The sequence below is a fragment of the Coleofasciculus sp. G2-EDA-02 genome (assembly GCF_040226375.1).
Classification (GTDB): domain Bacteria; phylum Cyanobacteriota; class Cyanobacteriia; order Cyanobacteriales; family Coleofasciculaceae; genus Coleofasciculus.
Genome location: NZ_JAVKEW010000273.1, coordinates 1 through 42,434 on the forward strand (window position 1 = coordinate 1; position 42,434 = coordinate 42,434).

Consider the following 42,434-nt stretch of genomic DNA (forward strand, 5'->3'; position numbering starts at 1 on the left):
CTAGCACTAAAAATACTGTTGGGCGAACAGAAATTAACGCTCAGGGAGAGAAGAACCTCTGCTCAAAGTAAGGAAACTTAGTTTGGGTAAGTTCACTCATTGAACTGAGAATCCCTCGCTTTTAGCGATGGGAGCGTCAACCCCGTAGGTGCTAATCAATCCCTTCTTACGTAACTTTCCGATTAAGCGAGTCACGGTGACACGAGTTGAACCAATCGCACTGCTAATTTGGGCGTGAGTTAAAGGAAATGGCAGACAATAGCCATCGGGTGTCGGTTCGCCAAATTCTTCAATCATCAGAGTAAGTAATCCGAAAAGGCGATCAATGGTTTTGCGTTGTCCCAAGGTACTCAACCATAGGAGTTTACGCTGATGTTGATAGCGGAACGCATTCAACACCTCACGCCGGAAGTGGGGCCAATTGTCTAGATCATGCCAATACATCCAGAGGACTGAGGTTTGCTCAACATGGGAGTAGGCGGACAGGGTAAAGGGTGATTGTGCCACAATTTCAAAAGGCTGACCTGCACCGACAAATCCTAAAAAGGCTTCTTGTGGGATGTGGGACAATGATTTATCTGTGGAGTGACTTGTACTGATTTGAGTTGTGCCCACTAGACGTACCGCCCCTCGCTGAACTAGATACAGCAATCCCGAACGAGTCGGAATTAGCTCATCTTTGCTAAACGTTCGATTGCGGTAGTGTTCCTGTGCCCAATCCAGAATACGTTGCCAGGTTAAGAACGAGCGAGATGCTTCTGATGTGGAGGGTGGTAAATTCATAGCTCCGTCAAGATGGAGACCAAGTTATTGTTAATTTTACAGTAGTTAAAAATACATCTAACTATAGAGTTTTCACGGTGAAAGCATTTAGTAACAATGTGAGTATTAAATCTCAGTTGCAACAACAGCTTTGGCAGGCAATTGGCAGAGTAGGCACTTTATCCACTGCTGCTGAGTTAACGCCTCCAACCATACCCTTACACCGTTTATCTACTCCTAATTATGTATGCTATCGGTCTGCGATCGCACTCAAGTTATCTTCGCCTTGGCAACAGACTCCCTTAGACATTGCCCGTCAGCTCACCGTCGCCTTGCTAACCCTTTCTCAAGAGTCTGGTGACGCGATTGCTATAGATTTTACGGTTGAAGTATTGCCTCCTGGCTGGATTCTTTTCCGACTCAGCGATCGCGCCTTAGCCACCTACTTACAAGAGTGGTTTAAAATACCCCCCTTTTCTTCTGTTTCCAGACATTATTTAAAACAGAAACTTCAGGAAAAAGGGGGAGCCGGGGATAGGGAAAAACTTGGACAAAATCAGCCAGATTCTGACAAGATTTTTCCCGTTCAATATATTCACGCCCGTTGCTGTTCGCTTTTGCAGTTGGCTGACGAGCAGGGGTTAATTCAGGTAAAAGATCAGGTAGAGACGTACCATGGCACGTTCGTAGGGGCGAAGCATTCGCGCCCAGATATATCGGTTGTCTCCCAAATTCCCAACGCGAATGCTTCGCCCAATCCCCCGCCAATCGCCCCAGATATATCGGTTGTCTCCCAAATTCCCAACGCGAATGCTTCGCCCAATCCCCCGCCAATCGCCCGTCAATTGCCAATGGTGATCATTTCCCCAAATCCAATTCCTTGGCTCCAAGAGGCAGGAGAGTCAGATAGAGAGTCGATACACCTACGCTTAACCCATCCCGCAGAATGGGATTTGATTGTCCAGCTTTTAGATCTGTTAGACGCGATGAGTGCTTCAGATTCTCGGCGTTGGGTTAAACAAGGATTGACTGTAAGTCAGGCTTATGAGCAATTTTACAAATCCTGCCGAATTTGGGGAGATGTAAAGAATTACAACTTGCCCCTAGCTCAGGCGAGATTGGGGTTAATCGGGGTTACGCAGGTTGTGTTGCGATCGCTCCTAGAGAAACTGGGTGTATCTGCCCCTAGAGCTTTTTAGGCGCTGCACAATCCAGATGGGGGAGCTGAGGGAGATTATTAACATTTCAGCTTAGCATTCTGCGATTGGGTATGGTTGAAAGGTAAGGTTTTTTTTATCTTAGGACGGTAGAAAAACAACTTTTTTTACAAGGCGTGACAATTCCCACTCATTCCGGTATGATTCTGAATGTGTGAGGAGCGAACCAGCGGGGGAACCGAGACGAAACACGGACAGTCGTCGGTTCCCTTTCTGATCAAAGTGACTGGGGATTAGGGACTAAAGAATTAACGTTTCAATGGCTGTAGCTACGCCGTCTTGTTCAACAGAGGGAGCTACCCACTGCGCGATCGCCTGGACTTCTAGAGGCGCATTGCTCATGGCGATGCCAAACCCCGCATATTCCAACATTTCGATATCGTTAAAGTTATCGCCAATTGCCATAACATTTTGAGCGGATAGTCCCAGCAAGTCTTCTGCTAAGTAGCGCACGGCTTCTCCTTTGTTGACGAGGGGATTGGTGGCTTCAAAGAAGGTGGCTACTGATTTGGTGAGGTAAAGTTCGGCGGGAGTATATTGCTGGCGCAATCGGCTAAATAATTGGTCGATAACGGTTGTATCCTGACACAGGGCTAATACCTTAGTGGGTTCGTTGGTAAGTACCTGACGCAAGTCACCCACGGATAGGGGTTGAATATCTGCCCGTTGAGCATAGCGCTGGGTTTCGGGGGTCATTTCCCGGACATACAATTGATCATTGATATAGAAATGCACCGAAAGCTGCGATCGCAGCATGTCACTCTCAAAATAATCTAACAATTGTTCAGCCCGATCACGGGAGACAGATAAATGACGGTGAATTGTCTCCGTGGCGGGATCTTGAATCCATGCGCCTTGATACGCCAAGATGGGTAGGGTAGAACCAACCTCCCGATGGAAGCGTAAGGCAGAACAGTACATGCGCCCCGTTGCGATCGCGACTTGAATTCCCTTTGCCTGTATCTTCCGAATGGCTTGCTTTACAGGTTCTGTAATGGTGTTGGATTCACCCGCGATCGTGCCATCAATATCCAGAACGAGTAATTGAATATTCAGGGTATCTCGCTCTTGACGCTCTAAGGATTTAAGCATGTGTTTTAAATCTGTTATTTATACGGGGCGATACCGGGGAAAACTCGGTAATTCAATTGATGCCAATGATTTAATCTTTTTCGGACGCCGTAGCGGATAAACTACAGGTGAGGGCCAATTGGGTTGAGGGAGACTCACCTCATTTTCATCATCCCATTCATCCTCAGCCAGCTCAGCCTCTGATGTCTGTTTTGAGGATACTCCGGATTCATCAACTGTTTCTGGATCAGTTCCAGCTTCTAGCAGCCAATGGCTTTGCTCCTGAACTAAATCATTTGCCAATTCTGATAACCCTGACGCTTGCGCTAGTGAGTTCATTTCAGCCAAAAGCTGTCTCTCTGCTTCTAACTCCGCCGCCGTACTCTCTGGAATCGGGGTGATTGTCGAGTCGATTGCACTTGTGGATGGGTGATACTCCGTGGCTTGAGTAAATTCCTCGCTATCTGAAGCGGAGTTAACCAATAATGAGTCGAGTTGGAGTGGACGATTCCAAAGTGGATCGGTATTGTTATAAGATTGTTCTTCTAAAAAATCCTGTTGAGCGGACCAAGGTTGGATGGGTTGGGCTTTCGGGACAACACCGCTTGTATCCCGTTTCGGACGGGTGGGTTGGGGTTCGCCTACCTGACGGTTCGGCATTTCCAGGCATTTTTCTAGGGCAACCTTAAATTGTAAGGTTTGCTGTTGCTGTCGGTGTAAGCGGGTTTTCAGTTCTCGACAGGTATTAGCCGATTGCAGTAATTGATGAGACTGTTCGTTATAACGTTGCTGGGTGAGAGCACATTCCCGTTCCAGTTGTGCCACTCGTTCTTGAGAGCTTTGTAATTGATCTGATAAAGTTTCAATCAGGATTTGCTGACGTTGGGCGGCTTGATGGGATGATTCTAGGGTATGGAACAGACGAGTTAATTGCTCTTGCAGCGTGTTAAGTTCCTCCCCTTGGCGGACAATGAGACTATCCTGCTCTTGCGATCGCAGCATCTCGGCGTTTAAGGCGTCTTGTTTTTCTGTCAGGGCGTTCTGAAGCTGAGCAATTTGTTCGAGCAAGCGGCGATTGCGTTGGCGCATTTTTTGGGCAAGGGCAAACCAATCAGCGTCTTTGTTCCGAGATTCTGCCAGGGTGGGGAGTGATTCGGGATTGCGATTTTCTGCCTCAATGTTTATCGTGGAGTCTGACTCGATAGTTTGGTCAATTTCAACCTCTGGCTGTGGTTCCTCCTCATTCCTATCGGATATCTGAAAGAGGTTGAAGATCGTTTGAGATTCAGGATTCTCTTGCTCATCGGGGTTATGTTCAACACTCTCATCTCTCCATTGACTGGACTCCGGGAGAGGCTCTTTGTTACGAGATTCTGCCAGGGTGGGGAGTGATTCGGGATTGGGATTTTCTGCCTCAATGTTTATCGTGGAGTCTGACTCGATAGTTTGGTCAATTTCAACCTCTGGCTGTGGTTCCTCCTCCTTCCTATAGGATATCTGAAAGAGATTGATCAGCGTCTGAGATTCAGGATTCTCTTGCTCATCGGGGTTATGTTCAGCACTCTCATCTGTCCATTGACTGGACTCTGGGAGAGGCTCTTTATTTGGGTTATCAGAATCACTCATGGCTCTTCATCCAGAGGGTCACAAATCAACCAAAGTATGAATTATGGATTATGAATTTTAAGTGGTTATTTATATAAACCAGTATCTTGTGTTTTAAGCTGCCGGATGGCTCGGAGCCAGGGTGAGTTAGGATTTCCTCCTTTGTGACTCCTTCCCAAAGTAAGGCACAAAACTTGCCAGATTACAAATTGTGCGATCTTCGGTACTTCGGGTGAAAACCCTAGTTGATGGGGAACTTTTAGCAGGAAATGTCTTACTCAGCAAGCCTTTGACTGAATTCAATAATAACGTTTCCTGATCACCATAAATAGGGCATAGCCATCCCTTGTTCCTTATGCCTTCTGCCTTGTGCCTTTGTTCGATCAATTTCAGGACTCCTTGACGAGAATGTCTACCAACAAATCTTGATGCATTAATGCCCGATCCACTAAGGATTGGATTTGATCGCGGCTGTTGGGATTACCATTGGCATAGTAATCGATCCAGGTATGAGCGATCGCATTCGGATCATCGGGTATTTCCGTTAACTTCCATCCCGGCAAGTCGAGTTCTGCCATGAGGGAGTCAACCTTGGGGTCATAGCTTAGGGCAAAACAGCGACAGTCTTGGGCTGCTGCCATAATTAGACTGTGGTAGCGCATCCCAATTGCCATTTCTACCCCGCGAAACAATCCTTTTAATTGTTGGGGTTCCTCGAGGTGGAAAATCTGATGGGTATCCGGAAGCTGGGAGGCAATGGATTGGGCGATGCTCAGATCTTGAGATGCCTGAAATGGCACAAGTAGTATACAGGTTTTAGTTGCCCCTTGGAAGTGTATCAGAGCTTGGGTAAGGTTGGCGAGACGCTCAGGGGTGAGATTTGGGTGCGATCGCAAGGTAACGGCGACTCTGGGTGCCGGTAAATCCCATAATCCGGGTACTGGGGTTGAGTCTAATGCCCACACTGGATCAGGGGCAACCCGAAACGGCACCTGCCAATCGGCTAGGAGGGCGGCTGAGGTGCGATCGCGGACACTGACGCCAGTACACCCCTGAAAACATTGTCGTGCCATCCAGCGCGTCAGAGGACGCTGCAACGGGCCAATTCCCTGCGCCCAAGCCAGGGTTTTTAACCCCCTTTGTTGGGCGAATCCCATTAACCCACTGTAGTAAACTGGACTCATGGCACTGGTGGCGTCTTGGATTAAACTCCCACCCCCCCAGATAAAACTATCGGCTTGGTTAAAGGCTTCTAGGACACGAAACGCTGAGGTGCGATCGCAGGTTTGTACCCCATAGCGTTTACTTGTCTGGTTAGGATTACCCGAGAGCACCAGTGGTGTTATTGATTTGGGCAGCATTTGTAGCAACGACGCCAGTAACGCCTCATCACCCCCATTGCCCTTGCCATAATATCCGCATACTATCGCCCGTTTCTGCCCCATGGACTGATTCGTCTTCTGTGTTTGCTATCAGTTTAGGACAGTCCGCGATTTCTGTGTCAATTGTTTCCCTTGATGTTTAAGTAGTATAATTAATACAGATATAATACAATTACGGAGAGCAACGATCTGTTTCTCGCGATCGCACTGCAAATTCACTGAATGAATCCTAACTTAATCCTGCCCGTCGGTACGCAAATTGTCAGTCGTGTCGAGGTAAAAAATTCTGCCAATGAACCGTTATGTGTACGGGGTGCTGTTGGTGTTATCGTCAAATCGCCAACCGATAATTCCCATGCTTATCGCATCCGTTTGCCTAATAACGTTGAAATCACCCTGAATCGACAGGAATTTAGTATCCGTAAGCATTTTCAAAGCGAAGGATTACAGCAAGCCGCCGATAGCCTGAGTGACTTCCAATTATACGAGTATGTCATCTATCGCTGTATTGTGGGGTCTAGGGCTTTTGGTTTAGATCAGGAAACCTCAGATATTGACCGTCGGGGGATTTACTTACCACCTGCTGATATTCACTGGTCACTTTATGGTATTCCAGAACAGTTAGAAAACTCAGAAAATCAGGAATGTTATTGGGAACTGCAAAAGTTTTTAATCTTGGCACTTAAAGCCAATCCCAATGTTTTAGAATGCTTGTATACGCCCTTAGTTGAGACAGCAACACCCTTAGCCGAAGACTTGCTAGAGAAGCGAGAAATGTTTCTCTCTCAATTAGTCTATCAGACCTATAACGGTTATGTTATGTCCCAATTCAAAAAAATGGAGCAAGATCTCCGCACAAAAGGACAGGTTCGTTTAAAACACGCCATGCATCTGATCCGTTTATTGTTATCGGGCATTACTATCCTTAAAGAAGGCTTTGTTCCGGTTAAAGTCGATGACTATCGACAGCAGTTGCTAGCGATTCGTCAGGGAGAAATGGATTGGGAAGAGGTCAATGCTTGGCGGTTAGCATTACATCATCAATTTGATGAAGCATTGAGAAAAACATCATTACCCGAACGCCCAGATTATGAAAAAGCCAACGCCTTCTTAATTCAAGCAAGGCGAAGTCGTTCGTAGTTGCGCTGTCTTCGCCCTAAACATTCCCATTCCTTCCTATAATGAATAATGAAATATCAAAATAATTGCCACACATCATAACCTTGTAGAGACGTAGCATGCTACGTCTCTACACCACTAATATCATGTCCGGTTGAATACCCATAATTAGGGTGATGGGGAGATGGGGTGAGGGGGAGAAGTTTTTATTATGGCTGATTGGACGGACATCATATAACCCTTATCTGTTTAGAAAATTAAATCGCAAATAAACCTCATGTGTGATACATTTGTTGCCTTACCTAATTCAACCCTCAACGGTAACGTTATTTTCGGTAAAAATAGCGATCGCCCCCAAGGTGAAATTCAAGATGTTGTCGTTATTCCCGCCAAAAAATACAACTCGAACCAGAACGTTCAATGCACCTATATTTCAATTCCACAAGTTGAGAAAACCCTAGCCGTGATCCTCTCCAAACCCCGATGGATGTGGGGCGCAGAAATGGGGGCAAATGAATGTGGCGTTGTGATTGGCAATGAAGCTGTTTGGACAGTTGAACCCTATAAAAGAAAGGGTTTGTTAGGTATGGATTTAGTCCGCTTAGGATTAGAAAGAGGTAAAACAGCTTTAGATGCACTTCAGATCATCACGTCGTTGCTAAATGAGTTTGGACAAGGGGGAAATTGTGCCGAAAACTTTGCCATGAATTATCATAATTCATTTATTCTGGCAGATGCCCAAGAAGCCTGGGTATTAGAAACCGCAGGTGAGTATTGGGTGGCTGAACAAGTACAACAAGGAACTCGCTCAATTTCTAATAATCTCAGTATCCGAAATTCGGGTGATTTGCGCCATCCAGATGTGATTTACTATGCGGTGAATCGGGGATGGTGTAATGGAGACGATGATTTTGATTTTGCCAGCATTTTTTCTGAAGGGGGATTTTATGAATCGCTATCCATTGATTCCAGAGAAGGGCGAATCAGACATTTATGTCGAGTGAATGAAGGCAAGTTTTCTGTTGAGACAGCACAATCAATTTTACGAGAACACAAGGGGAATATTTGTATGCATGGCGCTTATGAAAGTGCGGGAAGTCAAGTTTCGTCTCTGTCGCCAGATGGGTGTCAACACTGGTTTATTGAGCAACCCTTTCCTTGTCAGCAACCCTATAAACAAAAGAGTTTTTTAGTGCATTCAAGTTTGTCGTGACGTGGCACACCTAATTTCAAAAAACCGTAGGGGCGCACTGAAGTGCGCCCATAAAACACAACAACGTGCGCCCAATTTAACCGTAAAATCTATGCCACCATGTTAGTTAAGTTGGAATATTTGCTGCTTTCCCTGACATGTTTACTATGCGTTGGTATCCCCTACAATTTTAAAGGTAAGTATTTAACCGAATGTGATATAAATAGGACGCACGTCTGTGTACCCCTATAATTTTAATCAAATATTTCTTAAAAATCAGGCACATCATGATTGAAAGACAAAATCCCTTACTTCCCGCTATTGCTGAACAGCCGTATCCGCTATTATTTGTCACCATTAGCGGGGCGCATTTGTATGGTTTTCCCTCACCCGATTCTGATTACGATTTACGAGGTAGTCATATTTTACCGCTACAAGAAGTCGTCGGACTAGAAACAGGATGTGAGACGATTGAAGTATCGGAAATTAGAGACGGATTGGAACTGGATATAGTTACTCACGACATCAAAAAGTTCTTTTCTCTCCTTCTGAAAAAGAATGGTTATGTCTTAGAGCAATTGTACTCTCCCCTCATTGTTCATACAACTCCAGAACATGAAGAATTGAGCGCGATCGCGAAAGGGTGCATCACCCGCCACCACAGCCATCACTACTTGGGTTTTGCCCGAACTCAGTGGCGACTGTTTGAAAAAGAATGTCCGCGCCGCGTTAAGCCTCTTCTTTATGTTTATCGCGTTTTACTCACAGGTATTTATTTAATGAAAACAGGTGAAGTGGAAGCCAATTTGCTCAGATTGAATCAAGAATTTAAGTTATCGTATATTTCAGACTTAATTGCCCAGAAATTAGCAGGTGTGGAAAAATGCCAAATAGAAGATACTGATATAGAGTTTCATCGGGGAGAATACGAACGACTCTATGGAGAATTAGAACAAGCCAGTCAGTCGAGTAAACTACCCGCCGCACCATCGGCAAAAGATGCGTTGAATAACCTACTGATTCGGTTACGCTTAAATTATCTTTGACATCCAAAATACCACTTAGGTTTAAAGATGACAAATTGGCAGAGGGTGGGTTTTGTTGAGCCGTTATTGGTGATATTCTCAGTGAATAGCTAAACTCGCGCCTAAACTATAACGTCTTTATTAGGAAATAAACGGTGTTCAAGGAAAAATTAAGCCACATTATTGAAGCCATCATCCAGATTTGGCGATCGCAAACCCATAAGCCTCTGTTCTGGAAGCTTTCTATTCTCCCCATTTCAGGAGTAATCCTCACAGTTGTAGGGATTTGGGTTTTTCTAGGAATTGCTGACGAGGTGTTAGAAAAGCAAACTCAGGCAATTGACAAAATGCTCATGTTGCTGGTTAAACAAATTCATTCACCACTGCTGGATTGGGTAATGCGGGGTGCTTCAATTATTGGCGGCACCATATTTGTTACCCTAATTTGTCTAATTTTAGGGGCAATATTTTGGGTGCGACAACAGCGTGTTTATTTTACCGCGTTAGCCATTACCGCTATGGGTGGAACCGGATTAAACCTGTTGATTAAACAATTATTTGACCGCCAGCGCCCCCAACTCTGGCAACTGACTAAGAGTGAACCGAATACCTCCAGTTTCCCCAGTGGTCATGCTATGTTATCACTGGTTATCTATGGTTTTATTGGCTATTTACTCGCCCGTCACTTTCGCCGTTGGCGGTGGTGGATTGTCACCATCATTATTGGCTTGATTGTCCTAATTGGCTTCAGTCGGGTTTATTTGGGTATTCATTGGCCCACGGACATTGTAGCCGGACAAGCGGCGGGATTAACCTGGCTGATGGCTTGTTTGTTAAACCTTGAAGTTTACCGACATTATCACCAACACCGCAAAAAATCACCGCAGTCACTCTCATCCTAATTTAAAGACAATGGCACGCTCAATAATTTTATATCACCGAAATCCTTGATAGACCGTAGTGGCGTGGCACACCTAATTTGGTGTATTAGAATTCTATCCAGAAACTGTAGGGGCGCATGGCGTGCGCCCATAAAATCTGCAAATCTAATCCATCATTTTAGCTGGGTCAGTCCAGTAGGGTGGGCATTGCCCACCAGCTTTAAGTTAGTATTAGCAGCAATAAAGCCAAACCACAATGGAAGCGGTTATCTTAATCGGAATTCAGGCGTCAGGGAAATCATCATTTTGCCGCGATCGCTTTTATAATACTCATATCCGGATTAATCTGGATATGCTCAAAACTCGACATCGGGAAAAAATTCTGGTTCAAGCCTGTCTCGATGCTCAACAGCGGTTTGTTGTGGATAATACGAATCCAACGCCGGAAGATAGGGCGCGTTATATTGTACCCGCGAAGGAAAAGAGATTTAGTGTGGTGGGGTATTATTTTCAATCTGTTTTAGAGGATTGTAAGCGACGGAATGCTCAACGCCAAGGCAAACAGGTGATTCCTGTACCGGGGATTTTAGCAACGCATAAAAAGCTGGTTTTACCGCATTGGGATGAAGGATTTGATGCGCTTTATTATGTGAAACTGGGGGCAAATCATTCGTTTATTGTCAAAGAGTTCATTTATCGGTGAGGAGGGCGGGTTTTGTTGTTCATTTATTGGTAACAAGCTAGCGTTAGTTCCTAAACCCGCCCCTACAATTGTGGCTAAACCCGCCCCTACACTATGACTTTATCTTGCTGATTGACGACGCGATTTAACTTGCCACTGTGATACCCTTCTAAATCGAGGGTTACATACAAAAATCCTAAATCTTGAAACGCTGATACCAGAGTCGGTAAATCCGTGGTCAAAACAAATTCTTTAATTTGTTCCGGCGACAATTCAATTCGTGCAGTATCCCCTTGAGAACGAACCCGCAAATTTTTCCACCCTAATTTCCGTAAATAAACTTCCGCCCGCCCTACCCGTTGCAGTTTAGCAATGGTAATTTCTTCGCCGTAAGGAAAGCGAGAACTCAGACAAGGTTGGGCGGGTTTATCCCACCAGGGAAGCCCTAACTGTTGCGAGAGTTGGCGCACTTCTGCTTTTGTCACCCCTACTTCCGCTAAAGGCGATCGCGCCCCCCGTTCTTGCGCCGCTTGAATTCCAGGGCGATAGTCCCCCAAGTCATCAGCATTTACGCCATCCACGACATAAGGATAACCCCGTTGTAGCGCCAAGGGTTTCAGTGTGTCGTGAAGTTCACTTTTGCAAAAATAGCAACGGTTAACCGGATTCGCCGTATAATTGGGATTATTCATTTCATCGGTTTGCACCAATTCATGAGGAATGCCAATCACCGCCGCTTGAATTCGGGCGTCTTCCAATTCTTCGGGTAACAGAGACGGGGATTCGGCGGTTACAGCTAAAGCGCGATCGCCTAAAACATCATAAGCAATCTTGGCAACTAAGGTGCTATCCACTCCTCCAGAATAGGCAATCAATGCCCGATCCATTTGAGCAAATAAGCTTGTGAGTTGTTCAAGTTTATTATTTAACATGGTTGTCAAGGCAGATAGCGTCAAGGCAAAAGGCAGAAGGGAAAAGTACCTAAGGGATAAAGAGGGTAACAAAAGCGGATTGGTGTAACTCTTGTCCAGTCAGCTTTAGCTGACTTTCGCTTTTAGCCTTGGGTTTAAACCCAAGGCTGTTTAACTTGACACGGATGACTTAGTTGTTGGCAAAAAAAACAAATGAAAAAAGACAAATAACAATTAAGCCAAAAGCGATTCCCCTTGTTCATCCGAAGTTGCCAACTCTTCTAAACGTTCCTGTTGATCTTGGGTAATGCAAGATTGAATCACAGACTCCAAATCCCCTTCCAGCAAGTTATTCAGAGAATAGTTTTGACCCAAGCGATGATCAGTAACGCGATTGTCCTTATAATTATAAGTGCGAATCTTCTCCGATCGCGAACCCGTACCCACCTGCGATCGCCGCATCGAGGTAACCGCTTCCTGTTGCTCCCGCAGCTTCATTTCATACAGTTTAGCCCGGAGAATTTGTAAAGCCCGCTCTCGGTTTTGCAGTTGAGAACGCTCCTCAGTACAGAAGATGCGAATCCCAGTTGGCTTGTGGAACAGATCAACCGCTGTTTCCACCTTATTCACATTCTGTCCACCCGCGCCACCAGAACGGGCTGTGGAAACCTCCAAATCCTTCGGATCAATCTCAATTTCCACATCATCCACTTCTGGCATTACAGCGACAGTCGCGGTTGAGGTATGCACTCGTCCCCCCGCTTCCGTCACCGGGACTCGTTGCACCCGATGAACGCCGGCTTCAAACTTCAGCTTGCTGTAAACCTGTTCCCCTTGGATTTCCAGAATTGCCTCTTTAAATCCACCCATATCAGCCGTGGACTCGCTCAATAGCTTCACCCGCCAGTTCTGAGTTTCGGCATAGCGTGAGTACATTCGCACTAAATCCCCTGCCCAAATACTGGCTTCGTCGCCCCCAGTTCCGGCTCGGATTTCCAACATGATGTTCTTATCATCATTAGGATCACGAGGTAAGAGTAAGATTTTTAGGCGCGTTTCCAGTTGACTGAGCTGGGTTTGCAGTTCCTCAACTTCCAGAGATGCCATTTCATACATTTCACCACCCCCATTGGCTTCCTTGAGGATTTGCCGAGCCCCAACCAGTTCTTCCTGAGCTGTTTTCCAGAGTTCGTAGGTGTTAACCACATCCTCTAAGGAAGAACGCGCTTTTGCCACCCGTTGCACTTCCACCGGATCAGTGGCAATATCGGGGTCAGCCAAACGGCGCGTTAATTCGTGAAAGGTTTGTTCAACCGATTTTAATTTATCAAGTAGGTAAGTTTCCGCCATGGTTCAAGCGATCGCTCCATTGAAATAGCTCAAATAAGCATTGAAGTGCGAAGTCTAACTATTAAGAGTTAGGCTTCGCTAACGTCTCTCCACACTTCAACCTACCCAGCTATTTCTCTTTAGACGATTGCTGCTCTGAGGCATTCCCTTCTAACATGCCGTATTTCCGCATAAAGCGCTCCACACGACCTTCCGTATCAATAATTTTTTGGGTTCCCGTGAAAAAGGGATGATTCCCCGACCACACATCAACATGAAGTTCCGGCTGGGTTGAGCCAACAGTCATCACAACTTCTCCGTTGCAATAGACTTTGGCGTCTGGATACCACTGGGGATGAATATCAGATTTTGGCATTGTTACTGTCCTCTAGTCGAGCAAGGGTTTCTTTATTCTGTAGTTTGGGGCGAACTCACCCCAATTTATCCTTATTGTATTACCCAAATTTTAACGCTTCGAGTATTGGGGAGCTTTGCGGGCTTTATGTAAGCCATATTTCTTCCGTTCTTTGGCACGGGGATCGCGAGTTAAGTACCCTTCACTCTTCAACGGAGAGCGATTGTCCGGATCAAGTTCACAAAGCGCCCGCGCCACGCCTAAGCGAACGGCATCCGATTGTCCCGTCAATCCACCACCATGAGCATTGACTAAGATGTCGTAATCATTCTCTAAACCCAAAGTTTCCAGTGGCGCTTTGGTCACCATTAAATAAGCTGGATTGAGATTAAAGTAGACATCGCCGGGACGACCATTAACAATAAGTTGACCCGTACCCGGAACTAGGCGTACCCGGGCGACTGAGGATTTACGGCGACCGGTTCCCCAGTAAACCGCGCGATTTTCCATCGGTTCTGTTGCTTGCATTAGTCTTGTTCTCCTGGAATGGTGTTAATGGTTAAGGCTTGAGGTTTTTGAGCGTCATGGGGATGAGTTTCACCCGCATAGACTTTTAGCTTAGTAAAAAGTTTGCGACCCAGGGAATTTTTGGGCAGCATCCCTTTAACCGCCTTTTCGATAATCCGTTCCGGTATGCGGCCTTGTAAATGCTCAAAGGTTTCAGTCTTCATCCCGCCTGGACGACCGGAGTGGCGGCGATAGAGCTTCTGGCTGCTTTTTTTTCCCGTAACGACGACTTTCTCGGCATTGACGACGATAACGAAGTCCCCCGTATCCATATGGGGAGAATAGGTCGGCTTATTTTTACCTCTAAGAATCATGGCAATTCCAGTTGCCAATCGTCCTAGACGTTGACCTTCGGCATCAATAACGTACCAATTTTGTTCTAGGGAATCGTGAGTTGGCAGGTAAGTTTTTTCCATGAGTTTTTTTGATTACGTAAACAGTTAACCTAAACACAATTGAGTGGGCATCTGGGTCGGCAACATAAACTTCGGCTGAGTATCAAACCAAGTTTTTGGCGGAAACGGCGAGTTTGGGTAACCCACTCGTAACAAGCACAGACCCTTTGCTGGCGCCGCATATTTGATTTGCTCCCGCTGTTGATTCACCCACAGTTGAGTAAACTCTTGGGGATGAACTTTGCCCCGCCCTACCTCTACCAGCATGCCGACGAGTAGCCGCACCATGCCGTATAAAAATCCATCCGCCTGAATTTCAATATGAATAAATGAACCATTTCGGTAACATTGGGTGTCCTGAACCGTGACCCAGGAATGCTTGCGTCCGGAGTTAGCCCGGTGGAATGCTGCCAGGTGGTGTTTGCCCACTAGCGGATTAAGCGCCTCCTGAATCCGATGTTCATCTAAGGGAACCTGATAGTAATGCCAACTAAACGGTCGCACAAAAAGGTTAGGACAAGCGTCTGTATAGATACTGTACCGATACCGACGCCAAATCGCCGAAAAGCGAGCATGCCAATTCGCGGGTACGGGGGCTGATGTCCGAATCAGGATATCCTCCGGTAGTCGGCTATTCAGCAGGGGCATCCATCGCTCACCGGGAATCGGACGACTACTGTTAAAATGTGCTACTTGGGCAGCGGCATGAACGCCTGTATCAGTACGCCCTGCAGCGTGTAAGGTTACAGGTTTTCCTTCGACGGTGGACAGAACTTGCTCAATGTCCCCTTGCACTGTGCGATGTTGAGGCTGTCGTTGCCAACCATAGAACTTTGTCCCTAGGTATTGAATCACTAGGGCAATGCGTTGAGTTGGTTTAGCCTCGCGATCGGACATAACTTGAGTTCAAACCAGCTCGATAATTGCCATTTCCGCATTATCCCCACGACGGCGCAGGGTTCTGAGTACGCGAGTATACCCACCATTACGATTGCCATAGCGATCATTCACCCCTTCAAACAAGGCATGAACTAACTGCTTGTCGTAAATATAACCCAAGGCTTGACGGCGAGATGCTAGGGAGCCATCTTTTGCCAAGGTAATCATTTTTTCCACTTGGGATCGCACGGCTTTTGCCCGTACTTTGGTGGTAGTGATTCGACCATGACGAATCAACTCGGTAGCGAGGCTTCTGAGCAGCGCTCGGCGCTGGTCGGCTGGTTTTCCCAGTTTGGGTACTCGACGACGATGACGCATTTTCTTTTTTTCCTCTACAATCCCACAACAATGAACAATTTCTCAATCCAATGGCTAATCGAGTTGACGATTAGCCATTTATTCTCAATGCTTAAGTTGGTTTAGCCGATTTTTCATGGGGCAATGTAATCCCCAAGCGTTTTTGCAAGGCGTCTATGACTTCTTCGGCAGACTTTTGACCAAAGTTCTTGATTTCTAGGAGATCCTCCTGGCTATAATCTAATAAGTCAGCAACGGAGTTAATTTGCGCTCGCTTGAGGCAGTTATACGCCCGCACCGACAGTTGTAGTTCTTCAATCGGAATTTGGCTGGTTGGATCTTCATCCACCGGACCTCCCACTGGCTCTGGCTTGAGCTCGATATCTTTCAGGGGATTGAACAAATCCACAAGAAGGCTAGCGGCTTGACTCAGTGCTTCCTGGGGTGACACGCTGCCATTTGTCCAAACATCTAAAATTAAACGGTCTTTTTCCAGGGAACCGTCAACACGAGTATCCTCAACGCTGTAGTTAACCTTGGTTACTGGCATGAATACAGCGTCAAGTTGCAGGAAATCAACCGAGGATGTTTCATCACGACCCCGTTCTACAGAGCGATATCCTTTTCCTCTTTCGATACGGAACTCCATTTCCAGTTTGGCTCCGTCGGCTAGAGTCGCAATATACTGACCCGGATCAACAAATTCTACGTCCGACGGTAAATCAAACTGAGCCGATCGCACGGTAGAAGGTCCCGTGATCATGACTCGACCAATATGGGGTCCAGGTGTATAGCTTTTGAGGACGACTTCCTTCATATTCAGGAGAATTTCTAGAACATCCTCTCTGATTCCCTCAATGGTGGCAAACTCATGATTGACTCCAGCAATCCGCACAGCGGTAATCGCTGTACCTTCCAGGTTAGACAGGAGAACCCTTCTCAGGGCGTTGCCAACTGTTGTACCTTGACCGCGTTCGAGAGGTTCTAGGACAAATTTGCTATATTGACTTTGATTCTTTAGTGTTTTGGATTCTACGCACTCAATCTGAAACTGCGCCACGGAGTGACCTCCCTCCTTTAATTCATAGGACCCCATCAAAAGCACTCTTGCTAATACTTTTGAAATTCTGTTGCGCCTAACCCACAATTTGGTACAAGTGGCAATAAGCAAAGTATCAGTGGTTGGTCGGCATAACTTCCTCAATGCTGACACTTGATTCTGTTGTCGAGTCTAGACCGATAAGGGGCAAGCCGACTTGAAGGTTTCATTGAGATACAAACTGAATTCAACCCTTGGTTTTGCTTACCCAATCTCCTATCCCGATTTCCCGTTCCTAGACACGACGTCGTTTAGGAGGACGGCAACCATTATGAGGAATTGGCGTGACATCCCGAATCAGGGTAATTTCTAGTCCTGCCCCTTGCAGTGCGCGAATAGCCGTTTCTCGACCTGCACCAGGACCACTGACCATTACCTCAATTTGCCGCATTCCTTGGTCAATGGCTCGGCGGGCGGCATTATCAGCAGCGGTTTGAGCCGCAAAGGGGGTGCCTTTCTTAGCGCCCTTAAAGCCACTTGATCCCGCTGACGCCCACGAAACTACATCGCCTCGAGTGTCAGAAATAGTGACGATGGTATTGTTGAAGGTAGACTGGATGAATGCCATTCCATTCGGAACGTTTCGTTTCTGCTTTTTTGTACCAGTTTTTTTAGTTGGTCGCGCCATATCGCTTTATTTGGCTATCTTAGTGATGGGTGTGAACTGAATAATTGTGTTACTTCTTCGCCGGTGCTTTTTTCTTCCCAGCAACGGCAATACGTCTACCACGACGGGTACGGGCATTAGTGCGGGTTCGTTGACCGCGCACCGGTAACCCTTGGCGATGGCGACGCCCACGATAGGTGCCAATATCGACGAGACGCTTGATATTCATCGATTCCCAGCGCCTTAAGTCTCCCTCGACTTGATAGTCGCCCTCTACCACTGATCGCAGGCTGGCTACCTCAGCATCGCTTAAATCCTTGACTCGGGTATCCGGATTAATGCCCGTTTTACTGAGAATTTCTTTGGAGCGAGATAGCCCAATTCCGTAGATGTAGGTTAGACCAATTTCTATTCGTTTATCCCGAGGTAGGTCTACACTGGCAATTCTTGCCACGGTATTTTTCTCCCTTTTGTTGGTTTTGTGCTACAAATGATTCTTATAGAGTCTGTAGATTACCCCTGACGTTGCTTATGTTTGGGGTTTTGACAAATAACCATTACTCGACCACGGCGTCGAATAACGCGACATTTTTCACACATTTTGCGGACTGATGCTCTAACCTTCATTGGCTTTTTTAGTTACAACGCAAGCATATTATCATATCATGTTTTTGGGCTAAAGTCAAATTTTCGCTGAAATTAGCCATAACGATTGTTATTTTTTGCGAAGGCGGTAGGTGATTCTACCTTTGCTCAAGTCATAAGGGGTCAGTTCAACTTTGACCCGATCGCCCGGTAAAATTTTGATGTAGTTGCGGCGGATTTTGCCAGAGATATGGGCAAGGACGTTGAAGCCGTTGTCCAAGTCTACCCGAAACATGGCGTTCGGTAAGGATTCGGTTACCGTCCCTTCCATTTCAATTAAGTCTTGCTTAGCCAATTTTGTCGTTCCTCAATACTATGGGTCACTAAGTTCCCCTCCACACAGATAGAGATTTGTCCAGGGAGTGTTAACATATTTTATCAAAATCCGCCCTCAAACGGCTTTTTTACTTGGTTAGTGTTAAGAAAAGTTGTGTCCAAATTAATGAAAGCCTTAGAAATAGTAACGACTTCAGCGAGAGGAGAACATCCGTCAAAAGTGAGACGGGGTTCCTTTTCCGGCTTTGGCATTGATGACTTAACTCCTCAAGATTTCAGGACATCACCTGCTTGAGAGAGTCGGTAACCTCGTCCATAGCTCTATCCCCATCAATCTCGCGTAAGATTGAGCGATCGCGGTAAAACTCAATCACCGGTGCCGTCTGTTGGCGGTAGACTTCTAGGCGTCGCCGAATCGTCTGCTCATTATCATCTTGGCGTCCCCGTGAGAGTAAACGTTTTAGGATTGATTCATCGGAGACATCCAAATAAATAGCATAATCGCAGCGCTGATCAAGATCCTGAAGCAGATTTTCCAGAAAAGCCCCTTGGCTGACATTGCGCGGAAACCCATCCAAAATCCAACCCGCTTGAGTATCAGGTTGCTGGAGGCGATCGCGAATTAGATCCAGAATCAATTCATCTGGCACCAACTCGCCTCGAGCCATATAAGACTGCGCCTTTTGTCCGAGTGGTGTAGATTGCGCGATCGCACTCCGTAGAATCTCCCCGGTAGATATGTGAGGAATCTGATAAAGCTGAGCGATTAGCTGAGCTTGTGTTCCTTTTCCTGCCCCTGGTGGTCCTAAAAAAACTAATCGTGTCATTGGTTATTTATCTTATGTCTTATGTCTTATGTCATTCGTCCTTTGTCCTTTGTCAATTTGATGGGAGCAAGGGGGTTCTCAAGTTAGCTGTGAATTCTCTTGTGCCCCCCCAATTTAGGTACAATCAACAATGAACAAAGGAAAAGTCACCAATGACCTAGCAGCAATTTTACTGCTTAACCATACCCTCGTAACGCTGTGAAATCACGTATGTTTGAACCTGTTTTGCCGTGTCAATTGCCACACCGACCAAAATCAGTAACGAGGTAGCCCCCAGCCCTCTAAACGTAGTCACTCCAGTGGCACTTTCTACAGCCGTTGGCACAACCGCTACCAGCCCCAGAAAGATTGCCCCCAAAAACGTCAACCGATTCAGCACTCGCTCAACATAGTCACTTGTGGCTTTACCTGGGCGAATTCCCGGAATACTCGCTCCCATTTTCTTCAAATTCTGCGACATATCAACCGGATTCACGATGAGCGACGCATAGAAATAGCTGAAAAAGAGAATTAACACCAGATAAACCAGTACATACAGCCACGGCGTCGGGCCATTCGGACTGATATATACTGCCACCTGATTGACAGCTTGGAGAATTGATCCCAAAACTCCTTCACTATTACCACCGCGAGCAAAGCCAGCTAGGGAAGTGGGTAGAATCAAAACCGCTGAGGCAAAGATAATCGGCATTACCCCACCTTGGTTCAGTCGTAGCGGCAGATAGCTCGTCCGTTCCCGATAGAGGCGACGCCCAACTTGTCGTCTTGCCGAAATAATCGGAATCCGGCGCGTTCCCTCCTGAACGAAAACAATCCCGACAATCATCACCAGGAAAACCAGGAGTAAAATGACCACCTTACCAGCCATGTCTCGCCCCCCTGTCTGTGCCAACTCAATCGTTTGACCCAATGTCCGGGGCAGAACTGCCACAATATTGACAAAAATCAACAACGATGCTCCGTTACCAATCCCGCGTTCGGTAATCAGTTCCGAAATCCACATGACAAACATTGAGCCAGCCGTGATTGCCAGCACAGTTTCCACAAAGAACAGAGTTCCCGGATTTGTGGCAAACTTGCTAGCAAATAGTGCCAGACCCACACTTTGCAATATTGCCCAACCTAGGGCAACATAACGGGTAATCTGAGAAATTTTTCGGCGTCCTGCTTCCCCTTCATTCTTCTGCAAATTTTCCAGAGTGGGAATAGCTGCCGTCAGCAACTGTAAGATAATTGACGCATTAATATAGGGCAAGATTCCCAGGGCAAAAATTCCCAAAGCCGAGAATCCTCCCCCAGAGAAAAAATCTAAAATGCCAGCGATGGGAACGTTTCCACTTTGGATAGCTGTTGAAAGTTGTTCCCGATCAATTCCCGGTACAGGTAAAAATACACCAAACCGGGCTAGGATCAACAAACCGATGGTCAAAAGCAACCGACCTCTAAGACCGGCAGCTTGTGCCATCTGCATAAATGTTTCTTGAGCCGTTGGAGTTTTGTCTCGACTGACGACCATAAAGGGATACCTCCAGATGACACAGTGTTGACCTCTCCCTGGTATAAATAAACAGGGATTCTAATAGGATACTTCGGGGTCAATTAAAATCGCGTCCCTTCGTATCTTAATTAGAGTTCCAGATCAATAACCTGGATGGCGCGGTCAAAAACGCCCTACAGACCTTGGTTAGATCAAGACCTAACTGTATCTCTACTTTTCTCAACCTATTAGCAGCACCATTACCCGCCAACGCTAAAAAGTTACGCCTCAATCACTTCACAACTCCCACCAGCCGCCTCAATTTTTTGGCGGGCGCCAGTCGTGAAAGCAGCGGCTTTAACGTTTAGCGATACATTCAACTCCCCGTCACCCAGAATTTTCAACGGTCCGTCGTTAGTGGTGACGATACCCGCTTCCATCAGTGACGGTAAAGTCACCTCTGTACTGGCAGGGAGCGATGCTAACTTACCTACATTTATCGTAGTGTAATGTTTTGGGTGAATTACCGTAAAGTGTTTTAACTTAGGTAGGCGGCGATACAAGGGCATCTGACCCCCTTCAAAGCCCGGTCTTGTACCCCGACCCGATCGCGACTTTTGACCCCGCATGCCAAAGCCACAGCTAGCCCCTTGACCTGCGCTAATCCCGCGACCAACACGACGACGACGTTTCTTTGCACCAGCTTGGGGTGCTACAGTATGGATTCTCATAAATTTAGCTCGTGAAACTCAAAACTCTCTCATTTAGGGCGGGTTTTGGACAAAGGTTACTATTCATGGCGAAAAGCGAATCCCTAAACCCGCCCCTACACAATCAGACATAGAGCTTCTCAACATCAACCCCGCGTTCTTGAGCCACTTCGGCAAAAGTTCGCAGAGAATCTAGGGCGTTAATGGCAGCTCTAGCATTATTCAAGGGATTATTAGAACCCAATTGCTTGGCTAAAATATTACGAACCCCTGCCAATTCCAAAACCGTCCGCACTGCACCCCCAGCAATTACCCCTGTACCGGGTGCAGCGGGTCGCATCATCACCTTAGCACCGACAGCCGCCCCATTAGAGGGGTGAGGAATGGAATTAGACTTGGTTAAGGGAACGTCGATGATTTGCTTTTTGGCATCGACAACCCCTTTACGAACAGCGCCAATTACATCACTGGCTTTGCCCACACCAACGCCCACTTGACCGCGCTCGTTGCCAACAACAACAATGGCACGGAAACTTAATTTTTTACCGCCTTTAACCACCTTGCTAACTCGACGGATTTGAATAACCCGTTCTTGCCAGGTGCTTTCTTTTTCTTTAGCGCGGCTACTTTTGCGACGATTTGCCATAATTTAAATTTTGATCTACTTATTCTAGAAGTCTAACCCAGCTTCACGCGCCGCTTCTGCCAAAGCTTTCACACGACCATGATAAAGGTTTCCTCCCCGGTCAAAAACAACCTGAGATATGCCTTTTTCCAGCGCTCGCTGGGCAATTAACTGACCCACTTTAGTCGAGGCGTCACAGGTGGCACCTGATTTCAACTCTGACTTCAGTCCAGGTTCTAGAGTAGAAGCCGCCACTAGAGTATGTTGCTGATCATCGTCAATAATCTGCACATAAATGTGCTGATTTGAGCGAAAAACCGCCAATCTAGGACGTTCAGAACTACCTTGGACTGTCCGGCGAACGCGCCGATGTCTACGTCGGACTGATTCTTTACGAGTAAGTTTCATTGTTACTTCTTACCTGCTTTACCAGCTTTACGTCTAACCATTTCACCGGCATAGCGAATGCCTTTCCCTTTATAAACTTCAGGGGGGCGCACCGCCCGAATTTTAGCCGCTGTGTTGCCGACGATTTCTTTATTTATCCCGCTAACAATTACGTTGGTATTCCCTTCAACCGCTAGCTGCACGTCTTGGGGAGGGACAATTTCCACGGGTTTACTGTACCCCACATTCAGAATCAGGTTACGTCCTTGAACTTGGGCGCGATAACCGACCCCTTGGATTTCTAGACGCTTCTGAAAGCCTTGGGAAACCCCTTCTACCATATTGGCAACTAGGGTGCGAGATAATCCGTGGCGCTGACGGGCAAGTCGGGATTCATCCCGTCGTCGCACTTCAATTGTTTCTCCTTCTTGTTCAACTGTGACTTGTTTCGGCAGAACTCGTTGGAGTTCTCCTTTGGGTCCTTTTACAGTAACCTGTTGACCGTCAATGGTCACGGTCACTTTATTCGGAATTGTTATCGGGCGCTTGCCAATACGCGACATGATTTTATCCTCCTTACCAGGCAAAAGAATTTTCAGGTTTAAGAGGCTGATTTAAACAGCGCTACCAGATGTAACACAGCACTTCCCCACCGATTCCCTGTCGTCGGGCTTCCCGGTCTGTCATGATGCCACTGGACGTGGAAATAATCGCAATTCCAATACCACCGAGAACTCGCGGTAATTCCTTGCGGTTTTTGTAAACCCTCAGACCTGGTTTACTCACCCTTTTCAGCGCTCTGATAATGGGTTGGCGAGTTTTTCCTTTGTATTTCAACGAAATGACTATGTATTTTTTTACCCCTTCCCCAGCTTCTTCAAAATCGGCAATAAAGCCTTCTTCTTTTAATACATGGGCAATCGCCCGTGTCATTTTTGTTGCTGGGACATTTGTGGTTTGATGCCGCACCAAGCACGCATTCCGAATGCGGGTCAGCATATCTGCAATTGTGTCGTTTGCCGCCATTATTTCCTTCCTATACTTACAGGCTTATTTCTCCCGGAAAGGCATTCCCATCTCTTTGAGTAAAGCGCGACCCTCTTCATCGGTGTTTGCGGTTGTGATAATTGAAATATCCATGCCACGAATTTGATCGATACGGTCGTAGTCTATTTCCGGGAAAATCAGTTGTTCTCGGATGCCTAAGGTATAGTTACCGCGACCGTCGAAACTGCGGGGGCTGATCCCGCGAAAATCGCGAATTCGTGGCAAGGCTAAGTTAATTAAGCGATTCAAGAACGAGTACATCCGTTGCGATCGCAGGGTTACCATTATCCCCACAGGCATTCCTTGGCGGATTTTAAATCCCGCGATCGCTTTTTTGGCACGGGTGACCACGGGTTTTTGACCTGTAATGGTCGCCAGTTCACTCAATGATGATTCGAGTGCTTTAGCATTTTGAGATGCCTCTCCTAATCCCCGGTTGACGGTTATTTTGATCACACGGGGGACTTGATGGATATTTGTATACCCAAACTGTTCTTTAAGTTTGGGAACAATTGTTTCTTGATAGAGTGTTTTCAATTGGTCAGACATGGGGGTTATTCTTCTTTCCCTGGGCTTGGTCAGGGGCTATTTTTATTGATCCTTTGTCCTTTGTTTTTTGTCATTACCACAGAAGACGATTGACCAAGAAATTTAGTCAATAATTTCACCTGTTTTCTTCAGCATTCGTACCTTTCGTCCATCCTCAGTCAAGGTGTAACAGATCCGACTTGCCACCTTTTGCTTATTAGAATAAAGCATGACATTGGAACTGTGAATCGGAGATTCAACGGTCACAATTTGACCCGTTTCCCCTTCTTGCTGAGGCTTGACGTGTTTGGTTTTGACATTCACGCCTTTGACGATCACCTTGCTAATCTTAGGTAATATTTGCAGAATTTCTCCTACCTTACCTTTATCGTGACCACTAATCACTTGCACCGTGTCACCTTTTTTGATGTGCATTTTGTAACGCACAGGCGCATTTTTTGTCTTTTGAGCCATTAGAGTACCTCCGGAGCCAAGGACACAATTTTTGTGTAATTTCTGTCCCGCAGTTCTCGCGCCACAGGACCAAATACACGAGTTCCTCTAGGATTGCCATCGGCGTTAATAATCACAGCAGCGTTATCGTCAAAGCGAATACTCATCCCGCTTTCCCGACGCAATCCTTTGCGAGTGCGGACAATAACTGCCCGAACCACGTCGGACTTTTTGATTGCCATGTTAGGAATCGCATCCTTAACCACAGCAATAATCACGTCACCAACACTGCCGTAACGCCGATTTCCAGAACCGAGGACGCGGATGCACATCACTTTACGCGCACCGCTATTATCAGCCACATTTAAATACGTTTGTTGTTGAATCATGGGATTTCTACTCTTTAAGAGTTATGAGTTGTGAGGCACCTAGGGGCTCTTTTCACTATGATCGTTTCTCACCTGACCCAGATTTGACTCGTGCCCCCGACCGAGTATTTCAGCATTCGAGACAATTCCAAACCCAAAACCAGGTTCCCTCGATGTCGCGAAGGGTCAACACTCCTTAAGTTGAGGCACTATTAAGAATTTCCGTAACCTGCCAGCGTTTCGTGCGACTCAGAGGTCGTGTTTCTTGAATGCGGACGCGATCGCCTTCTTGGCAGCGATTTTCTTCATCGTGTGCCTTGTATCGCTTGGTATTGACAACGATTTTGCCGTATTTCGGGTGGGGCGATCGATTTTCGACAGCAACAACTACGGTTTTATCCATTTTGTTGCTCACCACCAAACCAACTCGTTCTTTAACTGCCATCGCGGTTTACTCCTCTTCTTTTGCCTCAGACTCAGATGGTGAGGATTCAGGGGTGACTTCAGTCGCCTCGGGTTCACTAACCGACTCTTCTACCTCGGCTTGAGGGGGTTGAGTCGTGGCTGTAGCGGTTGTCGCTACAGGGGCTGAATCGCTCACCATTGGTGGGGTTTTATCTTCAGAAACTGCTGCTAATTGCCGTTCTTGCGCCACCGTCATCATCTGAGCAATCCGATGTTTCAGATGCTTAAACTGATGGGGTTTTTCTAAGCGGCGGGTTGCTTGTTGCAACCGCAGTTCAAATAGCTCACGCTTGGCAGCTACAATTCCATCCGCTAATTCTTGATCGCTTAACGTTCTGGCGTCGTCTATTTTGGACAAAGGCATAACGTATACTACTTATTCCCCTTCACGGGTAATGAACTTCGTTTTAATGGGAAATTTGTTCGCCGCTAGACGCATGGCTTCGCGGGCAAGGGGTTCGGACACACCAGCGATTTCATACAGAACTCGACCCGGCTTAACCACAGCCACCCAATATTCAGGTGACCCTTTCCCCGAACCCATACGAGTTTCCGCGGGGCGCATGGTCACAGGTTTATCTGGAAATACTCGAATCCAGATTTTTCCACCCCGGCGAATATAGCGAGTCATCGCTCGACGACCGGCTTCAATTTGACGGGCAGTAATCCAGGAAGGTTCGATCGCTTGCAATCCAAAATCCCCAAAATTGAGGGAGTTACCGCGAGTCGCTTGACCTCTCATCCGCCCACGCTGCTGTTTGCGGAATTTTGTTCGTTTAGGACTTAACATAGTTATTTGGGTCCGTTATCAGTTAGTCGTGGTTGTTTATCATTTGCCCGTTGTCACCTCACCTTTGGACTTTGGACAAATAACTACTCATTGGAACGATCTTCAAATTGCTGGCGACGCCGTTGTTGGCGGCGACGGGGTTGCGCTGTCGCTGGTGGGGCGACTTCTTCTGTAGACGGAATGATTTCACCTTTGAAAATCCAGACTTTCACACCCAGAATCCCGTAGATGGTACTAGCGGTACGGTAGGAGTAATCAATATCCGCTCGTAGGGTATGCAAGGGAACTCGACCTTCACGAGTCCACTCCGTCCTCGCAATTTCAGCCCCATTTAGGCGACCACTGACTTGCACTTTGATCCCTTGGACATCTGCCCGTTGCGCCCGTTGAATGGCTTGACGGACAACTCGACGGAAGGACACACGGCGTTCTAACTGTTGGGCAATGTACTCAGCAATTAGCTCCGCATCGGCATCCACCCGGGCGACTTCAATGACATTGATGCGAATTTGACGATTACTCCCCAAAAGGTCTTGTAGACCTGTACGCAAGGATTCAATGCCACTCCCGCCACGACCAACCACGACACCGGGTCGAGCTGTATGGACTTCTAAATCAATTTGATCGGCTTTGCGTTCGATCCGAATTGTAGAAATTCCGGCGTTACTCAGGTTCTTTTCGACGTATTGTCGGATGATGTAGTCCTCTTGCAGGACTTCTGGGTAACGCTTGGTATCAGCAAACCAACAGGAGCGATGCTCTTGAGTTATACCTAAGCGAAAACCAATTGGATGAATTTTTTGTCCCACGAATCCTTCCTTTAGTTTGTATTTGTCCGTTGTCAATCGTGATCATTGATGATGATTGACTAGTCCTCAACTTGAGGTGAAACCGCCACCGTGATATGACAGGTTGGCTTGCGAATCTGATAAGCTCGACCTTGGGCTCTGGGGCGATAGCGCCTAAAGCTTGGTCCCATATCGGCAGAGGCATGGGTGATCACTAAGTTTGCCGGATCTAGACCCGCATTATGTTCGGCATTCGCCACGGCGGATCGTAGGACTTTCAGCACAGGTTCGCACGCCCGGTAAGGCATAAATTCCAGAATAATCAGGGCTTCACGGTAGGAACGCCCACGAATCTGATCGAGAACCCGCCTAACTTTAAAGGGGGACATGCGAATATAACGTGCGATCGCTTTGGTTTCTGCTGTTGTATCTATTGTCGCCATAGTTTTTGTGATCTCTAATGGGCAAGAGCGAGAGTCAACCTGCCAACTCCTCAAACGGCATTTTGCCGATTAACGCGCCCGGCGATCGCCCTTGGAATGACCGCGAAAGGTGCGAGTTGGGGCAAATTCGCCCAGTTTATGCCCCACCATCTGCTCATTGATAAAAACCGGCACATGGGTTTTCCCGTTATGAACGGCGATGGTGTGACCCACCATTTGCGGCAAAATGGTTGAGGCGCGTGACCAGGTTTTAATCACCTGCTTTTCGCCTTTACTGTTTAAAGCTTCAATCTTACTCAGAAGACTGTCGGCAATAAATGGACCTTTTTTTAAAGAACGACCCATAATCTAAACGTGGTTAATGGTCAATAATTGAATGCAAGCATTAAGCCTGACGTCCACCCCGTCCTCGCTTCGAGGATTTGCGCCGACGGCGGACAATTAAAGAGGTACTTTGTTTTTTTGGTTTGCGAGTTTTAGCTCCCAAAGTGGGTTTACCCCATGGTGTGACTGGACCGGATCTACCAATAGGCGCTCTGCCTTCACCACCACCGTGGGGGTGATCCACCGGGTTCATGACACTTCCTCTCACTTTGGGACGGCGTCCTAAGCGACGACTACGACCGGCTTTACCTAAACTTAGGTTACGATCCTCGCTATTCCCGACCTGGCCAATAGTGGCATAGCAGTTCCGCCGCACCAGGCGAACCTCCGTGGAGGGTAACTTCAGGGTGACATAGTTCCCTTCTTTGGCGACGACTTGGGCGCTAACCCCAGCCGCGCGGACGATTTGACCGCCTTTTCCGGGTACCAGTTCCACGTTATGCACGCTGGTTCCTAGAGGGATATTGCTCAGAGGTAAAGCGTTGCCAACTTCAATGGGAGCATCGGGTCCAGAAATTACAGACGCCCCCACTTCTAAACCAGCCGGATGCAGAATATAGCGTTTTTCGCCATCCTGATAGTAAAGCAGGGCAATCCGGGCATTGCGGTTGGGGTCATATTCAATGGCTGCTACTTTAGCCGGAATATTGTGCTTGCTCCGGTGAAAGTCGATGATGCGGTAGAGGCGCTTGTGTCCACCACCACGACGCCGACTGGTAATCACGCCCCTATTATTGCGACCTTTAGGACGGTGATTGGATGTAGTTAGTGATTTTTCGGGTTCACTGCGGGTAATCTCAGCAAAGTCTGAGATGGTCACCTGGCGGGTACTAGGTGTGTAGGGTCTATAACTACGAGTTCCCATAAAACTATCCTTTATTTGTCTTTCGTTATTGAAAACTCTTTCACTCGCTCAGGGCGGGTTTAGTTACATCTGGGTTAGGTAAGAAACGATAGTACTCAAACCCGCCCCTACATAAAACCAGATCCCTTGAGCCTAGCGCGTTGGGTCAACCTTGTTTTATACCTCTGGGAACAGCGTAATCGAGTCTCCAGAAGCTAAGGTGACAATTGCCCGTTTGTACTGGGGCTTGTAGCCGACAAATTTGCCGACGCGACGCTTTCTGCGAGGTGGCATTAAGGTGTTGACACCAGTAACTTTTACATCAAAAAGGCTTTCTATTGCCGCTTTGATTTCAGGTTTAGTGGCTTTGGGAACAACATCAAAGACGTATTTGTTATCTTCTAAGAGCAACGTGGCTTTTTCAGTAACAATTGGGCGAATCACCATGTCTGCCAATTCGCCGGGGTTGGATTTAATCACTGTAAACCTCCTGGATTGTGGCAAGGGCTGTATTGGTGGTGACGATTTTGTCCGCTTCTAATACGTCGTAGATATTTAAGCTGTTTGCATAAATTAGCTTAAGGCTTGGTACATTACGCGCTGACAAATAAACCTGCTGTTCCGGTTGGGGTAGAATTAACAGGACTTTTTGATTTGGATCAATTCCCCAACGCGCGATCGCCTCTAGCAAGTCTTTGGTTTTAGGACGGGTCAATTGATCGGCAAAATCTTCGACGACAATCAGATCCGCAGATCGACTCTGCAATGCTGTTCGCAGTGCCAAGCGCCGCTCTTTGCGGTTCATCTTCAGGCTATAGTCTCTGGGCTTAGGACCAAAGATGACGCCCCCGCCTCGCCACAAGGGTGAGCGGTTTGAGCCAGCCCGAGCGCGACCGGTGCCTTTTTGCCGCCACGGTTTACGTCCGCCACCTCTAACTTCAGCGCGGGTTTTTGTTGATGCTGTTCCTTGACGAGCATTAGCCTTTTGTCTAACTAATGCTCGATGAACAATGTGAGACGCACTATCTTCTTTAGCAACTTTCAGCTCTAGGGTTGCTTGTCCCACTTCTTCCCCTTGCCAGTTTCGTACTATACAATCGACCATAGTTTTTAGTCCTTAGTCTTTATTCTGGTTGTTCAAGATTCATCAGTGGGCATCAACAATGAGCCATGAACCCTGAATAACTATTTCCCGACTTTATTTGTGGGTGCAATGTTTAAAAGCGCTCCTGGCTTACCGGGAACTGCCCCTTTAATAATCAGCAGGTTTCGCTCTGCGTCTACGCGCACCACCTGTAATTTGCGAATGGTCTGACGTTTACCGCCATAACGACCCGCCATTTTCTTCCCAGGGAAGGTACGACCGGGCGTTGTTCCTGCGCCAGTGGAACCGGGTAAGCGGTGGTTTTTGGAACCATGCGCCATGGGTCCGCGCTTAAAGTTATGGCGTTTTTGATAGCCAGCAAAACCACGACCAATGGTCTTTCCAGAGATATCGACCAGTTGACCCGCACTAAATATTTCTACGTTTACAACTTGACCAAGTTGGAATTCGTCGTCTGTGCTATCTAGGCGATATTCACGCAGGTGACGTAAGGGGGGAGCCTCGGACTTGGCTAAATGCCCCTTTTCTGGCTTATTAACTGCCTTTTCTTTAACTTCGTGATAGCCCAGTTGCACAGCACTGTAGCCATCCGTTTGCTTGGTTTTGATTTGAGTCACCCGACAAGGACCCGCTTGAACGACTGTGACAGGAAGGGCGCGTCCTTCCTCGTCAAAGACTTGGGTCATGCCGAGTTTCGTGCCGAGGATACCGACAGACACTGGCTTCTCCTTTCTAGACGGTACAGCGAGGCAAATTTGGCGTGGATTCACTTGTGAATCCGCTAGTGCCTCAGCAGGTTATCTTCCTGACTAATCGACAGGGATTTCCTCGATTGAGGTTCATTCTTGCCTGGTTAGTTGTGGAAATTTGGGTTAGTACTGACTAACCGCGTCGCCTTTGAACGCTGGGACTTAAGGTGTTATCTCCTTAGTATCCCCACGAGGCGCAGTGCAAGTGCCAAAGGTCAGAAGCTGCCAGTACAAGAGCTATCTGGCTTTTTTATCTGAGTTCACTCTAGTTCTACAGTAGAACTAGCATACCTCAACTTGGTGGTTTGACTTGATAAATCCAAGACCACAGCTTCTGTTGACCTAAGTTGCGATCGAGTAAGTTCGCGATCGCGCAACTGGCAATTTGGTCACAATTGCTCATTATAGAATAATTCCTTGGCTTTGTCTAGGAAATTGGCTACAATTTTATCCATCCGAGCCAGCTCACCTCGAAAGCCGCACGCTCATTCACAATCCGGGGAACCCGCCAACCCGCCATGCAGCTGGTCTAAGCCTCCACCTTAAATGGTACGCTCAAAAGCTGGACAATTAATTTGTGGAACAGGTGTAAGGGAGTGATTCCAGACTTCGACGAAAACGGCAATCTACCACCAGGAGTGCATTTTTGCGAATGGGAGGAATTTGTAGAACGATTTGGAACCAATGCGCTTAGGTTGCGTTTAATACGGGGACTGCAAATGGCAATGGAGCAGCTAAAAGCAGCAGGTTGCCGGACAATGTATATCAATGGCAGCTTTGTTACCATCAAAGCAGACCCAGGGGATTTCGATGCCTGTTGGGATAGAGAAGAGGTAGATATAGACTATCTCAGAATTCATGCTCCTCGATTACTGAATCATTATGACCGTGCTGGACAGAAAGCTAAATATGGAGGTGAAATCTTTCCATCCGACCAACCCATCGGCAATTACGGAATGGATTCTTTTGAATTATTTCAGCAAGATAGAAAGTACAATAAAAAAGGGATTATTGCCATAGATTTAGTGAGGTGGAACTTATGATTAAAGATGAAAAAGAGTATACAGTTACTCAGGGGCTTATCGGAGAATTTGAAAAATCTATAGCCGCAACAGAGAGGGATGAAGCCAGGAAAACAAATGACCCTGACGGCTGGGAGCTGATGAGAAGTTCATTACAATCTCATCTCGATAAATTAAAAGCAGAAATCGCTGAATATGAAAGACTTACATCCCACGATCGCCACAGCCCTATCGTACTGAAGCTCGACGATCTTGACTATTTCCCGCAAGTTTTAATTAAAGCGCGTATGGCGGCTAAACTCAGCCATCAAGAACTAGCGAACTTAGCTGGACTGACGGAAGAGCAAATCAAACGCTATGAAGGTAATGATTACGAAGATGCCAGTTTCCTGGATGTCAGATTTGTGATTGATGCCCTAGATATTAAAATTCAAAACGGGGAGTTTTTAATTCCTTTAGATACGCTGATAAGAACCCCAATTACTAAAGAAGAATTGCTAACGTCTCATACAAGAAATCTGGATTGATTGTTTAGTTTGGTAAAGTTAAATTTTTAAGGTTATCTTCTATGAAGCTGCGTGATTGGTTTAAATATTCAGACAGGGAAAAGCCTCCTTACAATCCTACGGCTGGTACTTCAATAACTGTTGAAAGTTTTTGGCGACTATTCCCAATATAGAGATATTAAGCTATATGCTTTAGCTCGATTAATGGGAGCGTCAACAATTCCCGAAACGCCAAGAGCTGGCTGGAATTTCTGTGTTGATGCTGTTGGAAATTGTTTATGTTCAATTGCTGGTATCCTGGAAAGTTAATTGGACTTTGGGCAAAAGGCTGTAATCGGGCGATGCTCAACCTCAGACACTATCTCCCACTTGTCAGACGTACCTAAATAGAACCCCTGAGTTGTCCCCACCCAAACCAATTCCGACTCATCACCCGGAATTGCCAACAGCGATCGCCACACCAAATCTGCCCAACCCAATTAGTGCGATAAGTTAAAATGAGGCTGAATACTTTGGCAAATATTTAAATTCAGAGAATGCAGATTAGCGTTGAAGTCTCAGATGAGTTGGCACTCCGATTGAGTCCACTGCAAGATCAGTTGCCGCAGATTTTAGAACTAGGGTTGCGGGAATGGAATGGGGATGCTCAATCTGGATTTTCTGGACTGACAGACGTTTTGGAGTTTTTGGCAAATCTGCCAATTCCAGAGGAAATTTTGGCACTGAAGCCATCTCCGGTGTTGCAGCAGCACATTGAACACCTGCTAGAAAAGAATCGGACAATCGGGTTAACAGCCCAAGAGGAGCGATTGTGGCAGCAGTATGAATATGTTGAACATTTGGTACGGATAGCTAAGGCGAAGGCATTGCTGAAGCTTAAGGCAACATAAAGGATGAGCAAAGCTTATGTTTCTGCGGCAGTCAGACGCTTAGTCTATGAACGTGCTAACCATGCTTGTGAGTATTGCTTAATGCCTGAAATTGCGGTTCTGGTGTCCCATGAAATCGATCATGTGATTGCCGAAAAGCATTGTGGACAAACGGATGAAAATAATTTGGCGTTAGCCTGTACGATTTGCAATAAGTACAAGGGGAGTGATTTGGCTTCGATTGATCCTAGTAATGGAGAAATTGTCAGGTTATATCATCCTCGTTGCGATCACTGGCGTGAGCATTTCCAACTAGAAGAGGGCGAAATTATGCCCCTAACTTCGATTGGACGGGTGACAGTACGCTTGTTACAGATGAATCGTCCTGAGCGGGTGGAGGAACGGAAGTTGCTGTCACAAGCAAATGTTTTGAATGTACCTGAATCTTGAAGCGATCGCCTAATCTCACCCACCTTACCCAACCTGACGCTGACTGTTGAGATATTGGTGAGTGCGCTGCGTAATTCTGAACTGACTGAACCTCTGAAAACTCAAGTTTTAATGAAAATTGACACTATACTATATAAGGGGCATTCTGTGATCAGAATTACCATTCCATCTCAAGCTAAGGTGTCATTCGTCGGAGAAATAGCTTTTACGAGGGAGAACTCTTCTACGGTAGAAGCAAAAGAACCAAAAGTAATTGCTGCCCATGAGCGTTTTCAGAAGTAAAAATTGCCATAAAATATGATTTTATACTCTACCTTCACGTTGAATCGGCTTAATTATATAGAAAATATTTAGGGGCGCACGTCGGTGCGCCCCTACGAATCATGTTTGTAATGCTCACTATTTTTTGGCTAGATCAGGAATAACTAACATAAAAAGAATACCGAACACAATAACCGCAATAGCTTGTTCTGTGGTCAGTAGATTGGGTCTTACCAGATACAAGACAGCAAAGGCAAGCAACCCAATTGTTAGATTCCGAGACATCAGTCCGGGCGCTACTAGGGTGGCAATGATGCAAAACGCGATTATCGCAATGGCTACTTCCATGATTCCTGTTTCCTTGTTTCGGGTAATTACAGGGCGTTTAGCAAGGCAGAAAGCCCAACCGATCGCCTACTATCAATCAGCCTTTACCTGTGACCCGATTCCTCATGGACAAGCCCTGCCTGTTTCTGTCGGGCTGGCTTGTGTACAGATCTCCCTGTACGCCACAGGGTACGAGTTAACTCTAAACTATCTCAAAACGGCTCATAAGTCAGTAGTGAGTAACTGCTCATCTTGACTTTACGCGATCGCACCCCCCCGAAAACACGTCTATCCCCTACCCCAATAAGGCTTTCCCTGACTCCGAGTCCGGGTAAACTTGTGTTAAAATATTAAAAGAAAGTAGCACATTTTAGCAACTATTTGGGTTAAACATAGCGGTTTAGCTCACTTTTTGCGCTTTTTTTGCCTAAATCCTGAATTTTTATGGAGTTTTTCGTTCTATGAGTACCTCCCAGGAGCGGATTGTCCCGACAAATCTTCGCAACGAAATGTCTAGGTCATACCTAGAATATGCCATGAGCGTCATCGTGGGTCGGGCGCTACCCGATGCGAGGGATGGACTCAAGCCAGTACACCGGCGGATTCTCTATGCAATGCATGAACTGGGACTCAGCCCAGATCGCCCCTTCCGGAAATGCGCCCGTGTTGTGGGTGAAGTCTTAGGGAAATATCACCCCCACGGCGATACAGCGGTTTACGATGCCTTAGTTCGCATGGCGCAGGATTTCTCCATGCGATCGCCCCTAATTAACGGACATGGTAACTTTGGCTCGGTGGATAATGACCCACCAGCGGCAATGCGTTACACAGAATGCCGCTTGCAATCCTTAGCCACAGATGCCCTACTCCGGGACATTGAGTCAGAAACCGTCGATTTCCTGGATAACTTCGATGGATCACAACAAGAACCCATCGTTCTCCCCGCCCGGGTTCCCCAGATACTCCTAAATGGATCATCGGGTATTGCCGTTGGTATGGCAACCAATATCCCTCCCCATAATTTGGGTGAATTGGTGGATGGCTTAGTCGCCCTCATCCATAACCCAGAAATCACCGAAAAAGAATTGATGCGGTATATTCCCGCCCCTGACTTTCCCACCGGCGGTCAAATCTTGGGCAGATCTGGCATCAAAGACGCCTACACCACCGGGCGCGGCTCAATCACCATGCGGGGTGTGGCGCAAGTTGAAACCATAGAACACCGGGGACGCCCTGATAAAGAAGCGATTATTGTCACCGAATTGCCCTACCAAACCAATAAAGCGGCACTGATTGAAAAAATTGCCGAACTGGTTAATGATAAGCGCATTGAAGGCATTTCCGATATTCGGGATGAAAGCGATCGCCAGGGAATGCGGATAGTGATTGAACTGAAGCGGGATGCCTATCCCCGTGTGGTTCTCAACAATCTCTACAAGCAAACTCCCATCCAAAGCAATTTTGGTGCCAACATGCTGGCATTAGTTGGGAATGAACCCCAACTATTGACCATCAAACAGTTCCTCGAAGTCTTCCTCGAGTTCCGCATTGAAACAATTACCCGGCGTACCCAATACGAACTTCGCAAAGCCGAGGAACGGGATCATCTGTTGCAAGGGTTACTCATTGCCCTGGATAACTTAGATGCGGTAATCGCTGTAATTCGGGCTGCTGCTGATACGGCGATAGCCAAGAGTCAATTAATTGACCAATTTGGACTTTCCGAAGCTCAAGCTGATGCCATTTTGCAAATGCAACTGCGACGCTTGACGGCATTAGAAGCCCAGAAAATTCAAGCGGAACATGAAGAGTTACAAGTTCGCATTGCGGATCTGCAAGATATTCTGGCGAATCGACAGCGCATCCTAGAAATTATCGAAACCGAAGCGCTTCAGATCAAAACTACCCATGGTACACCTCGCCGCACGGTGATTCAAGAGGTGGAAGGGGAACTGGATGATATTGACCTAATCGCCAATGAAAAAGCGATAATTTTAGTCACGGAACAAGGGTATATCAAACGGATGCCCATTCACTCCTTTGCTGCCCAATCTCGGGCAACCCGGGGCAAAGCCGCCGCCCGGATTAAGGAGGATGACGGGGTTGAGCATTTCCTGAGTTGCTGTGATCACGACACCCTACTATTTTTTAGCGATCGCGGTGTGGTTTACTCCCTACGCGCCTACCAAATCCCCGCCACATCTCGTACCGCCAGAGGGGTACCGATCGTGCAAATGCTGCCGATTCCCCACAATGAAAAAATTACCTCGGTTGTACCGGTTAGTGAGTTCACCGATGATGTGTATTTGGTGATGTTAACCCGCAAAGGGTATATCAAAAAAACGGCGTTGGATGCCTTTAGTAATATTCGGGCAAATGGTTTAATTGCCATTTCTCTAGGTGAGGGCGATCAACTGCGCTGGGTGCGTCTATGCCGAGCTGAAGATAGTATTATCATTGGTTCGAGTAAGGGCATGGCAATTCATTTTAAAGCCGATCATGACCAACTCCGTCCCCTGGGTCGGGCTACACGGGGGGTTAAGGCGATGAAGTTGCGCTCTAAGGATGAGTTGATCAGTATGGATATTCTCCCGGCTCAAGTTGTGGAGAGACTGATTGCTACAGCCGATGAAGAGGCGGAAATGGAAGACGATACCAGCAGCAGTGATGAACTCAATGGGGAAGACGATACCAGCAGCAGTGATGAACTCAATGGGGAAGAGATTCACGAAACCGCCGGTCAAGGACCCTGGGTTTTGGTGGTTACCACAGGGGGTTTAGGCAAGCGAGTGCCAGTGTCTCAATTCCGACTGCAAAATCGCGCCGGAATGGGATTAGTGACGATTAAGTTCCGCCATAGCAAAGATAAACTCGCTGCGTTGCGGGTGGTGAATGAAGGGGATGAATTGATGGTGGTGACGATGCGAGGCATTATTATTCGCCAAGCCATTGATGCCATTTCCCCTCAATCCCGAATGGCGACAGGGATACGAGTACAACGCTTAGATGAGGAGGATGCGATCGCAGCGGTGGCGTTAGTTCCTCTATCTGGTTCGGAGGAAGAAGCTGAAGCATTGGATGAAGCGTTGTAGCCTCCATTAGGAAACAGGAAACAGCTGGTGCGATCGCTGTTTTCTACCTCTAATACCAAATCCGCCTTTGGAACCCCTTTTTTGCCCTGGCGACTAGAAGTCGCAGCTACACAAACAAAGTCCGCCTGCGCGGACTAGCTTATAAAGGGGGTGGCTAACCCGGATTTGGTATAAGAGAGAAAAACCTGAACTATAGCAACCGCCATAGCTGTTAGGACACATCATTTATGTAGAGACGTTGCATGCAACGTCTCTACAAGGGTGCCTTTGTCCTAATCGATGTGTCTACTATAAATTTATTAATTTTGCTGGAAATGCTAAAACAACAGCAGCACTTCCGATTGACTGGCTGAGTGATTTCCTCATCTTGGTGATTCTCTGTGGAGTTGCACTGAATTCAAGTTTCAGTTGCCTTGCTCCCCATTCACTATCTTAGGAAATATCAGCGTCTAAATGGTGTGCTGCTGCTGTTTTTAGATGAGACAGATCGGTTGATTTAGCCAGCGTTTTTACCTCTTGATTTCAATCTAAACGTTGCTTTTGTATCTGTCCGGTGAAGCTTTATTTGCTTCATAGTTCTACTTTACCACTTTTGATTTAAAGGACAAGGGAATGATACGTAAGTTTACTTTTATGGGGAGAAATGTTAACTTAGATTACTGTGTTCACGATTCAGATATCCTTGAATTTAATCTAGGATCAGAGTTTTCCTTCTAGCGATCGCACACACAAAGCAGAGGGCGATACGATCAAATTGAATGGATGAGAATTGTTAATTAATGCCAGAGAGTCGCCCCTACCAAAATTGAAATGCACTTGGAGCGTTTTCTGTATTAGTCTTGGCTGGAAATGCTAAAACAACAGCAGCACTTCCGATTGACTAGCTGAGCGATTTCCTCATCTTGATGATTCTCTGTGGAGTTGCACTGAATTCAAGTTTCAGTTGCCTTGCTCCCCATTCACTATCTTAGGAAATATCAGCGTCTAAATGGTGTGCTGCTGTTGTTTTTAGATGAGACAGATCAGTTGATTTAGCCAGCGTTTTTACCTCTTGATTTAAATCTAAACGTTGCTTTTGTATCTGTCCGGTGAAGCTTTATTTGCTTCATATTTTTACTTTAGCACTCTCAAATTGAAAAACCAGTAAATGATATGTAAGTTAACATTTCTCCGGAAAATATTAACTTAGGTTACGATTATGGGCGGCGATTGAGAGGAGGCAATCATCCGAGACAAAGTTAAAACAGGATTAATTTGAGCCGTTGAGTCTTTGGATTCAGCGAAAATACTTAGAAGCGTTTTGCCCAGCATCTGATCGAATAAAGGCAGAAGGTTCCAAGACAGATAGTAGAAGGGATTTATCCGGATGTTCATTAGGCTGTACTCATATACCGATCCCCCCTGCATTGGCAAGTGGCTAGAGGATGGGGTTAGGATAACAAGAGGAGATTTTTACAAAAGTTAATTTACATGATAGATAGGGTAACAACGATGTCGAACGATGTTGAGGCGAAGGCTAAGGAAATCCGCCTACTGCTTTACTTGTGGGATCTGGGGGGTTCGGATGTTAAGAGGGGTGAATTGACTAAACGACTGAAACGGAAGAAGGAGACAGCCGCCGATTATCAGGATAGTTATCAGCAGTTAGAAGATAAGGGTGCGATCGCGCTTTCTCGGTATAAAGTCTCTCTGGTACAGCCGAAGGGACTTCAGATGCTGGAAGAGGGGTTGAAGAGTGAGGCGTTTGAGTTTGAGAGTCAGATTGGCGCGAAAACCGCGAATGCGTTACTTAAATGGATTCGAGAACAAGGTATATCGGCGGGTACAGTTAGTGATGGCGCTGTTACAGCCGGGAAGACTGGGGAGAGTGCGATTGAGCAAAGCTCAGCGCCAAAGGCGATCGCGTCTTATGATCAGTTTAAGCAGGTGGCGCTGGATATCTACGATCAGCTTAACCGCGACAATAACCTAGATTATATGGTACCGATTTATCGGATACGGCGGACAATTAGCGATCGCGTCTCTCGTTCCCAGTTCAACGACTGGATGCTGGAAATGCAGGCGAATGACATCTTCCAGCTAATGGGGGGAGAGGTTTTAAACGTTACCCCTGATCAATTAGAGGACTCAATTACTCCGCCAGTCGGAAAATTGCGTTACTTTGCCAAGCTTGTGAATGCTGAAGCCTAATTGAAACCACTTGCTGTTTGTTCCTTCACCTGAATGATCATGACTGATTTATCCGTTTCACCGATTGAAGAAATCAATGCTGCTATCGAAGACTACAATCCGTTCAACAGTGCAGCCATTGATAAAGTCCAAAGTGTTTGGGGTAAAGGATTCCCTGATTTAAATACTCTCAATGCTCACGCTTCTCAAAAAGTTTTGGAGGTAATCAAGCAGGTTAAAACCAGCTCAGATAGTAAAGATAAGGTAGCCACTTTAGTTGTGACTGGCGATATCGGTTCAGGGAAAAGTCAACTCATTGGTCGCCTGCGCCGTCGTGTCATTGGTGATGGTAGTGCTGTATTTATCTATGTTAACACGGGCAAGTATGGTGACTTAAATCTGTTGAGACATCAATTTCTACAAACGTTGGTGGAAAACTTGGCGCGAATTGGCAGTCAAGGCGTTACACAATGGCAGGAAGTGGCGGCGGCTATGGCAAATGCCAGTAATTCCAGTGGTCAGAAAACTGCCGCAGCAACAATCGTTAATAATTTTGATAAAGCCTATGCCAAAGCTTTACAAAATAACCAAAATCTGATAAAGAAATTGAGTACCCAGATTCTCAAAATCAAGCCGGATGCTGACCCATATATTCTCAGGGCGATTTTGTGGACTCTTTCAGAAATGTATGCCCCCTATGCCATTGAATGGTTAGCTGGTAATGAGCTAGATCAAGAAACGGCTAACTCTATGGGTTTGCCAACCAATGCTGGTAAGACATCTCAAGAACAAGAAGCAGAAGCTCTGGGTAATATACAACAAATCTTGCGGTTAGTGAGTGACCATAAAGCTGTGCTGATTTGTTTTGATGAATTGGAAACCCAAGGAATATTATCTGAAGATGGGTTTACTAAAGCACAGGTAATTGTCCGCTTAGTTAAAGACCTTTACGATAATCTAGAACAGTCAGATATTGGCAAAGGTATAGTAATGTTGACGGTAATGTTCCAGTCAACTTGGTATGCCGAAATATCTTCTAATATCTATCAAACTGGTACTGGTGGTAGCGTGAGAGATCGGTTGTCAACTGCTACTCAAGGAAACCCAATAAGTTTAAAACCTCTTAATAGCCAATCTCTTGTTGATTTAGTTGCCTTGTGGTTGCAAAAAGAGCTATATGAGCCTCGCGGTTTAAAACCTCATGATCCAGTTTATCCGTTTACAGAAAGCCAACTCAGAGATATTGGCAAAAATAAGCCGACTGTACGGGAAGCTTTAGATTGGTGTGCTAAGAATTATCGCCCCAATGTTCCTATATCACTAGAAGAGAGATTTAAAAGAGCTGTTAAAGCCTCAAAAGAGGCAGACATGGGAGATTATTTAGAGGACAATGATAAAATTGCTGATGCTCTACGTTTTGGCTTTGAGCAGTTGATAGGTGAAACATTGGAAGGGGAAACATTAACCGGGCAAAAATTACGGCAACTAACAATTGAAAGCGTTGATACTGATATCCAAGTCGTCAACTCAAAGGCTACTCCCAAGAATCTATCCAACCAAGGTTACATTAATTTTAAGGTTGTTGGCAATGAAGATGACAAAAATTTTGTCATTGGTGTAGCCGTGATTCAAAAAGGCAACGCGGCTGCACTAGGAGCGGGATTAAGGCGCTTAACGGCATACGAACGGTTTGGTTTAACTCGCGGTTGTTTAGTTCGCTCGAAAAACAAAAAAATTAACAATCGAGTACAGGCTTATAAGTTACTGGAGAAACTCATATCTAAAGCTCAGGGAGGAGAATGGGCGTATCTGGAAGCTGAACAGATTAGACCTCTGATTGACCTGTATTCTGTTTATCAAAACTGTGAGACATATCAGCTTACTCAAAAGCAGGTGGTAGAATTTTTAAAACCCCAAATTTTAGAGAATCCGCTACTGCGAGAAATCCTCAGCGATCCTTCTGGTGAAATTGATGCAGAGACTATCGAGGATGAAGAACTCTTTGGAACACTGTTCGATGAATCTAGCGCTGATGATACAGCCGATGATGACGACCTAAATGACCTATTCGTAGCATAGGAACATAAATTATGCTGCCAATCGCCCTACGTCTACCCGCCCCAGATATCGAAGCCTTAATCGAAGGACGCTCAATCGCCATTATCCCTCGAATATTCGTGAATCCGGGACGACAATTTGCTCTCTATCCCTCAGATACATCCAGTAACGCTCTGCCTATTGAACAATATTATCGCTCTAATTTTATCCCCAACGCCCAAAAAACTCTGGCTGAACTCGGTTCTGAAACCGTTCTAATTAAAGCCTGGGCAAAATGCGAACGTTGTCAAGTCTTGGATGATTCAGAATCCCTTGATTTCTTATCTCACTTAACCGTATGGACAAAAGCCGGATTAGAGGAAACTCGTGTAAAACGGGGTCATATTTTTTTAGCTTACCTGCGGGTTTATCGACTTCCGCAACCGATTGAAATTCCTGTACATCCGAGTCCCCGATTTATTCCTCTCCCCCAACCTTTAACCGTTACTCAAGACACACCCGTTTTGAGTCAAACCTTCTTTGAACAGCGCTGTCGCCAGATGGAAAAACGACAGCCGCCTCAGCATCCGGAATTGGAAGAATTACAGAGTGCGATCGCGTCATTATCAAACAATAATCTAGCGGCTAAAGAACTCGACCAAGATATCAAACAATTCTTAGGTTGGAGTAGCCAATCAATCGGGACATTTGACTCTGATTTCATCTGGATTAAAACAATCGCCGAAGTGGGTAACTCTAGCGATGGTCATACATTTGAAAAACTGGTACGGAAAAGCTTACTGAAGCTAGGATTTACCAACTCTAGCACAAATCCCCAAATTAGCCTTGACCCTGAAGCAACCGGAGGGGCGGGCGGTTTAGATTTTTATTGTGAAACGCCCTATCCGGTTGTCGGAGAGTGTAAATCAACAAAGAGTGAAAGAGTACCCGATGGAACACCCGCCCAACTGATTAAATTGGGGTATAAACATTTGCAAAACCACTTTGATGATTGTCTTAAATTAATCGTAGCAGGGGGTGAACTGACAAAACCTGCTTTAAAAACAGCACAGGGAAATAAAATAAGCGTGATTCGTCCAGAAACTCTCCAACATCTTGTGGAATTGCAAGCCCAGCATAAGGGTGCGATAGACTTACTGAAACTCAAAGCCTGCTTGCAAGATGCCTATGGATTAGCCGATGATAAAATTGAGCAATAAGCTGCTACGCAGCTTAATTGTATAATATAAAGACAAGGTAAAGAGCGCGGTCGCCAGGATATGCCAGCTAAAAATCATCTGTCTCAAGAGCAGAAAGAAAGACTGATTAAACTCCTAAAGGAAGCTAATGAGTAT

53 protein-coding genes and 1 pseudogene are annotated in these 42,434 nt (G+C 46.3%); 15 read left to right on the forward strand and 39 right to left on the reverse strand.

What is annotated here, in order from left to right:
• Positions 1 to 96: 96 nt before the first annotated feature.
• Positions 97 to 783: a Crp/Fnr family transcriptional regulator gene (locus tag RLO19_RS31155; protein ID WP_446361689.1), complete on the reverse strand. Its 687-nt coding sequence runs from the start codon at positions 781 to 783 to the stop codon at positions 97 to 99.
• A 98-nt stretch (positions 784 to 881) separates the two neighbouring features.
• Here RLO19_RS31155 and RLO19_RS31160 point away from each other — a divergent pair, with 98 nt between their 5' ends.
• Positions 882 to 1,961: a DALR anticodon-binding domain-containing protein gene (locus tag RLO19_RS31160; protein ID WP_446361691.1), complete on the forward strand. Its 1,080-nt coding sequence runs from the start codon at positions 882 to 884 to the stop codon at positions 1,959 to 1,961.
• A gap of 258 nt (positions 1,962 to 2,219) precedes the next feature.
• Here the strand turns inward: RLO19_RS31160 and RLO19_RS31165 are convergent, their stop codons facing one another.
• From RLO19_RS31165 to csaB, 3 genes are all read right to left on the reverse strand, one after another.
• Positions 2,220 to 3,071, reverse strand: a complete 852-nt coding sequence (locus RLO19_RS31165; protein ID WP_446361693.1) for a Cof-type HAD-IIB family hydrolase — start codon at positions 3,069 to 3,071, stop codon at positions 2,220 to 2,222.
• 18 nt (positions 3,072 to 3,089) lie between these two features.
• On the reverse strand, positions 3,090 to 4,676 hold the full coding sequence (locus tag RLO19_RS31170; protein WP_446361695.1) for a hypothetical protein: 1,587 nt from the start codon (positions 4,674 to 4,676) through the stop codon (positions 3,090 to 3,092).
• A 368-nt stretch (positions 4,677 to 5,044) separates the two neighbouring features.
• Positions 5,045 to 6,100 carry a polysaccharide pyruvyl transferase CsaB gene (csaB, locus tag RLO19_RS31175; protein ID WP_446361697.1) on the reverse strand — a complete coding sequence of 352 codons (1,056 nt, stop codon included), beginning with the start codon at positions 6,098 to 6,100 and terminating at the stop codon, positions 5,045 to 5,047.
• A gap of 159 nt (positions 6,101 to 6,259) precedes the next feature.
• Here csaB and RLO19_RS31180 point away from each other — a divergent pair, with 159 nt between their 5' ends.
• The 5 genes from RLO19_RS31180 (at position 6,260) to RLO19_RS31200 (ending at position 10,957) form a co-directional block, all read left to right on the forward strand.
• Positions 6,260 to 7,177, forward strand: coding sequence for a nucleotidyltransferase domain-containing protein (locus tag RLO19_RS31180; RefSeq protein WP_446361699.1), 918 nt, complete (start codon positions 6,260 to 6,262; stop codon positions 7,175 to 7,177).
• 256 nt (positions 7,178 to 7,433) lie between these two features.
• Positions 7,434 to 8,369 (forward strand): C69 family dipeptidase, encoded by a 936-nt coding sequence (locus RLO19_RS31185; protein WP_446361701.1) that lies wholly within the window; start codon positions 7,434 to 7,436, stop codon positions 8,367 to 8,369.
• Between the two features lie 266 nt (positions 8,370 to 8,635).
• A complete protein-coding gene (locus RLO19_RS31190) occupies positions 8,636 to 9,394 on the forward strand; it encodes a nucleotidyltransferase domain-containing protein (protein ID WP_446361703.1) in 759 nt (252 codons plus the stop codon).
• Between the two features lie 134 nt (positions 9,395 to 9,528).
• Positions 9,529 to 10,275, forward strand: a complete 747-nt coding sequence (locus RLO19_RS31195; RefSeq protein WP_446361705.1) for a phosphatase PAP2 family protein — start codon at positions 9,529 to 9,531, stop codon at positions 10,273 to 10,275.
• Positions 10,276 to 10,510: 235 nt separating this feature from the next.
• The gene (locus RLO19_RS31200; RefSeq protein ID WP_446361707.1) at positions 10,511 to 10,957 is read left to right on the forward strand and encodes an AAA family ATPase; all 447 of its coding nucleotides are present in this window, start codon (positions 10,511 to 10,513) and stop codon (positions 10,955 to 10,957) included.
• 86 nt (positions 10,958 to 11,043) lie between these two features.
• Here the strand turns inward: RLO19_RS31200 and larE are convergent, their stop codons facing one another.
• The 32 genes and pseudogenes from larE to rplC form a co-directional block, all read right to left on the reverse strand.
• Entirely contained in the window at positions 11,044 to 11,868 is an 825-nt protein-coding gene (gene larE, locus RLO19_RS31205; protein ID WP_446361709.1) for an ATP-dependent sacrificial sulfur transferase LarE, read from the reverse strand.
• 213 nt (positions 11,869 to 12,081) lie between these two features.
• Positions 12,082 to 13,197: a peptide chain release factor 1 gene (gene prfA / locus RLO19_RS31210; protein WP_446361711.1), complete on the reverse strand. Its 1,116-nt coding sequence runs from the start codon at positions 13,195 to 13,197 to the stop codon at positions 12,082 to 12,084.
• 109 nt (positions 13,198 to 13,306) lie between these two features.
• Positions 13,307 to 13,552, reverse strand: a complete 246-nt coding sequence (gene rpmE / locus RLO19_RS31215; protein WP_446336573.1) for a 50S ribosomal protein L31 — start codon at positions 13,550 to 13,552, stop codon at positions 13,307 to 13,309.
• Between the two features lie 90 nt (positions 13,553 to 13,642).
• On the reverse strand, positions 13,643 to 14,059 hold the full coding sequence (rpsI, locus tag RLO19_RS31220; RefSeq protein WP_446336572.1) for a 30S ribosomal protein S9: 417 nt from the start codon (positions 14,057 to 14,059) through the stop codon (positions 13,643 to 13,645).
• A complete protein-coding gene (rplM, locus tag RLO19_RS31225; RefSeq protein WP_446361713.1) occupies positions 14,059 to 14,514 on the reverse strand; it encodes a 50S ribosomal protein L13 in 456 nt (151 codons plus the stop codon). Before rplM ends, rpsI begins: the two co-directional genes overlap by 1 nt.
• 24 nt (positions 14,515 to 14,538) lie before the next feature.
• Positions 14,539 to 15,390 carry a tRNA pseudouridine(38-40) synthase TruA gene (gene truA, locus RLO19_RS31230; protein ID WP_446361715.1) on the reverse strand — a complete coding sequence of 284 codons (852 nt, stop codon included), beginning with the start codon at positions 15,388 to 15,390 and terminating at the stop codon, positions 14,539 to 14,541.
• A gap of 9 nt (positions 15,391 to 15,399) precedes the next feature.
• Positions 15,400 to 15,750 carry a 50S ribosomal protein L17 gene (gene rplQ / locus RLO19_RS31235; protein ID WP_446336569.1) on the reverse strand — a complete coding sequence of 117 codons (351 nt, stop codon included), beginning with the start codon at positions 15,748 to 15,750 and terminating at the stop codon, positions 15,400 to 15,402.
• Positions 15,751 to 15,841: 91 nt separating this feature from the next.
• Positions 15,842 to 16,789 carry a DNA-directed RNA polymerase subunit alpha gene (locus tag RLO19_RS31240; RefSeq protein ID WP_446361717.1) on the reverse strand — a complete coding sequence of 316 codons (948 nt, stop codon included), beginning with the start codon at positions 16,787 to 16,789 and terminating at the stop codon, positions 15,842 to 15,844.
• Between the two features lie 274 nt (positions 16,790 to 17,063).
• The gene (gene rpsK / locus RLO19_RS31245; RefSeq protein ID WP_446336567.1) at positions 17,064 to 17,456 is read right to left on the reverse strand and encodes a 30S ribosomal protein S11; all 393 of its coding nucleotides are present in this window, start codon (positions 17,454 to 17,456) and stop codon (positions 17,064 to 17,066) included.
• 49 nt (positions 17,457 to 17,505) lie between these two features.
• Positions 17,506 to 17,889: a 30S ribosomal protein S13 gene (gene rpsM / locus RLO19_RS31250; RefSeq protein WP_446361719.1), complete on the reverse strand. Its 384-nt coding sequence runs from the start codon at positions 17,887 to 17,889 to the stop codon at positions 17,506 to 17,508.
• A 59-nt stretch (positions 17,890 to 17,948) separates the two neighbouring features.
• Positions 17,949 to 18,062, reverse strand: a complete 114-nt coding sequence (gene rpmJ, locus RLO19_RS31255) for a 50S ribosomal protein L36 (protein ID WP_015186054.1) — start codon at positions 18,060 to 18,062, stop codon at positions 17,949 to 17,951.
• A gap of 88 nt (positions 18,063 to 18,150) precedes the next feature.
• Positions 18,151 to 18,375 carry a translation initiation factor IF-1 gene (infA, locus tag RLO19_RS31260; RefSeq protein WP_006100613.1) on the reverse strand — a complete coding sequence of 75 codons (225 nt, stop codon included), beginning with the start codon at positions 18,373 to 18,375 and terminating at the stop codon, positions 18,151 to 18,153.
• Positions 18,376 to 18,631: 256 nt separating this feature from the next.
• Positions 18,632 to 19,183, reverse strand: a complete 552-nt coding sequence (locus RLO19_RS31265; protein WP_446361721.1) for an adenylate kinase — start codon at positions 19,181 to 19,183, stop codon at positions 18,632 to 18,634.
• A 169-nt stretch (positions 19,184 to 19,352) separates the two neighbouring features.
• Positions 19,353 to 20,699: a preprotein translocase subunit SecY gene (secY, locus tag RLO19_RS31270; protein WP_446361723.1), complete on the reverse strand. Its 1,347-nt coding sequence runs from the start codon at positions 20,697 to 20,699 to the stop codon at positions 19,353 to 19,355.
• Positions 20,700 to 20,941: 242 nt separating this feature from the next.
• Entirely contained in the window at positions 20,942 to 21,391 is a 450-nt protein-coding gene (rplO, locus tag RLO19_RS31275) for a 50S ribosomal protein L15 (protein ID WP_446361725.1), read from the reverse strand.
• 103 nt (positions 21,392 to 21,494) lie between these two features.
• Entirely contained in the window at positions 21,495 to 22,016 is a 522-nt protein-coding gene (gene rpsE / locus RLO19_RS31280; protein ID WP_446336562.1) for a 30S ribosomal protein S5, read from the reverse strand.
• Between the two features lie 24 nt (positions 22,017 to 22,040).
• The gene (gene rplR, locus RLO19_RS31285; RefSeq protein ID WP_446361727.1) at positions 22,041 to 22,403 is read right to left on the reverse strand and encodes a 50S ribosomal protein L18; all 363 of its coding nucleotides are present in this window, start codon (positions 22,401 to 22,403) and stop codon (positions 22,041 to 22,043) included.
• A 2-nt stretch (positions 22,404 to 22,405) separates the two neighbouring features.
• Positions 22,406 to 22,945 carry a 50S ribosomal protein L6 gene (rplF, locus tag RLO19_RS31290; protein WP_446336560.1) on the reverse strand — a complete coding sequence of 180 codons (540 nt, stop codon included), beginning with the start codon at positions 22,943 to 22,945 and terminating at the stop codon, positions 22,406 to 22,408.
• 61 nt (positions 22,946 to 23,006) lie between these two features.
• Positions 23,007 to 23,408 (reverse strand): 30S ribosomal protein S8, encoded by a 402-nt coding sequence (gene rpsH, locus RLO19_RS31295; RefSeq protein WP_446336559.1) that lies wholly within the window; start codon positions 23,406 to 23,408, stop codon positions 23,007 to 23,009.
• 24 nt (positions 23,409 to 23,432) lie between these two features.
• Positions 23,433 to 23,978, reverse strand: coding sequence for a 50S ribosomal protein L5 (gene rplE / locus RLO19_RS31300; RefSeq protein ID WP_446336558.1), 546 nt, complete (start codon positions 23,976 to 23,978; stop codon positions 23,433 to 23,435).
• 102 nt (positions 23,979 to 24,080) lie between these two features.
• The gene (rplX, locus tag RLO19_RS31305; protein WP_446361729.1) at positions 24,081 to 24,431 is read right to left on the reverse strand and encodes a 50S ribosomal protein L24; all 351 of its coding nucleotides are present in this window, start codon (positions 24,429 to 24,431) and stop codon (positions 24,081 to 24,083) included.
• Positions 24,431 to 24,799, reverse strand: coding sequence for a 50S ribosomal protein L14 (gene rplN, locus RLO19_RS31310; protein ID WP_446336556.1), 369 nt, complete (start codon positions 24,797 to 24,799; stop codon positions 24,431 to 24,433). Before rplN ends, rplX begins: the two co-directional genes overlap by 1 nt.
• 175 nt (positions 24,800 to 24,974) lie before the next feature.
• Entirely contained in the window at positions 24,975 to 25,223 is a 249-nt protein-coding gene (gene rpsQ / locus RLO19_RS31315) for a 30S ribosomal protein S17 (RefSeq protein ID WP_446336555.1), read from the reverse strand.
• Positions 25,224 to 25,382: 159 nt separating this feature from the next.
• A pseudogene (gene rpmC, locus RLO19_RS31320) lies at positions 25,383 to 25,607 on the reverse strand (50S ribosomal protein L29); the annotation flags it as partial.
• A 12-nt stretch (positions 25,608 to 25,619) separates the two neighbouring features.
• Positions 25,620 to 26,033 (reverse strand): 50S ribosomal protein L16, encoded by a 414-nt coding sequence (rplP, locus tag RLO19_RS31325; RefSeq protein ID WP_446336553.1) that lies wholly within the window; start codon positions 26,031 to 26,033, stop codon positions 25,620 to 25,622.
• An 83-nt stretch (positions 26,034 to 26,116) separates the two neighbouring features.
• A complete protein-coding gene (gene rpsC, locus RLO19_RS31330) occupies positions 26,117 to 26,842 on the reverse strand; it encodes a 30S ribosomal protein S3 (RefSeq protein WP_446336581.1) in 726 nt (241 codons plus the stop codon).
• A gap of 59 nt (positions 26,843 to 26,901) precedes the next feature.
• Complete coding sequence (gene rplV, locus RLO19_RS31335) at positions 26,902 to 27,264, reverse strand: 50S ribosomal protein L22 (protein ID WP_446336552.1); 363 nt, start codon at positions 27,262 to 27,264, stop codon at positions 26,902 to 26,904.
• Between the two features lie 69 nt (positions 27,265 to 27,333).
• Positions 27,334 to 27,609: a 30S ribosomal protein S19 gene (gene rpsS, locus RLO19_RS31340; protein WP_446361731.1), complete on the reverse strand. Its 276-nt coding sequence runs from the start codon at positions 27,607 to 27,609 to the stop codon at positions 27,334 to 27,336.
• Positions 27,610 to 27,649: 40 nt separating this feature from the next.
• Positions 27,650 to 28,513 (reverse strand): 50S ribosomal protein L2, encoded by an 864-nt coding sequence (rplB, locus tag RLO19_RS31345; protein WP_446361733.1) that lies wholly within the window; start codon positions 28,511 to 28,513, stop codon positions 27,650 to 27,652.
• Positions 28,514 to 28,669: 156 nt separating this feature from the next.
• Positions 28,670 to 28,972: a 50S ribosomal protein L23 gene (locus RLO19_RS31350; protein ID WP_446336549.1), complete on the reverse strand. Its 303-nt coding sequence runs from the start codon at positions 28,970 to 28,972 to the stop codon at positions 28,670 to 28,672.
• Positions 28,965 to 29,597: a 50S ribosomal protein L4 gene (rplD, locus tag RLO19_RS31355; RefSeq protein ID WP_446361735.1), complete on the reverse strand. Its 633-nt coding sequence runs from the start codon at positions 29,595 to 29,597 to the stop codon at positions 28,965 to 28,967. The genes RLO19_RS31350 and rplD overlap by 8 nt, the downstream gene beginning before the upstream one ends.
• 80 nt (positions 29,598 to 29,677) lie before the next feature.
• The gene (gene rplC / locus RLO19_RS31360; protein ID WP_446361737.1) at positions 29,678 to 30,316 is read right to left on the reverse strand and encodes a 50S ribosomal protein L3; all 639 of its coding nucleotides are present in this window, start codon (positions 30,314 to 30,316) and stop codon (positions 29,678 to 29,680) included.
• A gap of 626 nt (positions 30,317 to 30,942) precedes the next feature.
• Here rplC and RLO19_RS31365 point away from each other — a divergent pair.
• Both RLO19_RS31365 and RLO19_RS31370 read left to right on the forward strand, forming a co-directional pair.
• A complete protein-coding gene (locus tag RLO19_RS31365; protein ID WP_446361739.1) occupies positions 30,943 to 31,389 on the forward strand; it encodes a DUF6932 family protein in 447 nt (148 codons plus the stop codon).
• Complete coding sequence (locus RLO19_RS31370) at positions 31,386 to 31,895, forward strand: helix-turn-helix domain-containing protein (RefSeq protein WP_446361741.1); 510 nt, start codon at positions 31,386 to 31,388, stop codon at positions 31,893 to 31,895. The genes RLO19_RS31365 and RLO19_RS31370 overlap by 4 nt, the downstream gene beginning before the upstream one ends.
• A 284-nt stretch (positions 31,896 to 32,179) precedes the next feature.
• Here the strand turns inward: RLO19_RS31370 and RLO19_RS31375 are convergent, their stop codons facing one another.
• A complete protein-coding gene (locus RLO19_RS31375) occupies positions 32,180 to 32,353 on the reverse strand; it encodes a hypothetical protein (protein WP_446361743.1) in 174 nt (57 codons plus the stop codon).
• A gap of 57 nt (positions 32,354 to 32,410) precedes the next feature.
• On the opposite strand from RLO19_RS31375, the gene RLO19_RS31380 reads away from it, so the two are divergent.
• Both RLO19_RS31380 and RLO19_RS31385 read left to right on the forward strand, forming a co-directional pair.
• A complete protein-coding gene (locus RLO19_RS31380) occupies positions 32,411 to 32,764 on the forward strand; it encodes a hypothetical protein (RefSeq protein WP_446361745.1) in 354 nt (117 codons plus the stop codon).
• Positions 32,765 to 32,767: 3 nt separating this feature from the next.
• Positions 32,768 to 33,193 (forward strand): HNH endonuclease, encoded by a 426-nt coding sequence (locus tag RLO19_RS31385; protein ID WP_446361747.1) that lies wholly within the window; start codon positions 32,768 to 32,770, stop codon positions 33,191 to 33,193.
• 399 nt (positions 33,194 to 33,592) lie between these two features.
• Here the strand turns inward: RLO19_RS31385 and RLO19_RS31390 are convergent, their stop codons facing one another.
• The gene (locus tag RLO19_RS31390) at positions 33,593 to 33,802 is read right to left on the reverse strand and encodes a hypothetical protein (RefSeq protein WP_446361748.1); all 210 of its coding nucleotides are present in this window, start codon (positions 33,800 to 33,802) and stop codon (positions 33,593 to 33,595) included.
• On the opposite strand from RLO19_RS31390, the gene RLO19_RS31395 reads away from it, so the two are divergent.
• Together RLO19_RS31395 and gyrA are read left to right on the forward strand one after the other, a co-directional pair.
• Positions 33,789 to 34,037, forward strand: coding sequence for a hypothetical protein (locus tag RLO19_RS31395; protein WP_446361750.1), 249 nt, complete (start codon positions 33,789 to 33,791; stop codon positions 34,035 to 34,037). The genes RLO19_RS31390 and RLO19_RS31395 overlap by 14 nt on opposite strands.
• A gap of 205 nt (positions 34,038 to 34,242) precedes the next feature.
• Positions 34,243 to 36,873: a DNA gyrase subunit A gene (gyrA, locus tag RLO19_RS31400; protein ID WP_446361752.1), complete on the forward strand. Its 2,631-nt coding sequence runs from the start codon at positions 34,243 to 34,245 to the stop codon at positions 36,871 to 36,873.
• Between the two features lie 1,185 nt (positions 36,874 to 38,058).
• On the opposite strand, the gene RLO19_RS31405 is transcribed toward gyrA, so the two are convergent.
• Positions 38,059 to 38,247: a hypothetical protein gene (locus RLO19_RS31405; protein ID WP_446361754.1), complete on the reverse strand. Its 189-nt coding sequence runs from the start codon at positions 38,245 to 38,247 to the stop codon at positions 38,059 to 38,061.
• A 117-nt stretch (positions 38,248 to 38,364) separates the two neighbouring features.
• Between RLO19_RS31405 and RLO19_RS31410 the strand changes: the two genes are divergently transcribed.
• Genes RLO19_RS31410 through RLO19_RS31420 form a run of 3 tightly spaced genes read left to right on the forward strand, consistent with a single transcriptional unit; the run spans position 38,365 to position 42,299 of the window.
• The gene (locus RLO19_RS31410) at positions 38,365 to 39,063 is read left to right on the forward strand and encodes a hypothetical protein (RefSeq protein ID WP_446361756.1); all 699 of its coding nucleotides are present in this window, start codon (positions 38,365 to 38,367) and stop codon (positions 39,061 to 39,063) included.
• Positions 39,064 to 39,102: 39 nt separating this feature from the next.
• Positions 39,103 to 41,121 carry a P-loop NTPase fold protein gene (locus RLO19_RS31415; protein ID WP_446361758.1) on the forward strand — a complete coding sequence of 673 codons (2,019 nt, stop codon included), beginning with the start codon at positions 39,103 to 39,105 and terminating at the stop codon, positions 41,119 to 41,121.
• Between the two features lie 11 nt (positions 41,122 to 41,132).
• The gene (locus tag RLO19_RS31420; RefSeq protein ID WP_446361760.1) at positions 41,133 to 42,299 is read left to right on the forward strand and encodes a DUF1802 family protein; all 1,167 of its coding nucleotides are present in this window, start codon (positions 41,133 to 41,135) and stop codon (positions 42,297 to 42,299) included.
• Positions 42,300 to 42,434 lie beyond the last annotated feature (135 nt).

Excerpts from the sequence above, each read along its gene's own strand:
- RLO19_RS31155 (WP_446361689.1), bottom strand. The coding sequence starts at position 783 with ATGAATTTACCACCCTCCACATCAGAAGCATCTCGCTCGTTCTTAACC.
- RLO19_RS31165 (WP_446361693.1), bottom strand. The coding sequence starts at position 3,071 with ATGCTTAAATCCTTAGAGCGTCAAGAGCGAGATACCCTGAATATTCAA.
- RLO19_RS31170 (WP_446361695.1), bottom strand. The coding sequence starts at position 4,676 with ATGAGTGATTCTGATAACCCAAATAAAGAGCCTCTCCCAGAGTCCAGT.
- csaB (WP_446361697.1), bottom strand. The coding sequence starts at position 6,100 with ATGGGGCAGAAACGGGCGATAGTATGCGGATATTATGGCAAGGGCAAT.
- RLO19_RS31180 (WP_446361699.1), top strand. The coding sequence starts at position 6,260 with ATGAATCCTAACTTAATCCTGCCCGTCGGTACGCAAATTGTCAGTCGT.
- RLO19_RS31185 (WP_446361701.1), top strand. The coding sequence starts at position 7,434 with ATGTGTGATACATTTGTTGCCTTACCTAATTCAACCCTCAACGGTAAC.
- RLO19_RS31190 (WP_446361703.1), top strand. The coding sequence starts at position 8,636 with ATGATTGAAAGACAAAATCCCTTACTTCCCGCTATTGCTGAACAGCCG.
- RLO19_RS31200 (WP_446361707.1), top strand. The coding sequence starts at position 10,511 with ATGGAAGCGGTTATCTTAATCGGAATTCAGGCGTCAGGGAAATCATCA.
- larE (WP_446361709.1), bottom strand. The coding sequence starts at position 11,868 with ATGTTAAATAATAAACTTGAACAACTCACAAGCTTATTTGCTCAAATG.
- prfA (WP_446361711.1), bottom strand. The coding sequence starts at position 13,197 with ATGGCGGAAACTTACCTACTTGATAAATTAAAATCGGTTGAACAAACC.
- rpmE (WP_446336573.1), bottom strand. The coding sequence starts at position 13,552 with ATGCCAAAATCTGATATTCATCCCCAGTGGTATCCAGACGCCAAAGTC.
- rpsI (WP_446336572.1), bottom strand. The coding sequence starts at position 14,059 with ATGCAAGCAACAGAACCGATGGAAAATCGCGCGGTTTACTGGGGAACC.
- rplM (WP_446361713.1), bottom strand. The coding sequence starts at position 14,514 with ATGGAAAAAACTTACCTGCCAACTCACGATTCCCTAGAACAAAATTGG.
- truA (WP_446361715.1), bottom strand. The coding sequence starts at position 15,390 with ATGTCCGATCGCGAGGCTAAACCAACTCAACGCATTGCCCTAGTGATT.
- rplQ (WP_446336569.1), bottom strand. The coding sequence starts at position 15,750 with ATGCGTCATCGTCGTCGAGTACCCAAACTGGGAAAACCAGCCGACCAG.
- rpsK (WP_446336567.1), bottom strand. The coding sequence starts at position 17,456 with ATGGCGCGACCAACTAAAAAAACTGGTACAAAAAAGCAGAAACGAAAC.
- rpmJ (WP_015186054.1), bottom strand. The coding sequence starts at position 18,062 with ATGAAGGTTAGAGCATCAGTCCGCAAAATGTGTGAAAAATGTCGCGTT.
- RLO19_RS31265 (WP_446361721.1), bottom strand. The coding sequence starts at position 19,183 with ATGACACGATTAGTTTTTTTAGGACCACCAGGGGCAGGAAAAGGAACA.
- secY (WP_446361723.1), bottom strand. The coding sequence starts at position 20,699 with ATGGTCGTCAGTCGAGACAAAACTCCAACGGCTCAAGAAACATTTATG.
- rplO (WP_446361725.1), bottom strand. The coding sequence starts at position 21,391 with ATGAGAATCCATACTGTAGCACCCCAAGCTGGTGCAAAGAAACGTCGT.
- rpsE (WP_446336562.1), bottom strand. The coding sequence starts at position 22,016 with ATGGCAAATCGTCGCAAAAGTAGCCGCGCTAAAGAAAAAGAAAGCACC.
- rplR (WP_446361727.1), bottom strand. The coding sequence starts at position 22,403 with ATGAAACTTACTCGTAAAGAATCAGTCCGACGTAGACATCGGCGCGTT.
- rplF (WP_446336560.1), bottom strand. The coding sequence starts at position 22,945 with ATGTCGCGTATTGGCAAGCGCCCGATAACAATTCCGAATAAAGTGACC.
- rpsH (WP_446336559.1), bottom strand. The coding sequence starts at position 23,408 with ATGGCGGCAAACGACACAATTGCAGATATGCTGACCCGCATTCGGAAT.
- rplE (WP_446336558.1), bottom strand. The coding sequence starts at position 23,978 with ATGTCTGACCAATTGAAAACACTCTATCAAGAAACAATTGTTCCCAAA.
- rplX (WP_446361729.1), bottom strand. The coding sequence starts at position 24,431 with ATGGCTCAAAAGACAAAAAATGCGCCTGTGCGTTACAAAATGCACATC.
- rplN (WP_446336556.1), bottom strand. The coding sequence starts at position 24,799 with ATGATTCAACAACAAACGTATTTAAATGTGGCTGATAATAGCGGTGCG.
- rpsQ (WP_446336555.1), bottom strand. The coding sequence starts at position 25,223 with ATGGCAGTTAAAGAACGAGTTGGTTTGGTGGTGAGCAACAAAATGGAT.
- rplP (WP_446336553.1), bottom strand. The coding sequence starts at position 26,033 with ATGTTAAGTCCTAAACGAACAAAATTCCGCAAACAGCAGCGTGGGCGG.
- rplV (WP_446336552.1), bottom strand. The coding sequence starts at position 27,264 with ATGGCGACAATAGATACAACAGCAGAAACCAAAGCGATCGCACGTTAT.
- rpsS (WP_446361731.1), bottom strand. The coding sequence starts at position 27,609 with ATGGGTCGTTCTTTAAAAAAAGGTCCATTTATTGCCGACAGTCTTCTG.
- rplB (WP_446361733.1), bottom strand. The coding sequence starts at position 28,513 with ATGGGAACTCGTAGTTATAGACCCTACACACCTAGTACCCGCCAGGTG.
- rplD (WP_446361735.1), bottom strand. The coding sequence starts at position 29,597 with ATGGTCGATTGTATAGTACGAAACTGGCAAGGGGAAGAAGTGGGACAA.
- RLO19_RS31370 (WP_446361741.1), top strand. The coding sequence starts at position 31,386 with ATGATTAAAGATGAAAAAGAGTATACAGTTACTCAGGGGCTTATCGGA.
- RLO19_RS31380 (WP_446361745.1), top strand. The coding sequence starts at position 32,411 with ATGCAGATTAGCGTTGAAGTCTCAGATGAGTTGGCACTCCGATTGAGT.
- RLO19_RS31385 (WP_446361747.1), top strand. The coding sequence starts at position 32,768 with ATGAGCAAAGCTTATGTTTCTGCGGCAGTCAGACGCTTAGTCTATGAA.
- RLO19_RS31395 (WP_446361750.1), top strand. The coding sequence starts at position 33,789 with ATGGCTACTTCCATGATTCCTGTTTCCTTGTTTCGGGTAATTACAGGG.
- RLO19_RS31390 (WP_446361748.1), bottom strand. The coding sequence starts at position 33,802 with ATGGAAGTAGCCATTGCGATAATCGCGTTTTGCATCATTGCCACCCTA.
- gyrA (WP_446361752.1), top strand. The coding sequence starts at position 34,243 with ATGAGTACCTCCCAGGAGCGGATTGTCCCGACAAATCTTCGCAACGAA.
- RLO19_RS31405 (WP_446361754.1), bottom strand. The coding sequence starts at position 38,247 with ATGAACATCCGGATAAATCCCTTCTACTATCTGTCTTGGAACCTTCTG.
- RLO19_RS31410 (WP_446361756.1), top strand. The coding sequence starts at position 38,365 with ATGTCGAACGATGTTGAGGCGAAGGCTAAGGAAATCCGCCTACTGCTT.
- RLO19_RS31415 (WP_446361758.1), top strand. The coding sequence starts at position 39,103 with ATGACTGATTTATCCGTTTCACCGATTGAAGAAATCAATGCTGCTATC.
- RLO19_RS31420 (WP_446361760.1), top strand. The coding sequence starts at position 41,133 with ATGCTGCCAATCGCCCTACGTCTACCCGCCCCAGATATCGAAGCCTTA.